Below are 56,425 nucleotides of genomic sequence, written 5' to 3' on the forward strand. Positions count from 1 at the left end.
GCGACCTGCTCGTGTCGGCGGTGACCGCGGGAGTGGCCGACGACCTGGCCGACGAGCTCGTGGCGTCGAGCGGTGCGGTGTTCGACATCATCTATGACCCGTGGCCGACACCTCTGGCGAGGGCGGCCGAGCACGCGGGCCTGCCGACGTTCTCCGGGCTCGATCTCCTCGTCGCCCAGGCTGCCCACCAGGTGCGGCTGATGACGGGACAGGCCGTGGAGCCCGGCGTACTTATGTCTGCGGGTCAAGAAGAACTCCGCCGACGCGGCGCGCTCTGACAGACTGGCGCCCATGCTGCGTTGGTTGACCGCCGGAGAGTCCCATGGCCCCGCCCTCGTGGCGACGATCGAGGGGCTGCCCGCCCACGTGAGGGTGACCTCTGACGACGTCGCCGACGCGCTCGCTCGGCGCCGGCTCGGGTTCGGCCGCGGGGCGCGCATGAAGTTCGAGCGCGACGAGGTCACGTTCCTCGGCGGCCTGCGCCACGGCGAGACGCTGGGCTCGCCCGTCGCGATCATGATCGGCAACACCGAGTGGCCCAAGTGGGAGACGGTGATGAGCGCCGATCCCGTTGACGCGGAGGTGCTCGAGGCCCAGGCCCGCGCGAAGAAGCTGACACGGCCGCGGCCGGGTCACGCCGACCTGGTCGGCATGCAGAAATATGACTGGGACGAGGCGCGCCCGATCCTCGAGCGCGCGTCGGCCCGCGAGACCGCCGCACGGGTGGCGCTCGGCCGCGTGGCCAGCGCGTTCCTCGAGCAGGCGTGCAACATCACGGTGCTGTCCCACGTGGTCGAGCTGGGCCCGGTGCGGGCGTCGGGCGACGTCGTGCCGACGATCGCCGACCTCGAGCGCATCGACGCCGACCCGCTGCGCTGCGCCGATCCCCAGGCGGCGGCGGCGATGGTGGCCGAGGTGGAGGCGTGCCACCGCGACGGCGACACCCTCGGGGGCGTGGTGGAGGTCGTGGCCCACGGCTGCCCACCGGGGCTCGGCTCCCACATCCAGGGCGACCGCCGCCTCGACGCCCGGCTGGCCGGTGCGCTGATGGGCATTCAGGCGATCAAGGGCGTCGAGGTCGGCGACGGCTTCGACCTGGCCCGGTCGCGCGGCTCGCAGGCCCACGACGAGATCGTCCCGGGGGAGTCCGGCATCGCGCGGGCGGGTCGGCGCGCCGGCGGCACCGAGGGCGGCATGTCGACCGGCGAGGTGCTGCGCGTCCGCGCGGCCATGAAACCGATCGCGACCGTCCCGCGGGCCCTGCGTACGCTGGACACCGCGACGGGCGAGGAGACCGTGGCCCACCACCAGCGCTCCGACGTCTGTGCGGTGCCGGCGGCGGGCGTGGTCGCCGAGGCGATGGTCGCGCTGGTGCTGGCGGAGGCCGTGCTGGAGAAGTTCGGCGGCGACTCGGTGGGGGAGACGCGGCGCAATGTCGAGTCCTACCTGGCGGACGTCGAGGCGCGCGGACTGCGGATCGCGGCGAACGGTGTGGGGATCGCGGCGAACGGCGTGGGCCGATGATCGCGATCGTCGGCGCGCCGGGCGTCGGGAAGACGACCGTCGGCACACTGCTGGCCGAACGGCTCGGGGTCGAGTTCGTCGACGTCGACCGGCTGATCGAGGGGCGCGAGGACCGCTCGATCGCCGAGATCTTCGCCACCGAAGGCGAGCCCTATTTCCGTGCCCTGGAGGAAGATGCGACGGTCTCGGTGCTGGGCGAGTCATCGGAGGCCGTGGTGTCGTTGGGGGGCGGCGCCGTGTTGAACCCGAAGGTCCGCGCGGCGCTGGCCGGCCACGACGTCGTGTGGCTGCAGGCGTCGGCCAGCACCGCGGCGAACCGCGTCGGGCTGAACGTCGCGCGCCCGCTGCTGATGGGCAACGTGCGGGGCCAGCTCGCGAAGCTGCTGGCCGAGCGACTCCCGCTGTATCGCGAGGTGTCCACCGTGGTCATCGAGACCGACGACCTGTCACCGGAAGACGTACGCGACCGCGTACTGGCGGAGCTGAAGCGTGGCTGACTCTCCTATGGACCAGCAAAGGGGCGCGTCCGCGCCCATCCGCGTGGCGGCCGAGCGCGCGTACGACGTCGAGGTCCGGCCGGGCGCACTCGACCTGCTGCCGGGGCTGATGGAGGGGCGCGACCGCGTGGCGATCCTGCACGCGCCGGTCATGCGACAGGTGGCGGAGCAGTACGCGGGCTTCGAGGGAGTGGTGCTCGTCGAGCTCCCCGACGCGGAGGCGGCGAAGACGGCCGACGTGCTGGTGACGTGCTGGGATCGACTTGCGCAGCACGGATTCACGCGCTCCGACCTCGTCGTCGGCATGGGCGGGGGAGCGACCACCGACCTCGCCGGCTTCGTCGCCGCGTCGTGGTTGCGCGGGGTCGACCTGGTGACAGTCCCGACCACGGTGCTCGGCATGGTCGACGCCGCGGTCGGCGGGAAGACCGGCATCAACATCGCCGCGGGCAAGAACCTCGTCGGCGCCTTCCACGAACCGATCGCGGTGCTGTGCGACCTCGGGCTGCTGGAGACGCTCCCGGAGGCCGACCTGCGCGCCGGGCTGGGCGAGGTCGTCAAGTGTGGCTTCATCGCCGACCCCGAGATCCTGCGGCTGGTCGAGGAGTCACCTTCGGACTCGTGCAAGCCGGGCTCGGCCCGGTTGGCGGAGTTGATCCGCCGCGGCGTGCAGGTGAAGGCCGACGTTGTGTCGGGCGACCTGCGCGAGACCACGTCGGTGGGCGGCCGCGTGGGGCGCGAGCTGCTGAACTACGGCCACACGCTGGCGCACGCGATCGAGAAGCGGGAGGCATACCGCTGGCGGCACGGCGATGCCGTGGCCGTCGGCTGCGTGTACGCGGCCGAGCTCGCCCGCGGACTGGGCCTGCTCGCCGACGACGTCGCCGACCGCCATCGCGCGGCCTTCGCGTCGGTGGGACTGCCGGTGGCGTACGCGCCCGACGCCTGGCCCGACCTGCGCGCGGCCATGAGCCTGGACAAGAAGGCGCGTGGGGCGCAGCTGCGGTTCGTGCTGCTCAACGACGTGGCGTCGGCCGAGGTCGTGGCGGGGCCGCCGGAGGCCGAGCTCGAGGCGGCGTACGCGCGCCTGACCGCCTAGCCCCGTATTAGCGACCCGTAATCACACTCAGCACACCGTGTACGGCGTGCTGGGTGGGATTACGGGTCGCTAATACGAGGAGGGGTCACCAGTACGGCGTCGCGATGCGGCGGCCCTCGATCTCGTGCACGGCGATGTCCATCGCGTAGAGGTCACGCAGCACGTCCTCGCGGATGACCTCGTCGGGCGTCCCGACGACGTGGACGGCTCCGTCGCGCATGCCGACGATGCGGTCGGACCAGCACGACGCGAAGTTGATGTCGTGCACGACCAGCACAATCGTCTTGCCCAGCTCGTCGGCCGCGCGGCGCAGGCGCCGCATCATCGACCGCGCGTGGGGCATGTCGAGGTTGTTCAGCGGTTCGTCGAGCAGGATGTGGTCGGTGTCCTGCGCGAGCACCATGGCGACGAAAGCGCGCTGGCGCTGGCCGCCCGACATCGCGTCGAGGTGGCGGTCGCGCAGGTCGTCAAGGTCCATGTAGGAGATCGCGGTGTCCACCAGCGCCCGGTCGTGGTCGGTCAGCCGCCCGCCGGAGTGGGGATAGCGACCGAACGCGACGAGCTCCGCGACCGTCAGCCGCACCGCCAGATGGTTGTCCTGCTTGAGAACCGCGAGTACGCGGGCCAGTTCGCGCGTGTCGCACGACGCGACGTCCAGCTCGGCCACGGTGACGCGACCGGCATCGGCCGACAGCAGGCGGGCCACGATCCCCAGCAGGGTGGACTTTCCGGCGCCGTTGGGCCCGATGATCGAGGTGATGCCGCGCGGCGGGATCTCGAGGTCGACGTCGTCGACGACGACCTGCGCGCCGTAGGACTTGCGGACCGAGTCGAGCGTGATCATGGGAATCCGTGTTCTGTAGGGGTTTCGTGACGTCAGGTCTTGCGGGGGCGGACGAGCAGCACGATCAGCACCAACCCGCCGATGAGCTCGATGATCACGCTGAGCACGGTGCCCATGTCGAGCACGTGCTCGAGGATCGCCTGGCCGCCGACGAGGCAGATGATCGCGGCGAGCGCGGCCCCGGGAAGCGTGTACGCGTGGCGATGCGTGCCCAACACCGCGTACGCCAGGTTCGCGACGAGCAGGCCGAAGAACGTGATCGGGCCGACCAGCGACGTGGAGACCGACACCAGCAGCGACGTCGCCAGCAGCGCGAGCAGCACGGCCCGGCGGTGGTTCACCCCCAGCGTCGTGGCGAGGTCGGAGCCCAGCGCGACGACGTCGAGCTCGCGGCGGCGCGTCCACACCCATGCGACGGTGGCGATCACCATGACACCGCCGATCGCGAGCAGGCGCTGGTCGACGGCGTTGAACGACGCGAACAGCTTCGACTGCAGCACGAGGAAGGCGTTGGGGTCCATGATGCGCTGCAGCAGCGCGCTGCCCGACCGCAGCAGCGTGCCGAGCACGAGGCCGACGAGCACGAGCACGTGGATCGAGCGGCCCATCCGCCCGAACAGCCACGAGAACAGGAACGTCGCAAGCGTCATCATCGCGACGGTGTTGACGACGAAGGCCACGGGCGGCGACAGCTTCGCCAGTCCCGATGCGCCCCAGACGAACACCAGCGAGGTCTGGAGGAGGGCGTACAGGGCGTCGAAGCCCATGATCGAGGGCGTCAGGATGTGGTTGGTCGTCACGGTGTGGAACAGCACCGTCGAGACGGCGACGGCCACGGCCACGAGCACCAGCGCGACGACCTTGCGCGTGCGGAACGCGAGCACGAAGTCGAGGTTGCCGTTGGCGCCGATGAGATAGAACGCCGCGATCGACGCCAGCGCGAGGAATCCCAGCACCGCCAGCCGTACGCCGGGGCGCGCCGGTCGCGTCGCCCGCGCCGTGGATTGCCGCGTGGGTTGGAGGACGGCGGTCACCGGGGACCCCCGCGGCGCAGCACGAGGGTCAGGAAGATCGCCGCGCCGATGACGCCGACGATGATGCCGACCGGAAGCTCGTAGGGGTGGTTGAGCGTGCGGGCCAGGATGTCGCAGGCCAGCACGAACGCCGCACCGCCGAGGGCGACGACGGGCAGCGAGCGGCGCAGGCGGTCGCCCAGCAACATGCTGGCGAGGTTCGGCACGACCAGGCCGAGGAAGGGCAGCGAGCCGACGACCACGACGCAGACCGCACTCGAGACCGCGACCAGCGTGAGTCCCACCGCCATCACCTGGCGGTAGGACAGGCCCAGCCCGGTGGCGTGGTCGCGGCCGAGGCCGGCGATGGTGAAGCGGTCGGCCCACAGCCAGGTGACGACGAGCATGACGGCGACGAGCCACAGGAGCTCGAAGCGGCCGCGCAGGACGCCGGAGAAGTCGCCGGTCATCCACATCGTCAACGTCTGCAGGAGGTCCAACTGATAGGCCACGAACGTGGTGCCGGCCGAGATGACACCCGAGAGCATCAGCCCGACGAGCGGCACGACGACCATCGCCGACTCCGGCGGCACGGCGCGCAGCACCCGGAGGAACAGCCAGGTGCCGAGCAGCGCGGCCAGGACGGCGACACCCATCTTGCCGACGACCGGCATGCCGGGGGCGAGCAGCGTCGCGGCCAGCAGGCCCGCGCCGGCCGACTCGGTGGTGCCGACGGTCGAGGGCTCGACGAACCGATTGCGGACCAGCAGCTGCATGAGCAGCCCGCCCACGGCCATGGCCGCACCCGCGAGGACGACGGCCAGCGTACGCGGGATGCGCGAGACGACCAGGAGGTTCGCGCTCAGGTCGCCGGCGCCGACGAGGAGGCTGACCACGACGAGCGCGGCCATCAGCAGCGCGAGCCCCGTGACGAGCCCGACACGGCGGCGGCCCGCCGCCACCTCGGACGACGTGGCGACGGGCTGAGGGGTGGGTCGGTCGCCGCGCGGACGACCGTCTGCCCGGAGCTCGAGCAAGGTCACTTCGACAGGCCCTTCGCGACCTCGTCGATCATGGCGCCGGCGTTGGCGAGGCCGTGGATGGTGATGTACCAGCGCTTGCCGTCGAGCTGGACGACCTTGTTGTTCTTCCAGGCGGTCGTGCCGCGCACGAGCTCGTTGTCGAGGATCGCCATGGCGTTCTGGCCCTGCGTACCGATCGCGGCGTCGCGGTCGACGACGAACAGGGTGTCGGGGTTGGTCTTGGCCACCAGCTCGAAGCTCACCGGCTCACCGTGGGCGTCCTCCTTGATGTCGGACTTCGCCGTCTGGACGCCGAACAGGGTGTGGATGGCGCCGTAGCGCGACTTCGGCCCGTGCATCGTGACCTTGCCACCGCTGGTCATCAGCACCAGGCCCTTGCCGGCGGAGGCGCCGGTCGCCTTGACCTTGTCGGCCTGCGTCTTCAGCGCCGCGACCTGCTTGTCGGCCTCGGCGACGACCTCGGGGCCGAACCCCTGCGCGATGATCTTCGCGGCGTGCTCGGTGCCGGAGATCAGGTCCTTGTCTGACCCGAAGGTGATGTCGAGCGTCGGCCAGTGCTTGCTCATCTCGGGATAGGTCTTCGCCGAGCGGAAGCCGACGATGACGAGGTCGGGGTTGGCCTTGTTCAGCGCCTCGTAGTTCGGCTCGGCGAGCGTGCCGAGGTTGGCGTACTTGTCGTCGGCGAACTCCGAGAGGAACGACGGCATGGCCTGCTTGGGCAGGGCCACGACGCGGTCGGAGAGGCCGAGGGCCTTCACGGTGTCGAGGGCGCCGAAGTCGAGGACGGCGATGCGCTTGGGGGTCTTCTCGATCTTGGTCGTGCCCTGGGCGTGGGTGACTGTCAGGGCGGCGGCCTGGTTCTCGCCGGCCGGCTTGTTCGTCCCGCCGCATGCGGCGAGGACGAGGGTGAGGGCGGCGGCCACGAGGACCGTCAGCATGCGCAACATCGCGTCTCCTGGTTAGGGGATTAGGTGTGCCTAACCTAAAGGGTCAGATTTATTCCACGCAAGTGTGACGTAAAGACTGTGACGTTACTCACGCCTCCAGCGACAGCCCCGCCTCCCGCGCCAGCGCCGTCGCCACGACCAGCGGGTCCGCCCCGCGCACGACCGCGCCCCGCAGTGCGCCGAGCCCCGAGATGCCGTCGAGGTCGCAGTCGACGAGGCGTACGCGCGCCAGCCGCCCGATGGTCGACATCTCGGCCCCCGCGAGGCGGCACCGCACGAACTCGACATCGGTCAGCTCGGCCTCGCCCCACTGGCTGTCGGTGAGGTCGCACCCGACCAGGCGTACGCGGCGCAGCGTCGACCTCCGCAGGTTCAGCAGGCCCAGCGGGCAGTCGGTGAGTGCGACATCGGTCAGGCGGGCCTGCGAGAGCTGCAGCCCGGTGGCGCGTACGCCGGTGCCGTCGACCCGTTCCCAGCTCGACTCGGTGAACACGACGTTGGCGAGGTCCACGCCGGACAGGGCGACGTCGACCCAGCGGCCGCGATACCACTGCGAGCCGGCGAGCGTGCCGCCCACGAACTCCACGCCGGTCACCTCGGCGAAGTCGGCGCCGGCCTGTTCGGCGTACGCGTCGGCGATGCGCGCGTCCGACAGCACGAGGTCGTCGGCGACGTCGTCGGGGGAGAGCCCGCGCTCGGCCAGGGTGCCGAGCCGCGGGGGAGTGGGCGTACGCGGGCCCGCGGCCATCAGCGTGCGCCCGCGCGGTCCAGACCCGCGAGCAGGTCGGCGACGAGGTCGCCGGCCTCCTCGAGGCCGACCGAGACGCGCACGAGGCCCTCGGTGAGGCCCGCCGCCGCCTGGTCCACGGGCGACATTGAGGCGTGGGTCATGGTGCCGGGGTTGCAGACGAGCGACTCGGTGCCGCCCAGCGACTCGGCGAGGGTGAAGCAGGACAGGCCGTCGAGGAACCGGTCGAGGGCCGCGCGGTCGGCGACCTCGAAGCTGACCATGGCGCCGAAGCCGTCCTGCTGGCGGGAGGCCAGGTCGTGGCCGGGGTGGTCGGGCAGGCCGGGGAAGTGGAGGGCAGTGACGGCGTCGTGGCCCTGGAGCGCCTCCACGACCGCGAGCGTGTTGTCCTGGTGGACGCGCATGCGGGCGGGCAGCGTACGCAGCCCCCGCATCGTCAGCCACGAGTCGAACGCGCCGCCGGTGGCGCCCACGGTGTTGGCCATGGCGGCGACGTCGTCGCCGAGCTCCGGGTTCTTCGCGACGATCGCCCCGCCGATGACGTCGGAGTGGCCGTTGATGTATTTCGTCGTCGAGTGCACGACGAGGTCCGCCCCGAGTTCGAGCGGCCGCTGCAGCAGGGGCGTGCAGAAGGTGTTGTCGACCGCGCTCAATCCGCCGGATTCCCTGGTGGCGTTGGTGATCGCGGCGACATCGGTCACCCGCATCAGGGGGTTCGACGGCGTCTCGATCCACACGAGCGCGGGACGGGATTCGGTGATGTGCGCGACCGCGTTCTCGGTCTGGGTCAGGTCGACGACGTCGAGGTCGAACCAGCCGCGCTCGGACAGGCGCCGGAAGAGCCGCAACGTGCCGCCGTAGCAGTCGTGGGGCACGACGACCCGGCCGCCCGGCCGCACGGTGGCGACCACGACGACGTTCACCGCGGCCATCCCGGAGCTTGTCACGACGGCGCGCGCTCCGCCCTCGAGCGTCGCGAGGGCGTCGGCGAGCACGTCGCGGGTCGGGTTCCCCGCCCGGCTGTAGTCGTACGCGGGTTTGCCCCCGAGCCCGTCGAACACGTAGTTCGTGCTCAGGTGAATGGGCGGCGTGACGTCGCCGAACTCCTTCTCGGACGCGATTCCGGAGCGCACGGCACGGGTCAGGGGGGACATCTCCATGGAGTCGACCCTAGTCGGGGCCGTGCGGTGGGGTGGACCTGTCCGACGTCTGAGTCCTTCCTAGAGGTGCTCGGAAATAACCGGCACGTCGAGGGACGCCAACAGGGTGAGCACCCGCTCGCGGATGGCGTCACGGATCGGACGCACTCCCTCGACACCCTGCCCGGCGGGGTCGTCCAGTTTCCAGTCCTCGTACCGTTTGCCGGGGAAGAACGGGCAGGCGTCCCCGCAGCCCATGGTGATGACGACGTCGGAGGCCTGCACGGCCTCGGTGGTGAGGACCTTCGGCTGGGCCGCGCTCATGTCGATGCCGACCTCGTTCATCGCGGCGACGGCAGCGGGGTTGACCGTGGTGCCCGGCGCGGAGCCGGCCGAGCGGACCTCGACGGCGTCACCGGCGAGCTCGCGGAGCCAGGCCTGGGCCATCTGTGAACGGCCAGCGTTGTGGACGCAGACGAAGAGGACGGAGGGGCGCTGATCGGGCGTGGTCATCTACAGATCTCCTTGGGTGGTGTTGTGAGACGAAGAGGAGGGGGTCAGTCGAGGAGTTCGCGCAACAGGGCCGTGACGCGCCCCTGGAGGTCGTCGCGGATGTCCCGGACGGTGCTGAGGTCGGCGCCGGCAGGGTCGGCGACGGTCCAGTCCTCGTAGCGGCGCCCGGGGTAGATCGGGCACGCGTCACCACACCCCATGGTGATGATGACGTCGGCGGCCCGCACGACGGTGTCGGTCAGCGGTTTGGGATAGGCGTCGACGAGCGAGATGCCACGCTCGGCGAGCACCTCGACGGCGAGCGGGTTGATCTGGCCCGTCGGGTCGGAGCCGGCGGACCGGACATGCACCCGGCCGTTGGACAGGTGTTGGGCAAGAGCTGCGGCCATCTGTGACCGGCCGGCGTTGTGGACGCAGATGAAGAGCAGTTCGGGCACCCGCTTGCTGATGCGACCCTCGGCCTGCGCGGCAGCCGTGAGTTGTTCGCGGGCCTGCTTCGCGACCAGGACCGGGAGGAAGGTCGGGATCCGCGACACGCTCTCCAGTTGCCTGCGGGCCGACGCGACAGCCTCGTCGACCGACTCCTTCGAGAAGACTCCGTCGTAGGAATATCTGAGGTCGTCGACGATGGCTGCGTACGGGTCTGGTGTGGGACTCATGGCTCAGGCACTCTTCGGAGCGCAGCACGCGGAGCCGGTGCCCGGAGTGTCGAGCAGGACGGCCGAGGTGGTGGCCGGCTGGCCGTCGGCCGGGTTGTCGTCCTTGACGACGTAGACCTCCCAGGGGGCGCCGGCGGGGTCGTGCGCCCAGACCTTGTCCTGGAGTGCGTAGCAGCACGTCGTGTCGTCCTCGTCGAAGGTCGCGAGGTCGGCGTCGGTGAGTCGTTGCCGCGCCTCGGTGACCTCGGAGCCGTCCTGAACCTCGATGCCGAGGTGGTTCAGCGCCCCGTGGGGCCCTTCGCCGCGACTCGCCTCGTCGGTCTCGATGAGGACGAGCTTCATCGGTGGGTTCGCGACCACGAAGTTCACGTACCCGGGGCGACGTTTGTGCGGCTGCACGCTGAAGAGAGTGGAATAGAAGGTGATGGACGCCTCGAGGTCGATGACGTTGAGAGCGAGTTGCACACGGCTCATGGGGGGCCTCCGTGAAGTCAGTTATATCGACGAAGGTCGATATGGCAATCCTGCACCCCGGATCGACGTGGGTCAATATGTGACCACGGGGTTTGACCCGACCGGCTGCGGGCACGCATCTTCGATCAGATGGAAGCCAACCTGGTGAACGAGGAGGTCGACGCCGTCACCCCCGTGACTCCCACGGGACCCCGGCCCACTCCGCGATGTCGCCGTGCCAGGTCACGTCACCTCGGACCGTGGGGACCGCGCCACCCAGGGGTTCGATGACGTCCCACACCGTGAGGTAGGCCCAGAGCGGCGCTGGCTCGCCGTCGGCCCCGAGCACTGACTGGCGCAACCCGAACACCCGGTCGAGGCCGGGTCGGGTGTAGACGACGTGGAGGTGTCCCGCCTCCGCGTCGACGGAGCGGAGTTCAATGCCGTCGGTCTGGTTCCGCAGCCGGTGCCACTGCGCGTGGAACTCACGCGCGAGCTCGTCATCGGTGGTGCGACTCATGCTCGGTCAGCGCTCCCTTGGCTCATCGCGCGGTGGTGTGGACGATATGTCCCGACCGGCCAGTAGGCACGCCATTTCGGTCCTGAGGACTCCGATTTCTGCAGATCGTCCATGGGGGGCTTCGACTCCTTCGTCGCTCAGCCAGCGTGGGCTCGTCGCTCAGCCAGCGTGCGCTCCTCGTCTCGCTGGCGCTCGCTCGGAGAACGTGACCACGCGTCACCCCAGCGTCGCCAACCGCTTCGCCGCCTCGTCCAGCACCTCGTGCTGCTTCGCGAACGTGAACCGCACCAGGTGGCGCGCCGTCGCCGGGTCCGCATAGAACACCTGCGCCGGGATCGCCGCCACCCCGATCTTCCCTGGCAGCATCCGGCAGAACTCATAGCCGTCGTCGAAGCCGAGTGGCCTGATGTCGGTCATCACGAAATACGACCCCTCGGCCGGGTGCACGTCCAGACCGGCCGCCTCGAGGCCCGGCACCAGCCGGTCGCGACCGTCGACGAACTGCCGGCAGATCGCCGCGAACCGGTCCTTCGGCAGCCGCAGCCCCGCCGCGACGCCGAACTGGAACGGCGTCCCGTTCGTGTAGGTCATGTTCTGCTTCACCGTGTGGATCGCCTGCAGCAGCCGCGCCGGCCCGGTCAGCCACCCGATCTTCCAACCCGTCACCGAGAACGTCTTGCCGGCCGACGAGATCGTCACCGTCCGGTCGAACATGCCGGGCAGTGTCGCGAGCGGGGTGTGGGTGCGCGCGTCGAAGGTCAGGTGTTCATAGACGTCGTCGCACAGCACCACCAGGTCGCGCTCGATCGCGATTTCGGCGATCGACGCCAGCTCCTCGGCGGTCAGCACGTGTCCGGTCGGGTTGTGGGGCGAGTTGATGATGAGAAGTTTCGTCCGGTCCGTCACCGCGGCCCGTAGTTCGTCGGCGTCCAGCGAGTACGCCGGCTCGTGCAGGCGTACGCGCTTCAGCACGCCGCCCGCCAGCGCCGTCGCCTGCTCGTAGCAGTCGTAGGTCGGCTCCAGCACGACCACCTCGTCGCCCGCCTCGCACAGCGCCAGGATCGACGCCGTCATGGCCTCGGTGGCACCCGCCGACGCCATCACCTGCGTCGCCGGGTCGAGGTCGATGCCATAGAACGCGCGCTGGTGGTGGGCCACCGCCTCGCGCAGCTCCGGTACGCCGAGGCCCGGCGCGTACTGGTTCTCGCCGCGGTCCATCGCGGCCTTCGCCGCGTCGAGGACCTCCTGCGGACCGCCGGTGTCGGGGAAGCCCTGGCCGAGGTTGATGGCGTCGTGCTGGACGGCGAGCGTCGTCATCTCGGCGAAGATCGTGGTGGCGAAGCCCTGCATGCGGTGGATCAGCGGGTTGTCCATGACAGACCACCCTAGCCAACCAGAAGGCGCGCGTGCCCGCGCCACAGCCCGGAACGGGTAGAGTGGGTCGGCGTCGACTCGAACAGTGAGAACAGCGAAAGGTACGCGCGTGGTTGCTTCCACCAATGACATCAAGAACGGCATGGTCCTCGACCTCGACGGTCAGCTCTGGCAGGTGCAGTGGTTCCAGCACCACAAGCCGGGCAAGGGCAACGCCGTCGTGCGCACCAAGATCAAGAACGTGATGACGGGCAAGACGGTCGACAAGACCTTCAACTCCGACACCAAGGTCGACACCGCGACGGTCGATCGTCGCGAGATGCAATACCTCTACCACGACGGCGACGGCTTCGTGTTCATGGACCAGACGTCCTACGACCAGATGTCGATCCCGGCCGAGGTCGTCGGCGACGCGAAGGACTACCTGCTCGAGGAGCAGGTCGCCCAGGTCGCGCTCCACGAGGGCACGCCGCTGTTCATCGAGCTCCCGGCGTCGGTCGAGCTCGAGGTCACCTACACCGAGCCGGGCCTGCAGGGCGACCGCTCGACGGGCGGCACCAAGCCGGCCACGCTCGAGACCGGCAAGCAGATCAACGTCCCCCTCTTCCTGACCCAGGGCGAGAAGGTCAAGGTCGACACCCGCACCGGCGACTACCTCGGTCGCGTCGGCGGCAACTGATGCCCGCAGGCGAGCTCCCCGAGCTCGAGCTGATCGGGCCGGCCCCCGGCCAGGGGCCGGCCCGCAACCACAGCACCCGCACCAAGGCCCGCATGCGGGCGCTCGACATGCTCTTCGAGGCCGACCTCAAGGGCGTCTCGGCGCGCCAGATCCTGGCTGAGCGCGAGGCCGGCGAACACCCCGTCCGCGAGTTCACCCACGAGCTCGTCGTAGGCGTCTGCGACCACCTCGGCGCGCTCGACCGCGCCATCGCGGACAGCCTCGCGTCCGGGTGGACTCTGGAGCGCATGCCCCGGGTCGACCGCAACGCGTGCCGCGTGGCCGCGTACGAGTTGCTCCACACCGACATCGACGTCCGCATCGCGGTGTCCGAGGCCGTCGCCATCGTCGAGGAGCTCTCGACCGACGACTCGCCGGCGTTCGTCAACGGCGTCCTCGCCAAGATCGCCACCCAGCGCGGCTGAGCGCGGCCATGTTGCCGATCGCGGTCCCGCTGACCCCGATGCTGGCGCGTCTGGTCGACGCCATCCCGCACGGCATGGCGTACGAGCCCAAGTGGGACGGCTGGCGCGCCCTGCTGGTGCGCGACGGTGACGACGTACGCCTGTGGTCACGTCACGGCACCGACCTCACGGCCTACTTCCCCGAGCTGGTGGCGGCGGCGCACGCGCTGCCCGACCGGTGTGTGATCGACGGCGAGTGCGTGGTGATCGCGGGCGACCGGCTCGACTACACGCGGCTGGCGTCGCGCCACTCGACCGCGGCGCGGGCGCCGCAGCTGGCGCGCGAGATGCCGGCGTCGTTCGTGGCGTTCGACGTGCTCTGCTTCGACGACACCTCGCTGCTCGACCAGCCCTGGTCCGTACGCCGGGGCGTGCTCGAGGCGCTCGCCGAGCCGTGGGACGGGCCGCTCCTGCTGTCGCCGGTGACCTACGACCACGACGTCGCCGAGGACTGGTTCGCCCACTTCGAGGCGGCGGGCCTGGACGGGGTCGTGGCCAAACCGCTGGACGGGCGCTACCTGCCCGGCGCCCGGGCCATCCTCAAGATCAAGCACCGGCGGACCGCCGATGTCGTCGTCGGCGGCTTCCGTCTGGACCGCAACTCGTCGACGGCCCACCCGAGCCTTGGCTCGCTCGTGCTGGGGCTGGTCGACGACCGCGGCGCGCTCCACGCGGTCGGCGTGTGTGCGGGCTTCCCCGGCGCGAAGCGGCGCGAGCTGGCCGAGATGCTGGGCGCGCTGCGGCTCGAGCGGGGGAGCGCGGAGTTCGACGCCCACCCGTGGTCGCCGGCCTCCGGCGTACGCACCGGTGCGCGACTCCCCGACGGGGTGTCGCGGTGGTCGCAACCCCGCGAGGAGGTCCACCTCATCGCGCCGATGCTGGTCTGCGAGGTGTCGTTCGACGCGCTGCACGACGGCGTCCGGTTCCGGTCGAACGCCGACTTCCTGCGCTGGCGGCCCGACCGGACGCCGGAGAGCTGCGGGTTCGACCAGGTGGAGGTGCCGCCGGGGCTGCGCCTCAGCGAGGTGTTGGAGGCCTGACACCCGACACCTGGCAGGGGTAGCCTCGGGCCCATGACTCATCAGGGACCGCCGGATCAGTGGCCGCCGCACCAGGGCCAGCAGGGTTGGAATCAGGGCCAGCAGGGGTGGAATCAGGGCCAGCAGGGGTGGAATCAGCCCCAGCAGGGCTGGGACCAGCAGCAGCCCCAGCAGGGCTGGGACCAGCAGCAGCCCCAGCAGGGTTGGGGCCAGCAGGGGGCCAATCCGTACGCCCAGCAGCAGCCCCCGGCCCAGCCACAGCTCGACCGCCTCGCGATCAAGCAGAAGATCACCCTCACGGTGAACCGCTATGAGATCCGCACGCTCGACAGCAACGGCCAGGAGGGACAGCTCCTCGCAGTGGCCGAACAGAAGCGCTTCGCCTTCAAGGAGCACGTGACGTTCTTCGCCGACGAGGGCCGCAGCCAGCCGGTCTTCTCGTTCAAGGCCCGCCAGGTGATGGACCTCGCCGCGACCTACGACGTGCTGGACGGTGCCGGCCAGCCCATCGGCTGGTTCAAGAAGGAGTTCGGCAAGTCGATCATGCGCTCGAGCTGGCAGCTCGGGGACGCGTACGGCAACCAGTTCGAGGGCCAGGAGCGGTCGCAGCTCGTGGCGATCCTCCGCCGCCTCATGGGCGACTCGTGGTGGCTCAACAACTGGTATGCCTTCGACTTCGAGACCACCGACGGCCAGCCCGTGCTGCACCACACGCGCGGCTCGAGCCTCCGCGACCGCTATGGGGTCGACCTCCCGGCCTTCAACGGCGGCCAGCGCCTCGACTGGCGTCTCGCCGCGGCCATCGGCGTCGCGCTTGACGCCCTGCAGCAGCGCTGAGGTGGCGGCGGCCACCGGCGCACACCCCTCGCTGCACGCGTCCGACCCGCCGCGCCACGCGGCCCAGCCCCGCATCCTGCGCGTCCTCGCGGCCGCGCAGGTGCTGGGCAGCCTCGGCATCGGCGCGGCGACCGCGATGGGCGCGGTGATCGCCTACCAGATCACCGACGACGAGGCCCTGGCCGGCATCTCGCGCACCATCGCCCTGCTCGCGACGGCCGCCTTCGGCGTCCCCCTCGCGCTCCTGGCCGTACGCCGGGGCCGGCGTACGTCGTTGGGGCTGGGGTGGTCGCTGGCCACCGTGGGAGCCCTGGTGCAGATCGCGGCGATCACCCAGCGGTCGCTGATCCTGCTCGTCGTCGGGCTGGTGCTGTTCGGCGCCGCCCAGGCGGGAAACCTCCAGTCGCGCTTCGCCGCGATCGACCTCGAGGAGCCGCGCCGGCGCACGAGCTCCCTGTCGCTGGTGGTCTGGGCCACCACCGTCGGCATCGTGCTCGGGCCGAACCTGGCGGCGCCGGGGGAGTCGGTCGCCCGCCCGCTGGGGCTGCCGCCCATCGCCGGCATCTATGTCATCGCCGCGGTCGCGCTGGCCGCGACCGCCGCGGTAATCATCACCGCGCTCCGGCCCGACCCGCTGCTGACGGCGCAACGACTCGAACGTGAGACCACCGATCGCCCCGCAGCCGCCCCCGGGCGTACGCCGGCGGTCATCCGCGCCATCTGGTCGCGCCCGCGGTCCCGGTTCGCCTTCGTCGCCGTCGTGCTGAACCACATGGTCATGGTCACGGTCATGACGATGTCCGCGGTCCACCTGCACACCCACGGCCACGGCCTGAAGCTGATCGGGCTGATGATCTCCCTGCACACGCTCGGCATGTTCGCGTTCTCGCCCGTGGTCGGCCGCCTGGCCGACGCCATCGGCACGGTCCGCTGCGTGGTCATCGGCCAGGCGATCAACGCCGCCGCGCTCGCGTGCTGCTTCTTCGCCGGGCCGTCGATGGAGGTCACGACGCTGGGCCTGTTCCTCCTCGGCCTCGGCTGGTCGTTCGGCATGGTCGCCGGATCGTCGCTGCTCAGCTCGGCGGTCGACCCGGCCGTGCGTACGCAGGCGCAGGGCACGACCGACACCGTCATGAGCTTCTTCGCCGCGTTGGGCGCCGGGGTCGCCGGGCCGGTGCAGGCGACGTGGGGGTTCGCGTGGCTGGCCGTGGTGTCGCTGTGCTGCCTGCTGCCGATCGTGGCGCTGGCGGTCAGGACGCCTGGCGAGCCCGCGCCTCGATGAGGGCGTCGACCCGCTCGGGGGCGAAGACGGTCTCGGTGACGAGTCGCACGAGCCCGACCGTGCCGGCCATGCGGCCGAGCGGTGAGACCACGATCTCGGCGTGGTCCCTCACGCGCGCCATCGTGTGGGCCCCGACGGAACTCACGAGGCGGTCGAAGACGAGCGGATGACGGCCGAGCGAGCCGCCGAGGGTGACACGGGTCGGATTCAGCGCCTGCACGAGGGCCGCCACGTGCGTGCCGAGAAGGTCCGCGGCCTCCGAGACGCGCGCCACGACCTCAGGATCGCCCGCGTCGAGCAGCGCCACGAGGTCGGCCAGCGACGCGACGCCGCGGTGGGTCAGGGTGAGCAGCAGCGCGCGGCCCGAGGTGAAGGCGGCCAGGCATCCGCGCACCCCGCACGTGCACACCGGGCCGGTCTCGGCGATGCGGATGTGCCCGATGTCGCCGGCGGCTCCCGTCGACCCGCGCAGGATGTGGCCGTCGCTGACGACGCCGGCGCCGATGCCGCTGGCGTACTTGAGGCTCAGGAAGACGCCGGGACCCTCCGAGAGCACGTGGTCGCCCAGCGCCATCGCCCGCGCGTCGTTCTCGACCACGGCGGGCACGCCGAACCGGGCCTCGAGGTCGCCGGCGAGGTCGTGTTCGGCGTCGGGCATGGCCTCCGTCGGCCAGCGGTCGCCCCGGGGCGTACGCACCGGCGCCGGGATCGCGAGCCCGACCCCGACCAGGCGCGCGGACGGGTGGCTCGCGAGGAGCGGCTCGGCCACCTCGCTGAGGCGAGCGATCAACTGTGCGCCGTCCTGGCCGCGGTCGAGCGGCGTCCTGACGGTCTCCAACTGCTCCTCGGCCAGGCTGCACAGGCTGACGGTCGCGCCGGTCTGGCCGACGTCGAGGGTGAGCACGACCTTGTCACGGTCGTCGAAGCAGAGGCCCTTGGCGGGTCGGCCCCCGGTGGGTGAGCGCTGGCCCGAGTCGCGGACGAGGCCGGCGGCCTCGAGCTCGCCCAGACGCGCGACCAGAGTGGACCGGGACATGCCACTGGCCTCGAGGAGTTCCTGGCGCGTGATCCCACCGCCTGCGCGGATGATGGCGAACAGGGAGCCGTGGGACGCCGCGCCGCGCGTGGCGAGGGGCGGGAGGGCCAGGGGCACGGGGGAGGCGTCTGTTGGGGTCATCATCGATCCTCGGTCTTGGGAACGCGTTCAGGAACACTTTCGCATGACTTTTCGCCAGAAGCGTTGACTCAGTATTGCCGACGCCTTATGTTTTAGGAACACGCAAAAGTCCAACGGTGGACCCGCGCAGGAGGAGACAATGATGTCGAAGCCAGATCAGATGACCACCCTGTCCCGGCGTCGGGTCCTGGGCCTGGGCGCGGGCCTCGCCGCCGCGGTGCCGCTCGGCTCGGCCCTGACCGGCTGCGCGGGCGCCTCGACCACCGGCGGCAACGCGGGTCCGAACGGGGCGCAGTTCTACGCCACCCAGTTCGGCCAGGTGGAGGAGAAGCAGCGCTACGAGGGCATCGTGAAGAAGTTCCTCACCGATCCGCCCACCAGCTTCAACGTCGCCCCCACCACCAGCGAGTTCCTCACCCAGGTGAAGACCCAGGTCGCGGCCAAGAAGGTCCAGTTCGACGTCGTCGGCGGCCTCTACGGCGACCTCGCCCCGATCGCCGACCAGCTCGAGGACGTGGACGACCTCGTGGCCGACGCCAAGTCGGCCGGCATCGAGCAGGACCTGCTCGACCTCGGCAAGCTCGGCGGGCAGACGACCAAGTTCATCCCCTGGATGCAGGCGACCTACGTCGTGGCGGTCAACAAGAAGGCCCTCCAGTGGCTGCCGGCCGGCGCGGACGTCAACAACCTGACCTACGACCAATACCTCGCGTGGGCGAAGGCGGCCAAGGCCGGGAACGGCGGCAAGGGCGTGTTCGGCATGCCGTGCGGGCCCAAGGGCCTCTACCACCGCTTCTTCCAGGGCTACCTGCTCCCGAGCTTCACCGGCGGACAGATCTCCACGTTCACGTCGCCGGACGCCGTCAAGGCGTGGGAATACATGGCCCAGCTGTGGGACAACATGAACCCGGCCTCGACCAACTACGACAACATGAGCGATCCGCTGGCCAACGGTGAGGTCCTCGTGGCCTGGGACCACGTGGCCCGTCTGGTGAACGCGCCGAAGGGGAAGCCCGACGAGTGGATCATGGTCCAGGCGCCCTCGGGGCCCAAGGGACTCGGCTACATGCTGGTCATCGCCGGGGTGGCCGTGCCCAAGGGTGCCGACAAGGCCAAGGCCTCGAAGGTGATCCGGGCGCTGCTCAAGCCCGAGATGCAGAACGAGACGCTGAAGCAGAACGCCTTCTTCCCGGTGATCAAGGGCGAGCTGCCCTCCGACCTCACGCCCGCGGTGTCGCTGGAGGCCAAGGCCGTCAAGTCCCAGCAGTCCGCGTCCAACGCCGTCGTCGCCCTCCCGCCGGTGGGCATCGGCGCCAAGGACGGCGAGCTCGGCCAGGCGTTCAAGGACACCTTCGCCCAGGTCTGCCTGAACAAGAAGGCGCCGGCCGAGGTCGTGCAGGCCCAGGCCAAGAACATCCAGAAGATCCTCGACGAGGTCAAGGTGCCGTGCTGGGCGCCCGATCCCTCGACACCGGGCACGCCCTGCAAGGTGGGCTGATGTCGAGCTCCGTCACCACCCCCGGGCGGGGCCAGGAGCCGGAGGCGAAGCAGGGAACCGGACGCCGGGACGGGGGCGCGACCAGGCCGCGGTCGCGCACCACCTCGGTGTGGCTCCTCATCGCGCCGTCGCTGCTCTTCATGACGCTGCTGTTCGCCTATCCGATGGTCCAGGGCATCATCGTGGCGTTCACCAACCCGTCGGGCTTCACCACCGACCACTGGGCGCGCATGGTGTCCGACCCCAAGTTCTGGCCGGCCGTACGCAACACCGTGCTGCTGATCATCGTCGTGCTGCCGCTGCAGTTCGTGTTCGCCCTCGCGATGGCGCTGCTGCTGCAGGCCAAGCCGAAGGGCAGCTCGGCGTACTTCTACATGTGGGCCGTCCCGCTGGCCGTGTCCGACCTCGCCGCCGGCCTGGTCTGGTTGTCGATCTTCGCCGATCGCGGCTACATCAACTCGGTGCTGGCGACGTTCGGCCTGCCGACGGTGTCCTGGCTGAACTATCAGAACACCGGCACGATGTTCGCCGCCGTGGTCATCGCCGAGGTCTGGCGCGCGACGTCGCTGGTGCTCGTCATCATCGTGTCCGGCATGCAGGGCATCCCGAAGGACTACGACGAGGCCGCAGCGGTTTTCGGGGCCTCCTACTTCACGCGGCTGCGCGAGGTCACGCTCCCGCTGCTCAAGCCGTCGCTCCAGGTCGCCCTCATCCTGCGGACGATCGCGGCCTTCCAGACGTTCGCGGTCGCCCAGGCCCTCACGGGTGAAGGATTCCCGGTGCTCGTCGGTGAGACCTATCGGTGGTACGCGGGGCTCCAGAACCCCAACGTGGCGTCGACGTACGCCCTGGTCGTCATGGCGATCTCCATGGTGACCGCGTTCATCTACCTCCGCGCGCTGCGCGACCAGTCGAAGGCGGTCCAGTGATGAGCTCCAGCGTCTCCATGGCACACGCACCCTCCTCGCCGGCGGACGAGCGCATCGTCGTCGACCGCAAACCCCTGCAGGCGTTGAAGCGCCGACGGGCGCTGCTCCAGGTCGCCTGCATCGCGGTGTCGCTGTTCATGATGGTGCCGATCTACCTGATCGCGGTCGCCGCGTTCAGCTCCCGCGAGGGGTTGACCCAGTTCCCGCAGCCGCTGTATCCGAAGTTCTTCTCGACCGAGACGATGTCGACGTTCCTCCAGTCGTCCGGCATCGTCGCGGGCCTGATCAACTCGCTCTACGTCGGCCTCGGCACGCTGGTCGTCGCGTCGCTCATCGGTGCGCCGGCCGGCTACGCGATCGCCCGGTTCGCCTTCAGGGGCAAGGATCCCTACCAGCTGTTCCTGCTCTTCACCCGCGCGCTGCCGATCGTGGTGCTCTCGGTGCCGCTGGCCCAGGTGTTCCTCACCGCCGGCATCTACGACACCCCGCTCGCGGTCATCCTGCTCCACACGGCGCTGTCGCTGCCGACCACCATCCTGATCACGTCGAGCGTGTTCCTGTCGGTGCCGGTCGACGCCGAGGAGGCGGCCCGCATCTTCGGTTGCAACCCCATCGAGGCCTTCCTGAAAGTCGTGCTCCCGTTGGCGTTGCCCGGCATGGCGGCGTCCTCGATCTTCACGTTCGTGGGGTCCTGGAACGAGGTGCTGGGCGCGACCATCCTGACGTTCACCCAGCGCACCCTGCCCGCCCAGGTCCTGAGCTCGCTGTCGGACTCGCCCATGGCCTTCCGGTTCGCCGGCGGCCTGTTCCTCGTGATCCCGTCGATGATCTTCATCGCGATCATGCGCAAATACCTGCTCAACATGTGGGGAACGACGATCCGCTGACGCGCGATCGCTCCCAGAGAAGAGAATCCCATGGCTGACATCCGTATCGAGAACCTCGTCAAGGTCTATCCCGGCGGCAACGAGCGTGCCACCGACGACGTGTCCCTCCACATCCCCGACGGGGAGTTCATGGTGCTGCTCGGCCCCTCGGGCTGCGGCAAGACCACGCTCCTGCGCATGATCGCGGGCCTCGAGCTGCCCACCGAGGGCGCCATCGCCATCGGCGGCCGCGACGTGACCTACATGCCGGTCCACCAGCGCAACCTGTCGATGGTGTTCCAGTCGTACGCGGTGTTCCCGCACCGGCGCGTACGCCACAACATCGCGTTCGGCCTGGTGCAGCAGAAGGTGCCGAAGGACCAGATCGAGAAGAAGGTGCAGTGGGCGGCCGAGCTGCTCCAGCTGACCCCCTACCTCGATCGCTTCCCGGCCCAACTGTCCGGCGGCCAGCGCCAGCGCGTGGCGGTGGCCCGCGCCATCGTCGTCGACGCCGACGTCCTGCTGATGGACGAGCCGCTGTCGAACCTGGACGCCCTGCTGCGCCTGTCGTTCCGCGCCGAGCTGAAGAAGATCGTCGACCAGCTGCAGACCACGACGGTCTATGTGACCCACGACCAGTCCGAAGCGCTGTCGCTGGGCGACCAGGTCGCGGTCATGCGCAAGGGCAAGATCGCCCAGCTCGACACGCCGCTGAACATCTATGACCACCCGGCCGACACGTTCGTGGGCGGGTTCATCGGCTCGCCGCCGATGAACTTCCTCGACGGTGAGGTCGTCTCCCACGGGCAGGGCGATGCGGTCCGCATCGGCACCCAGCACCTGCCGCTGCCCGGGCAGACGGGGTTGCAGGGCAAGGTGCGCATGGGCGTGCGCGCCGAGGCCGTGAGCCTGGCCGAGGCGGGCCGTGAGGACACCCTGCCCGCCCAGGTGACGGTGGTGGAGCCGTTGGGCTCGAGCACGCTGCTCACCGTCGAGGTCGAGGGCCAGCAGATGAAGGTGCAGGCCGAGCCCGACGTCCACGTCCGCAATGGGGACACGGTGAACCTCGCGGTGGCCCAGAAGGCCATCCGCCTCTACGACCCCGAGTCCGGCATGGGCTGGGACCTCGCGGGGGCGGCGCGATGACGACCCCGCCTGCGGCCGGCACCGGCAACAACATCACCGACAACCCCATCGCCGACGACGCGCTCCTCGAGGCCGCCCACCGTGTCCTCGTCGACAACGATCTCGGCGACATGGTCAAGGCGGGACCGAGCCTCTATCCCCACCAGTGGTCGTGGGACGCGGCGTTCATCTCGATCGGCCTGGCGCACGCGTCGGTGCCGCGCGCGGTGCGCGAGCTGGAGACGGTGCTGGCGGGGCAGTGGACCACCGGGATGCTGCCGCACATCATCTTCTCCGACAGGCCCGGCTATTTCCCCGACTTCGAGGCGTGGGGCACGGCGTCCGCCGACGCCCTGCCCGACGGCGTGATGTCGTCGGGCATCTGCCAGCCCCCGGTGCACGCACTGGCGGCCGAGCAGATCCTGCGCATCGCCCAGGCCCGGGGCGGGGAGGACCAGCGCGTCGCGGAGGACTTCATCCGCGGAGCCATCGAGCGGTTCTCGCGGTGGCACACGTGGCTGACGACCGCGCGGGGGCACGACGACGTCGTCGTGATCCACCACGGCTGGGAGTCCGGCATGGACAACTCGCCGCGCTGGGACGCCGCGTATGCCCAGGTCGACACCAGCCGTCGGCTGGACTTCGTCCGCAAGGACCTCGACCACGCCGACGCGTCGGAGCGGCCGAGCGACGAGGAATACCAGCGCTACATGACGCTCATCGAGCAGATGAAGGGCGTCGTGTTCGACGACGACGCGCTGCGTGACGCCGTGCAATTCCGTGTCACCGACGGGTTCCTCTCGGCGATCCTGGTGCTGGCGTCCGAGGCGCTCGCGCGGCTGGCCGACGAGTTCGACCAGCCCGGGGTCGCTGCGGCCGAGCGGGAGCGGGCGGCCCGCGTACGCGCCGGCGTACTCGCCCTGGTCGATCCCGAGACCGGGCTGTGCCGCGACTACGACGCCCGGCACGGCGCGTGGCTGTCGACCGAGACGATGGGCGGGTTCGCGGCGGTGCTCATGGGCGGCGACGACCCGGCGACGCAGCGGCAGTGGGACCTCCTGCTGGGACCGCAGTGGTGCGGTCATCCCGAGATGGCGTACGCGCTCCCGCCCTCGGTGGCGCTGGACTCGCCGGAGCTGAAGCCGCGGGAATACTGGCGCGGGCCGGTGTGGCCGGTGATGAACTGGCTGTTCTCGCACGCCGCCGACCTGGCGGGGCGTCGCGACGTGGCGCTGCGGTGGCGCGAGCTGGGCCTCGACCAGCTGCGCGACCTGGCGTTCGGCGAATACTACGAGCCGCGCACCGGCGACCCACTGGGCTCGCCGCAGCAGTCGTGGACGGCCATGGCGGCCATCGACTGGCTGTCCCACCCGCGCTGGCGCTGAGCCGCTGTCACGCCCGGTGTCGGGCCGGTGTTCGGCCGGCGTCGCGTGGCGGGAGGGGCCGCGCGAGGCTGCTAGTGTCGGTGCGACAAACCACCAACCTTTAAGTCCTGTCCCGTGAGGCAGGAAAGGACGGTCGCACAATGCACACAGTTCCAGGCTCCTCCCACCCGGGGGCGCTCCTGGTGCTGGAGGACGGACGCACCTTCACAGGGGTCCCCTTCGGCGCCACGGGCGAGACCTTCGGGGAAGCGGTCTTCGTGACCGCGATGTCGGGCTATCAGGAGACGCTCACCGACCCCAGCTACCACCGCCAGGTCGTGGTGGCCACCTCGCCCCACATCGGCAACACCGGATGGAACGACGAGGACGACGAGTCCAGTCGCATCTGGGTGGCGGGCTACGTCGTCCGCGACGCGGCCCGCGTGCCGTCGAACTGGCGGTCGGTGCGTACGCTCGCCACCGAGCTCGAGCGTCAGGACGTGGTCGGCATCAGCGGGGTCGACACCCGCGCGCTGACCCGGCATCTCCGTGACAGGGGCGCGATGCGCGTCGGCATCTCGACGATCGAGACCGACCCCGAGGCGCTGCTCGAGCGCGTGCGCCAGCAGCCGCCGATGGCGGGCGCCGACCTCGTCGGCGACGTGACCGTGCGCGAGACCCGCGTGGTCCCGGCGATGGGGGAGAAGCGGTTCACCGTCGCGGCGATCGACCTCGGCATCAAGGCGATGACGCCCGAACGGCTCGCCCAGCGCGGCTGTGAGGTGCACGTGATGCCCGCATCGTCAACGCTGGAAGACATTCGCGCCATCTCGCCCGACGGCGTGTTCTTCTCCAACGGGCCGGGCGACCCGGCGGCGGCGACGGTCGCGGTCGAGTTGTTGAAGGACGTCCTCGAGGCGGAGCTGCCCTATTTCGGCATCTGCTTCGGCAACCAGATCTTCGGACGCGCACTCGGGTTCGGCACCTACAAGCTGAAATTCGGCCACCGCGGCATCAACGTGCCGGTGATGGACCTGACGACGCGCCGGGTCGAGGTGACGTCGCAGAACCACGGATTCGCCGTGGACGCGCCGATCGGCGAGACGATCGACACGGCGTACGGGCAGGCGCGGGTGAGCCACGTGTGCCTCAACGACGACGTCGTGGAGGGCCTCGAGCTGCGCCGCGACGGCGAGCTGGTGGCGTTCTCGGTGCAGCACCACCCGGAGGCGGCGGCGGGGCCGCACGACGCGGCATACCTGTTCGACCGGTTCTGCGAGGTCATGGAACAGGGGCGCTCGCGTGCCCACGCCCCGACGTCCGACGAGGAGATCTGATGCCGAAGCGCACCGACATCAAGACCGTCATGGTCATCGGGTCCGGCCCGATCGTGATCGGCCAGGCCTGCGAGTTCGACTATTCCGGCACCCAGGCGTGCCGCGTGCTGCGTGAGGAGGGGTTCCGGGTCGTGCTCGTGAACTCGAACCCCGCCACGATCATGACCGACCCCGAGTTCGCCGACGCGACCTACGTCGAGCCGATCACCCCGGAGTTCGTCGAGAAGGTCATCGCCAAGGAGCGCCCGGACGCGCTGCTCGCCACGCTCGGCGGCCAGACGGCCCTGAACACCGCGGTGGCGCTCGCCGAGAACGGCGTGCTCGAGCACTACGGCGTGGAGCTCATCGGCGCCTCGATCGAGGCGATCCAGCGCGGCGAGAACCGTGAGGAGTTCAAGGACATCGTCCTGGGCCTCGACGTGCCGGGCGGCGCCGCCGAGGTCGCGCGCTCCCACATCTGCCACACGATGGACGAGGTGCTCGCCGCGGCCGACGAACTGGGCTATCCGGTGGTCGTGCGCCCGTCGTTCACGATGGGCGGCGTGGGCTCCGGGTTCGCCCACACCGAAGAAGACCTGCGCCGCATCGCCGGCACCGGGCTGGCCGCGTCGCCGGTGACCGAGGTCCTCATCGAGGAGTCGATCCTCGGGTGGAAGGAATACGAGCTGGAGGTGATGCGCGACCGGGCCGACAACGTCGTGATCATCTGCTCCATCGAGAACTTCGACCCGATGGGCGTCCACACGGGCGACTCGATCACGGTCGCGCCGGCGATGACGTTGACCGACCGCGAATACCAGCGCATGCGTGACGTCGGTATCGGCGTCATCCGCGCGGTCGGCGTCGACACGGGCGGCTGCAACATCCAGTTCGCCATCAACCCCGACGACGGCCGCATGATCGTCATCGAGATGAATCCCCGCGTGTCGCGCTCGTCGGCGCTGGCGTCGAAGGCGACGGGCTTCCCGATCGCCAAGATCGCCGCCAAGGTGGCGATCGGCTACACGCTCGACGAGATCCGCAACGACATCACCGAGCTGACGCCGGCGAGCTTCGAGCCGGCGCTCGACTATGTCGTGGTGAAGGTGCCGCGGTTCGCCTTCGAGAAGTTCCCGTCGGCCGACTCGACGCTGACGACCCACATGAAGTCGGTGGGCGAGGCCATGGCGATCGGGCGCAACTTCACTGAGGCGCTCGGCAAGGCGCTGCGCTCGCTGGAGGACCCCCGGGCGCGGTTCGACTGGTCGGCAGAGCCGTCCGAGTCGGTGGAATCCCTGTTGGAGAAGGCGAAACGGCCCCACGACGGGCGCCTGCAGCTGGTGTTCCAGGCGCTGGTCGCCGGCGCGACGCCGGAGCAGGTGTTCGAGGCCACAAAGATCGACCCGTGGTTCGTCGACCAGCTCGCGCTGTTGCACGAGGTCGCCCGCGATCTCAAGCAGGCCTCGGATCTGACGCCCGACCTGCTGCGGACGGCGAAGCGCCACGGCTTCTCCGACCCCCAGATCGCTCAGCTGCGCGGCATGCCGGAGCACGTCGTGCGGGGCCTGCGCTGGGCGCTCGGCGTACGCCCGGTGTTCAAGACCGTGGACACGTGCGCGGCGGAGTTCGCGGCGAGCACGCCGTATCACTACTCGTCCTATGACGAGGAGACCGAGGTGGCGCCGCGCGAGCGGCCGGCGGTGCTGATCCTGGGCTCGGGGCCGAACCGCATCGGCCAGGGCATCGAGTTCGACTATTCCTGTGTGCACGCGTCGATGGCGCTGGCCGAGGCGCCCGACAACGACGGCGCGGGCTATGAGACCGTCATGGTCAACTGCAACCCCGAGACGGTGTCGACCGACTATGACACCTCCGACCGCCTCTATTTCGAGCCGCTGACGCTCGAGGACGTGCTCGAGGTCGTCCACGCCGAGCAGTTGGCCGGGCCGATCGCGGGCGTCATCGTGCAGCTCGGCGGCCAGACGCCGCTGAAGCTCGCGCAGGCGCTGAAGGACGCCGGCGTACCCATCGTCGGCACGTCGCCCGAGGCGATCGAGCTGGCCGAGGAGCGCGGGGCGTTCGGCCGCGTGCTCGCCGAGGCGGGCCTGCCGGCGCCCAAGCACGGCATGGCGCGGTCGTTCGGCGAGGCGAAGCGGATCGCCGAGGAGATCGGCTATCCGGTGCTGGTGCGGCCGTCCTATGTCCTGGGCGGGCGCGGCATGGAGATCGTCTATGACGAGGGGTCGCTCGAGGGCTACATCGAGCGGGCGACCGAGGTGTCACCGGAACACCCGGTGCTCGTCGACCGCTTCCTCGACGACGCGGTCGAGATCGACGTGGACGCGCTGTTCGACGGCACCGAGCTCTATCTGGGCGGCGTCATGGAGCACATCGAGGAGGCCGGCATCCACTCCGGCGACTCGGCGTGCGCACTGCCGCCGATCACGCTCGGCGCCGAGACCATCGCGAAGATCCGCACGTCGACCGAGGCGATCGCGCGCGGGGTCGGCGTACGCGGGCTGCTGAACATCCAGTACGCCGTGGCCGCCGACACGCTCTATGTGCTCGAGGCGAACCCGCGGGCGTCGCGCACGGTGCCGTTCGTGTCGAAGGCCACGAACACCCAGTTGGCCAAGGCTGCGGCGCGCATCATGCTCGGCGCGACCGTGGCCGACCTGCGGGGTGAGGGCATGCTGCGGGCCGACTGCGACGGCGCGACGACGTTCGACGGGGCGCCGCTGGCGGTGAAGGAGGCCGTGATGCCGTTCAACCGCTTCCGCACGCCGGAGGGGTTCAACGTCGACACGTTGCTCGGACCGGAGATGAAGTCGACCGGCGAGGTGATGGGTCTGGCCGACACCTTCGGGGTCGCGTACGCGAAGTCGCAGGCGGCGGCGTTCGGGTCGTTGCCGCGCGAGGGGCGGGTGTTCGTGTCGGTCGCCAACCGCGACAAGCGCCACGCGATCTTCCCGATCAAGCGGCTGGCCGACCTGGGCTTCGAGATCGTGGCGACGTCGGGCACGGCGTCGGTGCTGCGGCGCAACGGCGTGACGGTCACCGAGGTGCGCAAGCACACGGCGGGCCGCGGGCTGAACGGGGAGCCGACGATCGTGAACCTGATCGACGACGGCAGGATCGACCTGATCTTCAACACGCCGCAGGGCGCGTCGTCGGCCGACGGTGCCCCGCGCAACGACGGCTATGAGATCCGCAACGCGGCGATCATGAACGACATCCCGTGCGTGACGACGGTGCAGGGCCTGGCTGCGGCGGTCCAGGGTGTGGAGGCGATCCGCGACGGTGGCATCGGCGTACGCAGCCTGCAGGACTGGGCGAAGGCGACGAGCGTTGGCTGACGGAAACGCTCTCCGAGCGAGTCGAAGCCAGGAGGAGCCGCCCGATGGTGAGCCTCACGTTCTCCGAGCGAGCGCCAGCGAGACGAGGAGCCACCCGATGACCGATCCCCGCGATCTGTTGCTCGACTGGGGTTACGACCACCTCCTTCGCCCCGGTCTGTTCCGCATCGGCGGCGGCGACGCCGAGGCCGCCCACGAGCAGACCCTGCGCGCGGTCAAGCTACTCAACGATGTCCCGCCCCTGCGCGCTGCCGCGGCCGCGCTGCACGCGGGCCCGCGTACGACGGTTTCCCTCGCAGGGTTGACGTTCCCGGGCCGCGTCGGTCTCGCCGCCGGGCTCGACAAGTTCGCTGTCGGGCCGAAGGCGTGGGGAAGCCTCGGCTTCTCCCACGTCGAGCTCGGCACCGTCACGGCCAGGGCGCAGCCCGGCAACCCGAAGCCGCGGCTTTTCCGCGCGCGGTCGTCACGCGGCATCGTCAACCGCATGGGGTTCAACAACCCCGGCGCGGACGCCATGGCGGAATCGCTGTCCCGCAACGGCATCCGGCGCGGCAACGGCGTCGCCGGCATCCCCGTCGGGGTGTCGCTCGGCAAGTCGAAGGTCACCCCGCTGGAGGAAGCTGTCGACGACTACCTGTATTCGTTCGAGCGCCTCGCGTCCCACGCCGACTATGTCGCCGTCAACGTGTCCAGCCCGAACACCCCCGGCCTCCGGAAGCTCCAGGACGGGAAGGCACTCGACGAGATCGTCCGAGCCCTGGTCGAGGCGGCCCGCGTTCGCGGCGAGGCCGCGCGTACGTCGGCGGTGCCGATCTTCGTGAAGATCGCCCCCGACCTGACGTTCGACGCGATCGACGAGGTGCTGGCGGTGTGCGACGAGGCCGGCGTACGCGGGCTCATCGCGACCAACACGACCCTGTCGCGCGATGGCCTCGTGGGGGCCGACGCGGTGCTGGCCGACGAGGCCGGGGGCCTGTCCGGCGCGCCGCTGACGGCACGCGCGCTGGAGGTCGTGCGGCACGTGTGCGCGCAGACCCAACTGCCGGTGATCGGCGTGGGTGGCATCATGACCGGCGACGACGCGGCGCGCATGTTCGACGCGGGCGCGCAGCTCGTGCAGGTCTATTCGGGTTACATCTATCGCGGTCCCGCGCTGGTGCGCGAGATCAACGGGCTCGGAAGGGAGCTGGCGCGGTGACAGCACAGGACTACGCCGGACGCCTGTCGTCCGCCGTCGCGAACCGCGGCAATCTGTGTGTGGGCATCGATCCCCACGTGTCCATGCTCGAGGCGTGGGGACTGCCGGCGGACGCGTCGGGGCTCGAGCGCTGCGCCCGCGGCATGGTCGAGGCGCTCGGCGACCGGGTGGCGATCTTCAAGCCCCAGTCGGCGATGTTCGAGGTGTTCGGATCGGCAGGGATCGCCGTCCTCGAACGGGTTCTGGACGACTGCCGCGCGGCCGGCGCGATGGTCCTCCTCGACGCGAAGCGTGGCGACATCGGGTCGACGATGGCGGCGTACGCGGCCGCGTACCTGACGCCGGGATCACCGCTGGAGGTGGACGCCCTGACAGTGAACCCGTTCCTGGGCTTCGGCTCGCTCCAGCCGGCGATCGATGCGGCGGCGGAGCGCGGCAAGGGGCTCTATGTCCTGTGCCGCACGTCGAACCCCGAGGGCGGCGAGGTGCAGTCGGCCGTGGGCGATCTCGGACACACGGTGGGACAGGCGGTCGCCGACGCGTGTCGGGAGGGCAACATGCGCTTCCTCGCCGAGCGCGGGCGACCCGCAGGGGACTTGGGCCCGTTCGGTCTGGTCGTCGGCGGTACGCACCACTCGCTCGACGTCGACCTCGCCCGCTTCAACGGGTCGATCCTCGTGCCGGGCATCGGCGCCCAGGGCGGCACGCTGGAGTCATTGCGGGAGCTGTTCGGGGAGGCGTACGCGCGCATCCTCCCCACGACGAGCCGCGACATCATGAAGGCGGGACCGGACGCAAAGGCGTTGCGTACGCGGTTCGCCGAGGTGCTGGGCGGCTGACAGCTGGCTCGGGGGTGATGACTCCCCGCGGGGCTAGGGTGCAGTGTGACTGTTGACCCTGGTGGCTGCGACGACACATGCTGACCGACTTCGCGAGAGACCACGCGTTCACCGTCGGATGGTTCGGCCTGATGACCTCCGTCTGGTTGGGCTGGGGACAGGAGGACCCCCGGGCCTCATGGCGACCCTGGCTGGGCGTGGGATCGGTGCTGGGGCTCGTCGCCGCCGGCCTCTTTGGTTACGGCGTCTTCCTGCGGTGGACCGACGGCAGCGCGTTGGAGGGTCAGTACGCGTGGTTCGGCGTGCTGACAGCCGCGGAGGTGATCGCTGCCGGGCTGGGAGCCTGGTTCCTGCGGCGTCGCGATCAGGCGCGATGGATCGCCTGGTGGGTCGCCGTGGTCGTGGCCGTCCATTTCCTTCCACTCGCTGTGTTCCTGGGCGATTGGTCCCTCGTGGTGCTGGCGGTGATCCAGGCGGTCGGACTGCTCGTGATCCGCACGCGCGACCGAGGAAGCCATCCCAGCAGCAGGGTGACGGGCCCCTTCATGGGGGCGACCCTGCTGGTGTTCGCGGTCGCATCAGGGTTGGTGTTCATCGCGAGGTATGGGCCACCCTGGGCGAGGTGAGCGCGGATGACTCAGGCGTCTCGGTGGAGGTCGCGGACGTCCGGAAGCCTCTCGAATCCTGCTGACACGTAGGTTGCGACAGCTCGCCTGTTCGACGCAGGAGTGCTGACGACAGCGCTGGACGCCCCGAGTTCGCGGAGGGTGGCCGCGGACGCGAGGGAGATCGCCCGTCCGTGCCCCTTGCCGCGGTGGTCGCGGTGAACGCCCATGGGTTCGAGGAGGCCGGGGCTTCCCTGACCGGCGGACCAGACGGTGGCGATGGACACGGGGTTGCCTTCAGCGTCGTGGGCGACAAGGCATCGGGCGTCGGCGTACGCAGGGCCACTCGCCATGGCGTGCCACCGTTCCTCGGTGAAGTTGGAGGGATCAAAGGCTCCGCGCTGGACCTCGACGCGGGTTGCGGCACGATCGGCGGTGACGACCGCGATCCGTACGCCGGGATCCTCCACGGGATCGGCGAGGTCGCGTGTGAGCGGGGTCCACGCTTCGCCCGGCTCCCAGCCTTCCTCGCGCAGCACGGAGCAGAAGGGTCCGCCGAACCGTGCCTCGACGTCAACGGCGCCGCGGGGGAGTACGCCGGCCCGCGGATCGCTGACGTCGGTCACGAGCTGACGGGCGAGTTCGGTGTCGTGGACGAGGTCGGGGTCCACTGCCATGCGCAGAAGCGTCGGTTCGTCGAGCAGGCCAGCCGCGACGATGTCACCTTGTCGCTTCCACACCCGAACCCTGGCCGCGAGGATCTCGGCTCCGGACTGCCAGAACCAGCCGATGTCGCCGGGATGGAGCTGGACCGGACCACCGTGGCGCTGCCAACCACGTAGGGCGTGGACGACGTCGGCGAGTTCGGCAGCGCCGGGGGTGGAGAGACTGAAGGACATGCGTGGAGCCAACCAGCCCAGACGGTCCTGGGCAACGGAGTTTCCGACCCAGAATCGACTGCGAGCGAGCACTTCGTCTCGGGCGCGGGCCTCGCTCAGCACAGGCTTCCGCGAGTCGAGGAGCCTGGGACCCACGTTTTCTGAGCGAGCGCCAGCGAGTCGAGGAGCCTGGGACCCACGTTTCCTGAGCGAGCGCCAGCGAGTCGAAGGGATCATGGCTCGCGTCTATCCGTCGGGGTCTCCGTCCTGGTCCCCCGCGGTGTTGTCGAATGTGGCGTCGTGTGGGGCTCGCTCGGAGAGCGTTCCGGCTCGGCCACGGGACCGTCCGTTCCTCGTCTCGCTGGCGCTCGCTCGGAGAACGTGGATCTGCGGGTCCGGGCTCCTCGTCTCGCTGGCGCTCGCTCGGAGAGCGTGTGGCCCCGCGCGCTTCGACTCCTTCGTCGCTCAGCGAGCGTGAGGCTTCGACTCGGCCGCTGGCGTCCTCGGGTGCTCAGCCGACAGCGTCAGGTCGCACCCACTCGTACGGCGTCGTCGTCGTCACCTTGACGAAGCCCGACCGCTCCAGGATCGGTCGCGAGTCCTCTGTCGAGTCGCTCTGGAGCAGGCGTACGCCCCGGCGTACCGCCGACTTCGCCCGCTCCGCCGTCAGCGCGCGATAGATCCCGCGGCCCCGCCAGCGTTCCAGCGTCGATCCGCCCCACAGCCCCGCGAAGTCCGTCCCCGGAACCAGGGTCAGCCGACCCGTGGACACCACCTCATCGTCCACCTCCGCCACCCACATCTCGAAGTCGTCCTTCCCGAGGGCCTGGCGCCGCAACAGCGAGTCGGACATCCCCGGCGCCGAGCGCCCGAACGCCTCCTCGGCGCACGCGCACATCCGGCGTACATCGTCCTCGGCCGTCACCCGTCGCACCGCCACCCCCTCCGGCACGGGCACGTCCGCGGCGAGAGCGGTGGCCTCACCGATCATCACCGACTCCACGTCGCCCTGGACGAATCCGTGGCAGACCAACGCCTCGTGCAGCCCTGGCGCTGCGTCGTGACCCCGCGCCTTCCACTCGACCTGGCTGATCCGTAGGTCGTCACGGAACCGCGCGGCGGTCTCCGACACCAGCCGCCCGATCCCCGTCGGGTCCAACCCTCCCAGGTCCCGATAGGTCACGAACCCCCGCGACCCGTCAATCACCGCCCACAGCACCGGCCCGTGGCGTTCCCAGCCGTCGGCGTTGTCCAGCTCGCCCTCGTCGCGCAGTTGCGCGTCATAGAGGGCCAGCAGGTCGGCGGGGGAGAGGCGCGTCATGCCTCCAGCCTCCACGAAATCCCCGCGCTGCGCACCCGATTTCCCCACGCCCGCGGTGGCCTCCGCTCCACCCGTATGGGTAGGTTGGCCGGCATACCCCACAAGCTCGACCAGGAGTGACCGCGTGACCATCCCGCCGCTGAGCGACGAGCAGCTCCAGGCTGCCCGTCAGGCAGCCACCCGTGCCCGCCGCCGCCGCGCCGAGGTGAAGGCCAGGCTGCGCTCCGGCGACCTCACGTTCGCCCAGGTCATCGAGCTCGCCTCCACCGACGACGTCGTCGCCCACACCAAGGTCGTCGACGTCCTCAAGACCCTCCCGCGCGTCGGCGAGAAGCGCGCGGCTGACCTCATGGAGCGCCTCGACATCGCCGACAACCGCCGCCTCCGCGGTCTTGGACCCCACCAGATCCGCGGCCTCTGCGACGAGTTCGCCCGCAAGGGGCTCTGACGTGGCCGGAGTGTTCGTGGTCTCCGGCCCGGCCGGGGTCGGCAAGGGCACGGTCGTCGCCGGGGTCATGAAGGAACACCCCGACGTCTTCCTCTCGGTCTCGGTGACGACCCGCAAGCGTCGCGTCACCGAGGTCGACGGCGTCCACTACCACTTCATCTCCGAGGACGAGTTCGACGACCTCCTCGCGGGCGACGGCCTGCTCGAATGGGCGCTCGTCCACGGGGCGGCCCGCTACGGCACGCCCCGCGGCCCCGTCGAGGCGGCCCTCGCCGCCGAGAAGACCGTGATCCTCGAGATCGAGCTCCAGGGCGCGCGCCAGGTCCGGCGTACGCTGCCGGAGGCCCAGTTCGTCTTCATCGCGCCGCCCAGTTGGGAGGAACTCGTACGCCGCCTCGAGCTCCGTGGCACCGAGACCCCCGAGCAGGTCCAGCGCCGACTCCAGACCGCCCACGAGGAACTCGCTGCGCAGGACGAGTTCGACCACGTGGTCGTGAACGAGGAAATAGGTGGTGCGGTGGAGGACTTGGTAGGCTTGATGGGCTTGTAGGGTTTCCCCTGCATCCTCACCCGTTCCCTGAGCGAAGGCTTCTCTTGAGCACCAACATTCCCGAAGGCATCACCAACCCGCCGATCGACGACCTGCTGACGCACGTCGACTCGAAGTATCGTCTGGTCCTGTTCGCCGCCAAGCGCGCGCGCCAGATCAACGCGTACTACTCCCAGCTGGGCGAGGGCCTGCTCGAGAACGTGGGCCCGCTGGTCGACACCGGCATCCAGGAGAAGCCGCTGTCGATCGCGCTCCGCGAGGTCAACGCCGGCGTGCTCGAGTGCCACGACATCGATCCCGACGCCGAGCCCACGACGGCCGGCGAGGTCGCCGACCCGCAGTTCGCGAGCGACGACCTCACCGATCCCGACTTCTCGGCCTGATTCTGCGAACGCCGAGACGCTGACGTCATGAGCCGGATCGTCCTCGGTGTCGCGGGCGGCATCGCGGCCTACAAGGCCTGCGAGTTGCTGCGCCGTTTCACCGAGGCCGGCCACGACGTCACCGTCGTGCCGACCGAGGCCGCGCTGAACTTCGTCGGCGCGACGACCTGGGAGGCGCTGTCCGGCAAGCCCGTCGCCACGACGGTGTTCGCCGCCACCCACGAGGTGCGCCACGTGAAGCTCGGCCAGCAGGCCGACCTCGTCGTCGTCGCCCCGGCCACCGCCGACCTCCTGGCGCGCGCCGCGACCGGCCGCGCCGACGACCTCCTCACCAACGTGCTCCTGACGGCGCGTTGCCCGGTCGTGATGGCTCCGGCCATGCACACCGAGATGTGGGACCACGCCGCGACGCGCGCCAACGTCGCCACCCTCCGCGAGCGCGGCGTCGTCGTCATGGATCCGGCCTCGGGTCGCCTGACGGGCAAGGACACCGGGCCCGGCCGCCTGCCCGACGCCGCCGACATCCACGCGGTCGCCGTCGGCATCCTCGGCGACGACCAGGCGGCCCGCACCGCCAGCGCCCTGGACCTCCGTGGCCGCCACGTGGTCGTGTCGGCGGGCGGTACGCGGGAACACCTCGACCCCGTCCGCTTCCTCGGCAACTCGTCCTCGGGGCTCATGGGCCTCGCGATCGCCCGAGCCGCCCGCCTGCGAGGCGCCCGCGTCACCGTGGTCGCCGCCCACGTCGAACACCCGGTCCCGAGCGGCTGCGAGACCGTACGCGTGACTTCGACCGCCGACCTCGACGAGGCCATGACCCGCCTCGCCCCCGACGCCGACGTCGTCGTGATGGCGGTCGCCGCGGCCGACTTCACCCCGCGTACGGCCTCGGACTCCAAGATCAAGAAGGACCATCCCGACGACGGGCTCGAGCTCGACCTGGTCCAGACCACCGACGTGCTGAAGAAGATCAGCCACGCCCGCGCGCGCGCCCAGGTGATCGTCGGCTTCGCCGCCGAGACCGCGAGCGACGCCGACCAGCTCCTCGAGCTCGGCCGCGCCAAGCTGGCTCGCAAGGGCTGCGACCTGCTGGTCCTCAACGACGTCAGCGGCGGACGGGTCTTCGGCGAGTCGGAGACAGCCGTCACGATCATCGACCACGACGCCGTGGTCGGCCAGCACACCGGCAGCAAGGCCACCGCCGCCCATCGCATTCTGGACGCCGCGATCTCTGTCGGACCCCCTCGCTAGGGTCGTGAGTCCACCCCGAACCACCCCGTTCCACCAGCCCCCGAACCCACCAGTGCAGTGCTGCTGCGCGAAGGAGGACCCGTGTCGAAGCGCCTGTTCACGTCCGAGTCGGTCACCGAGGGACACCCCGACAAGATCGCCGACGCGATCAGCGACTCGGTGCTGGACGAGATGCTGCGCCAGGATCCCGCCTCCCGCGTCGCCGTCGAGACCCTCGTCACCACCGGCCTGGTCGTCGTCGCCGGCGAGGTGACCACGGAGGCGTACGCGGAGATCCCCCACCTCGTGCGCGAGAAGGTCGTCGAGATCGGCTATGACTCGTCGAAGAAGGGCTTCGACGGCAACTCGTGCGGCGTCTCGATCTCGATCGGCCAACAGTCGCCCGACATCGCCCAGGGCGTCGACACGGCCTGGGAGAAGCGGCTCGACAGCTCGATCGACGTCCTCGACCTGCAGGGCGCGGGCGACCAGGGCCTCATGTTCGGCTATGCGTGCGACGAGACCCCTTCGCTGATGCCGCTGCCCATCGACCTCGCCCACCGCCTGGCCGAGCGCCTGACCGCGGTGCGCAAGGACGGCACGATGGACTACCTGCGGCCCGACGGCAAGACCCAGGTGACGCTCGAATACGACGGCGACCGCCCGGTGCGCCTCGACACCGTCGTCGTGTCGTGCCAGCACCGCGACGACGTCGACCTGCAGGCCACGCTCGACCCCGACGTGCGCCGCCACGTGATCGCGCCGGTGCTGGAGGCCTATGACCTCGCCGGCCACGACCACACCACGTTCGTGAATCCCACCGGCAAGTTCGTCATCGGCGGGCCCATGGGCGACGCCGGCCTGACGGGCCGCAAGATCATCGTCGACACCTATGGCGGCATGGCGCGCCACGGCGGCGGCGCCTTCTCCGGCAAGGACCCGTCGAAGGTCGACCGCTCGGCGTCGTACGCGATGCGCTGGGTCGCCAAGAACGTCGTCGCCGCGAACCTCGCTCGCCGCTGCGAGGTGCAGGTCGCGTACGCGATCGGCCGCGCCCACCCCGTCGGGTTCTATGTCGACTGCTTCGGCACCGAGAAGGTGCCGGTCGACCAGATCCAGGACGCCATCGGCCAGGTGTTCGACCTGCGCCCGGCTGCGCTGATCGAGGCGCTCGACCTGAAGCGGCCGATCTATGGGCTCACGTCGGCGTACGGCCACTTCGGTCGCGAGCTGCCCGAGTTCACGTGGGAGCGCACCGACCGAGCCGACGCGCTGGCGGCCGCGGTCCGCGGCTGAGGCTCAGCGCCGACGCGCCCGCCGCCACGCCCGGCCCACGGCCCGCGCCAGCGCGGACCCGATGAGCAGGCCCAGGGCGATCGCGCAGATCACGGCGGCGACGCCGATCGACGTCGTCACCGCCAGCCCCGGGTCGACGCCGAGCTGGCTGACCGACACGAGCCCGAGGGTGCCCGGCACGAGCAGCCAGAACGACGGCAGGAAGACCACGAGCCTCGGCAGGGCGGGCTTCACCAGTTCGACCACTGCCGCCCCGAACGATGCCGCGATGGCGCCGAGGAACGCGCCCAGCGCGGGGGACTCGACCAACTGCTGGCCCGCCGCCTGCACCGCGAACGTCAGCGCCAGCACGCCCCCGATCCACGCCCACAGCCGCGGCGGCACCGACTCCATGACGACGATCCCGGCCGTGATCAACACCAGTCCCGCCGGCGCGATCCACCAGCCGGGCGCGGTGACGCGGAAGTTCGCATAGCTCTCGGCCGGCACGCCCAGCACCAGTCCCGCGCTCACCACCCCGAGGGTGAACAGCAGCAGCTGCACCGCCCCGAACACGAGCCGCGAGGCGCCGGCGACCATGGCCCCGGCGGCCAGCTCGGCCATGCCGGTCACAAGCAGCGCGCCCGGCAGCAGGACCGCCAGAGGAGGCAGGAGCGTACGCAGCGGCCCGAGCAGCAGCCCCTGCTGGGATGCGGCGAACACCAGCAGCGCGACGCAGAACGCGGCGAGCGAGGGGAGCAGCGTACGCACGAGCGGGCGGCGCTGCGCGATGCGCATCAGCAGCAGCACGACCAGCGACGACACCGCCGCCGCGAGCATGTTGCGCCAGCCGGGCTGGAGGATGGCCGCGATGCCGACGGCCACGGTGAACCCGCCCGCGGCGCGGCCCCACGTGCCATAGCGCGGCGGCAGCGTCCGCAGGGTCGACAGCCGCACCACGGCCTCGTCCTCGTCGAGCCGGCCCGCGACGAGCTCGCGCCGGATGGCGTGCACCTCGGCCAGTTGGTCGAGGGAGACCCCCGAGCGGACGTTCTCGTGGGAGGCGGGCTCGCCGCTCGCGAGGCTGAGGGTGATGCCGGTCGGCAGGGGAGAGACCTGGAGGTCGGGATAGCCCAGGAACCGCGCCACCTGGCGCAGGTCCTCGGCGACCTCGTGGGCGGGCTGGCCGCCCGCGAGGAGCGACGCGCCGAGGTAGGCCAGCAGCCGCCGGCGGCGGACGTGGACGTCCTCGGTGCGATCGATGGTCACGAGGGACCAATCTAGTGGGAGCGGGGCTTCGACTCGCTGCGCTCGCTCAGCCAGCGTTCCCTTGACGTTGCCTGGTCGAGGCCGCTTGCGGCCGAGTCGAAGGTGGGCTTCGACTCGCTGCGCTCGCTCAGCCAACGCGGGGGCGGCGCTCGCTCAGCCAGCGTTCCCTTGACGTTGCCTGGTCGAGGCCGCTTGCGGCCGAGTCGAAGGTGGGCTTCGACTCGCTGCGCTCGCTCAGCCAGCGTTCCCTTGACGTTGCCTGAGCGAGGCCGCTTGCGGCCGAGTCGAAGGTGGGCTGCGCTCGCTCAGCCAACGTTCCCCTTGGCGTTGCCTGAGCGAGGCCGCTTGCGGCCGAGTCGAAGGTGGGCTGCGCTTGCTCAGCCAGCGTGGGGCTCGGTCAGCCAGCGATGGCACTCTTGTCGGACCCGGTCCCTAGGATCGATCCCATGCCCGACGCCCTCATCGCCCTCGACCCCGTGCGGGTCGCCCGGGTCGCCGTGGACGTCTCGTTGCCCCACCTCGACCGGTTCTTCGACTACGAGGTGCCCGACGCGCTCGACGAGGCGGCCGTCCCCGGCGCCCGCGTGCGCGTCCGCTTCGCCGGACGCCCCAGCGACGGCTTCATCGTCGAACGCGCCGAGGTGACCGAGCCCGAACACACGCTGGCGAAGCTCGAGAAGGTCGTCTCGAGCGAGCCGGTCCTCACCCCCGAGGTCGCCTCCCTCATCCGGGCCGTCGCCGACCACTACGCCGGCTGCTTCGCCGACGTGCTGCGGTTGGCCGTCCCGCCGCGCCACGCGGCGACCGAGAAGGCCGACCGCCCGAGCCACCCGCCGGTCGCCGAGACCCTTCCGGAACACACCCCGTGGGACGCTTACCCGACCGGCCCCGAGCTCGTCGCCGCCCTCGCCTCTGGTGCAAGTCCCCGTGCCGCCTGGCAGGTCGTCCCCACCGCCGGGGCGGCCGGCGACTGGGCCACCGGGCTGGCGACGGCCGCCCTCGCCACCATCCACTCCGGCCGCGGCGCGCTGCTCCTCGTCCCCGACGCCCGCGACCTCGCCCACCTCCAGGCCGCCTGTGACCGCGTCCTCGGCCCCGGGTCGTACGCCGTGCTCACCGCCGACCTCGGCCCGGCCGCGCGCTATCGAGCGTTCCTCGCCTCGCTCCGCGGCGACGTGCGCCTCGTCATCGGCACGCGCGCGGCCGCGTACGCGCCGGTTCGCGACCTGGGTCTCCTCGCGCTGTGGGACGACGGCGACGACCTGTACGCCGACCCCCACGCGCCCTACCCGCACGCCCGCGAGGTGCTCGGCCTGCGCGCGACCCAATCGGGCGCGGCCATGATCACCGCGGCGTACGCCCGGTCCTGCGAGGTGCAGAACCTGATCGACCACGGCTGGCTGCGCCCGGTCGCGCTGCGGCCCCCGGACGCGCGCGTCCTCGGCCCTGCGGTTCGCGTCGCCGCCGACACCGACTGGTCGCTCGAGCGCGATCCGCTGGCCCGCTCCGTCCGCATCCCGCGCGAGCTGTTCCCGGTCATGCGCAACGGCCTCGCCCAGGGGCCGGTACTCGTCCAGGTGCCGCGCGCGGGCTATCTCGTCGTGCTCGTGTGCCAGACCTGCCGCGAGCCCGTCCGCTGCCCCCACTGCCAGGGGCCGGTGCGTTCGGCGGCCGACCGGGCGGCGTGCGGCTGGTGCGCGCGACCGGTCGTCGGATGGCGCTGCGAGGAGTGCGGCGACACGCGGTGGCGGGCCCCCGTCGTGGGTGCCGAACGCACCGCCGAGGAACTCGGCCGCGCGTTCCCCGGGACGAAGGTGATCGCCTCCCAGGGCCGCCGCATCGTCGACGAGGTCGACGCCGAGCCCGCCCTCGTCATCGCCACGGTCGGGGGAGAGCCGCGCGCCGCGGGCGGCTATGCGGCCGCCGTCCTCCTCGACACCGAACAGCTCCTGACCCGGCTCGACCTCCGCGCGTCCGAGGAGGCCTATCGCCGCTGGTCCAACGCTACCGCGCTCGTGAAGCCCGGAGCCGAGGGCGGCACCGTCGTCGCCGTCGGCCCCACCCAGGCCGTGCCGCTCCAGGCGCTGGTCCGCTTCGACCCCGCCGGGTTCGCCTCCCGCGAGCTCGCCGAGCGCGCCGAGACCCACCTCCCGCCTGCGGCCCGCATGGTCACCGTCGAGGGGCCGCGCCGCGCCCTCGACGAGTTCGTCGACCTCGCCGACCTGCCCGCCGTCACCGAGGTGCTCGGCCCGGTCGAGCTGCCCGCGCGCGGCCCCGACGAGCCGCTGTCCCGGCTGACGCTGCGCGCCCCACGGCAGGACACCCCCGCCCTGCTCGCCGGGGTCCGCGGTGCCGTCGGCGTACGCACGGCCCGCAAGAGCGAGGGCGCGCTCCGCGTGCGCGTCGACCCGGCGGCGCTGGGCTGACGTCTGGCGCCGCGGAGGTCGGCGTACGCTCGCCCCCAACACGTCGGCCGTCCCACCGCCGGAGGAACCCATGACCAGGCCCGATCCCTTGTCCGAAGACCAGGCCCCGACCCTGCGGTCGCGCGGGTGGTTCGCCGACCCGGCGGACGCGACCTCGTCGGCGCTGCACGTCGAGCGCTTCCTGAACTACGGCCTGACGCCCGAGGAGCTGACCTCGGGCAGACCCATCATCGGGATCGCCCAGTCCGGCTCCGACCTCTCCCCGTGCAACCGGCACCACCTCGTCCTGGCCCAACGCGTCCGCGACGGCATCATCGCGGCCGGGGGAGTCCCCATCGAGTTCCCGACCCACCCCATCCAGGAGACCTCGCGGCGCCCGGGGGCGGCGCTCGACCGGAACCTCGCCTACCTGGGGCTGGTCGAGGCCCTCCACGGCAACCCGATCGACGGTGTCGTGCTGACAACGGGCTGCGACAAGACCACGCCGGCGATGCTCATGGCCGCCGCGACCATGGACCTCCCGGCGATCGCGCTGTCGGTCGGTCCGATGCTGAACGGGTGGTTCCGGGGTCGGCGCGCCGGGTCGGGGACGATCGCCTGGGAGGGCCGGGAGATGCTGGCGGCCGGAGAGATCGACCGCGAGGAATACCTCGCCATGGTCGCCTCGGCGACGCCGTCGGTGGGCTATTGCAACACCATGGGGACGGCGTCGACGATGAACGCGCTGGCCGAAGCCCTCGGCATGATGCTGCCTGGCAGTGCCGCGATTCCCGCGCCCCGTCGCGAGCGGGCCCAGGCCGCGTACGCGACCGGCCGCCGCATCGTCGAGCTCGTCCAGGCCGACGTGCGCCCCTCCGACATCCTCACCCGGGAGGCCTTCGTCAACGCGATCGCGGTGTGTGCCGCGATCGGCGGTTCCACCAACGCCCCCATCCACCTCGCCGCCATCGCCCGCCACATGGGCGTCGAGCTCGAGCTGGACGACTGGGAGCGCGTCGGCCACCACGTCCCGCTGCTGGTGAACCTGCAGCCGGCGGGGGAGTTCCTCGCCGAGGACTTCTACCTCGCGGGCGGCGTGCCCGCGGTGGTGCGTCAGCTGATGGACGCCGGCCTGATCCACCGCGACGCGCTCACGGTCGACGGCCGCACGATCGGCGAGGCCTGCGCCGGCGCCGAGATCGCCCTGCCCGAGGTGATCCGGCCCTTCGACACGCCCCTGCTTGCCGACGCCGGTCTGGTCGTCATGCGCGGCAACCTGTTCGACGCCGCCGTCATGAAGACCTCGGTCATCGACGACGAGTTCCGCACTCGCTACCTGTCCGATCCCGACGACCCGGAGGCGTTCGAGGCGACCGCGTACGTCTTCGACGGGCCCGAGGACCACCACGCCCGCATCGACGACCTGACGATGGACGAGCGTTCCGTCCTGGTCATGCGAGGCACCGGACCGATCGGCTATCCCGGGGCGGCCGAGGTCGTCAACATGCGGCCACCGGCCGCGCTGCTGCGGGCCGGCATCTCGTCCCTTCCGTGCCTGGGCGACGGGCGCCAGTCGGGGACCTCCGGCTCGCCGTCGATCCTCAACGCCTCCCCCGAGGCCGCGGCGGGCGGCAACCTCGCCCTGCTGCGCACCGGAGACCGGCTGCGCATCGACCTGCGCAGGCGCCGGGTGGACGTCCTGCTGGACGACGCCGAACTGGCGCCCCGGCGTACGCGGTTGGAGGAGGCGGGCGGCTATGCGATGCCCGAGTCGCAGACGCCGTGGCAGGAGATCCACCGCCGAACGGTCGGTCAGATGAATACCGGCATGGTGATCGAGGACGCCGTGCGCTTCCAGCGGGTGGCGCGGACGCATCCCGTGCCGCGCCCGAGCCACTGAGCGGGTCCGACCCGCACGTCGCGTTAGGGTCTGCCATGGATTCGTCGTCACAGGGCCGTCCCTCCCGAACGGGCCCGGTCCAGCAGCCGGAGCGGCTCTGGTGGCTGCTCCTGACCGTGCCGCTGGCGGCACTCGCCTCCGCGGTGCCCCTGTTCATGTCGTGGATCAACCTCTGCGGCATCAGCGGCTGCAGCGGCGGCGGCTACGGCGTCTCCTACGGGCCCGAGCCCATCAGCTGGCTCCTCAACGCGCTCATCGGGGTGTTCTTCGGCCTGGCGGTGGGCCTCCTGCCCTGGGGACGACCACGCCCGCGATTGATCGCGGGCGCCGTGATCGCCGTCGTCGTCCTGGTCGCGCTCACCGGGCTCATGCTGGTCGAGAAATACTCCTAGGCAACCCCGTTAGGCTGGGTCGGTGCGCCTCGTCTTCGCCGGAACCCCGGATGTCGCCCTGCCCAGCCTCGACGCCCTCGTGGAGTCCGACCACGACGTCGTCTCCGTCGTCACTCGCCCCGACGCGCCGGCGGGCCGCGGCAAGCGCCTCGTCGCCTCGCCCGTCGCCGTCCGGGCCGAGCAGCTCGGGCTCGAGGTCCTGAAGCCCGACCACCCGCGCGACCCCGACTTCGTCGAGCGGCTGACGGCGCTCGCCCCCGACTGCTGCCCCGTGGTCGCGTACGGCGCCCTGGTCCCGCAGCACGTGCTCGACATCCCGCGCCTCGGCTGGGCCAACCTGCACTTCTCGCTGCTCCCGCGCTGGCGGGGCGCCGCGCCGGTGCAGCGCGCGGTGATGGCCGGTGACGCCGAGACCGGGGCCTGCGTGTTCCGGCTCGTCCGAGAGCTCGATGCCGGCGACGTGTACGCGAACTTCCGCACTCCGATCGCGGCCGGGGAGACCTCCGGCGAGCTGCTCGACCGCCTGGCCGTCGACGGCGCGCGACTGCTCGTCGACACGATGGACGCGCTGGCGGACGGAACCGCCGACGCCACGCCCCAGCCGGCCGACGGGGTCAGCCTCGCCCCCAAGATCACCGTCGCCGACGCCGAGATCGACTGGTCGGCCACCGACGAGGAGGTGGACCGCCTCGTCCGCGGCTGCGCCCCGGCGCCCGGCGCCTGGACGACATTCCGCGGTGAGCGGTTCAAGGTGCTCCGCGCCCGCCCCGTGGGCGGCGACCGCCTCCCGGCGGGCGAGTTGAGGGCCACCAAGAAGTCCCTCGAGGTCGGCACCGGCACACGCCCGGTCGCCCTCGAACTCGTGCAGGCCCAGGGCAAGAAGGCCATGGCGGGAGCCGACTGGGCCCGCGGCGTCCAGCTCGTCCCCGGCGAGGGGCTGGGACGATGAGCGCGCCGAAGGCCGGACCGACCAAGAAGAACCAGGGCCGCCCCCGCCGCCGCATCGACCCCGCCCGGCGGGCCGCATACGACGCCCTGCGCGCCGTCACCGGCCAGGACGCGTACGCCAACCTCGTCGGCCCCGACCTCCTGCAGCAGCGCCACGTGTCCGGGCGCGACGCCGCGTTCGCGACCGAGCTGCTGAACGGCACGTGTCGGCTGCAGGGAACCTACGACCGCATCATCGAGGCCGCCTCCGGACGCGACATGAAGACCCTCCAGCCGAGCGTCGTCGACGTCCTGCGGCTCGGGGCCCACCAGATCCTGTCGATGCGCGTGCCGGCCCACGCCGCGGTCGCGGCCTCGGTCGATCTCGCCGGCGCGGCCATCGGCGAGCGTGTCACGGGCGTCGTGAACGCCATCACCCGCAAGATCGCCGCGCGCGACCTCGACGCGTGGCTCGACCAGCTCGCCGAGGGCCTCGACGAGCGCGGCACGCTGGCGCTGCGTACGCACCACCCGCGATGGATCGTGGACGCGTACGCCGAGGTGCTGCCCGCCGACGAGCTCGAGGCCGCCCTCGCCGCGAACAACGTGGCGCCGACGACGAGCCTCGTCATCCGCCCCGGCCTGGCGACTGTCGACGAACTGGTCGCCGCCGGCGCCACCGTGAACCCCGAGGTGCCCACCGCTGCGTACCTGTCGGGGGCCCCCGGCGACATCGCCGCGGTCCGCGAGGGCCGCGCCGGCGTGCAGGACCCCGGCTCGCAGCGGGTCGCGCTGGCCCTCGCCGCGCCTGACCTCGAGGCGCCCGACGGCCCGTGGCTCGACCTGTGCGCGGGCCCCGGCGGCAAGGCCGCGCTCCTCGCGGGGCTCGCCATCGAGCGCGGCACCACGCTCGTCGCCAACGAGCTCCAGCCCCACCGCGCCGAGCTCGTGATCCGGGCCCTCCGCGCGTACGCGGGGGAGCACGCCCCGACCGTCGTCTGCGGTGACGGCACCGATCCTGCCTGGGAGCCGCGGTCGTTCGCCCGCGTCATGACCGACGTGCCGTGCTCTGGCCTCGGCGCGCTGCGACGCCGCCCGGAGTCGCGCTGGCGGCGTACGCCCGCCGACGTCGCGGACCTCGTCCCGCTGCAGCGGCGCCTCCTGGCCAGCGCCCTCGACTCGGCCCTGCCGGGCGGCGTGGTCGCGTACGTCACCTGCTCGCCCCACCACGCCGAGACCGCCGAGGTGGTCGATGCCGTGCTGGCCGAACGCGGCGGGGCCGCCCGCATCACCGCGGACACGCAGCTGTGGCCCCACCGCGACCGGACGGACGCGATGTTCTGCGCGTTGCTGCGCGTGGACTGAGGCAGAACGCTAGGCTCACCCCTCGTGGGAATGAAGATCACGCCGAGCATCCTGAACTCCGACTTCGCCGCCCTGGGCGGTGAGATCGGGCGCATCCCGTCATGCGACGCCCTGCACATCGACGTGATGGACAACCACTTCGTGCCGAACCTGACGATCGGCCTGCCCGTGGTCGAGTCGATCCGGAAGTCGACCGACAAGATGCTCGACATCCACCTGATGATCGAGGACCCCGACCGCTGGGCCCCGGCGTACGCGGAGGCCGGCGCCGAGTCGGTGACCTTCCACGTCGAGGCCGCCAAGGCGCCGATCCGGCTGGCGCGCGAGCTGCGCGCCCGGGGGGCCCGAGCGTCCATGGGGCTGAAGCCCGCGACGCCGATCGAGCCCTATGCCGACCTGCTGGCCGAGCTCGACATGGTGTTGATCATGACCGTCGAGCCAGGCTTCGGCGGCCAGAAATTCCTCGACCTCTGCCTGCCGAAGATCCGGCGTACGCGGGAGTTGCTCGGCACGCTCGACAAGGACATCTGGCTGCAGGTCGACGGCGGTGTCTCCGAGGCGACGATCGAGCGCTGCGTGGAGGCGGGTGCCGACGTGTTCGTCGCCGGCTCGGCGGTGTTCGGCGCCGACGATCCGGACGCGATGGTGCGTACGCTGCGCGAGAAGGCGGAGCTGTTCGCGGGGCACCAGCACTGAATGCTGGGGGTTCGTTGCTGAACCCCGGGGTTCGTCCTCGGGGTTCGAGGTGAGCGCGAACCCCAGGGTGCGCCGCGAAGCCCGCATGCAGGGTGCGTGCTGAACCTCAGGGTTCGTGCCGAACTCCACACCTCGTCCCCCTGGCGCTCGCTCGGCGAACCTCACGAGTCGCGCCGCCGCAGGTAGCGCTCGAACTCCTTCGCGATCGCGTCGCCCGATGCCTCCGGCAGTTCCGTCTCGTCCTGGTCCTCCTCGAGGCTGTGGACATAGTCGGCGAGGTCCTCGTCGGACTCCACCACCTCCGCGACGCCGCGCTCCCAGGCGCGCGCGAGTTCCGGCAACTCGGTGACGTCCACGTCGAGGTCGGCCGTGTCCTCCAGCCGCTGGATCAGCGCCAGCGTGGCCTTCGGGTTCGGCGGCGACGCGACGTAGTGGGGGACCGCCGCCCACAGGCTCACCACGTCCAACCCGGCGCGGGCGCAATCGTCGGCCAGCAGGCCCACGATGCCGGTCGGCCCCTCATAGCTCGAGACCTCCACGTCGAAGCGTTCGGCGAGGTCGCGGTTCGGCGCCGTGCGGGAGACGGGGATCGGCCGCGAATGGGGCGAGTCGGCCAGCAGCGCGCCGAGCATGACCACCAGGGAGGGCCTGGTCGACCGCACCGCCGACACCAGAGCCGCACTGAAGGACTTCCACCGCAGGTTCGGCTCCGGCCCCGACACGAGCACCACGTCGCGGCCCTGCAGGTCGCCGACCCACAACGTCGTGGCCGGCCATTCGATCGACCGCCCTCGCCGCGTGGACGTGACGACGGGTCGGTTCACCTGGAAATCGTAGTAGTCCTCGGAGTCCAACGTGAACGCCACTTCGGCCTGCGACGCCTCCACCAGGTGGGTGAGCGCGTCGGTGGCGGCCGATCCCGCGTCATTCCAGCCGTCGAAGGCCATCACCACGACGGGCGCGGTGAGGTCGCGCAGGTCGGGACGGGGATCGAGGCTCGACGGATCGGACATGGTGTCGACTCTAGTCCCGCACGGCTCGCCCTCCCCGAGTGTGTCCAGTTGGGACTTGTCACGTTCTTTGGCAGACTTGCGGCGATATGACCGCCACCAGCCAGCCCGCGCTCCGACCCGACGAGCACGCAGGCGCACGCCTCCCTGCCGCGCTGTGGGACTTCGACGGCACCCTCGCCGACACCGAGCCGATCTGGATCCGGGCCGAGTACGCGCTGGTGGCCGAGTTGGGCGGCCGATGGAGCGACGAGCACGCCCACAACCTGGTCGGCAACAGCCTGATCGACTCGGGGCGCTACATCGTCGACGTCCTCGGCCGCAACGACCTGACCCCGGAGTGGGTCGTCGCCCGCCTCGTCGAGCAGGTCGACGCGGAGTTGCGCACCGGTGACATCCCGTGGCGGCCGGGCGCCCTCGAGCTGCTCGACTCCTTCGCCGAGTCCGACGTGCCGTGTGCGCTGGTGTCGGCGTCCTACCGCAGCACACTCGACGCGGCGGTCTCCCGGCTGCGCCCCGACGCGTTCGCGACGGTCGTCGCCGGCGACGAGGTGCGCGTCGGCAAGCCCGATCCCGAGCCCTACCTGGAGGCCTGCCGCCGCCTCGAGGTCGACCCGCGCGACTGCGTGGTGCTCGAGGACTCGATCCCCGGAACGACCTCCGGCAACGCATCAGGCGCGTTCGTGCTGGCGATCCGCAACCACGTCGACCTCCCGCAGGCCGATCGCCGCCACGTCGTCGACACGCTGGTCGGCCTGACGGCCCACGAGGTCGCCGCGCTGCACCCCGGGTCGGACCGATGAGGGCCCGCGGCCTGTTCGCCACCCTCGTCGCCGCAGTCCTGGCCGTCGCCGGGTGCTCGGCAGGGGCCGAGAAGAAGCCGATCCATCGCCCGCTGGCGGTGCTGCTGCCGTTCCAGTTCCTGACCAGCGACCCCGCCTTCGCCGCCGACGAGGGGTCTGACACGGTCGCCTACCACGCCTTCCAGCGCCTGATGTCGATCCAGCCCGGCGGCACCGGTCCCGAGCGCGACGCGGCCGAGTGCAAGTTCATCGACGACATCACCTACACCTGCGTGCTCATCCCGCGCCTGCAGTTCAACAACGGGCAGAAGCTCACGACCGAAGACGTGAAGTTCTCGATCGAGCGCGCCCAGCGGGTCGCCCGGCCGGGGACCCCCGGTCGTCTCCTCGACTCGATCGCCTCGATGGAGATCCGCTCCGAGCGACGCATCGACTTCACCCTGAAACACCCCGACAACAACTTCGCGTACGCGCTGGCCTCGCCCGCCGCGTCGATCGTCAGCCGGAAGGAATATCCGGCCGACGGCCCCCGGGGCGGCTTCGAGCGACCCGTGGGCTCCGGGCCCTACGTCCTCAGCTATCACGACCTCGGTCAGGTGCGGTTGGACCGCAACCCCGGCTACCAGGGCGGCATGTATCCCTTCCCCAACCAGTTGGTCCTCTATTCCGCGTCCGATCCCGCGGCCGGCCGACTCCTGAGCACTGATCGCATGGACGCCCTGTGGGCCGTGGCTCCTCCGGGCGGGAAAGTCCCGGCGGGGTTCGCGACGATCACGTTCGAGCACGGTGAGTCGAGTCGGCTGGAGTGGAACCCGACCTCGCCGCAGCGCGGCGACGCAGCACTCCGGGCCTACGTGCGCGATGCCACGGCTGTGCTGCGCACCCAGACGTCGAACCGTCCCGCGCCGCTCGAGCCGCAGATCGGCGAGTTCCCCCGCGAAGCGCGGCCGACACCACCCGCCGGGACGCACGAGCTCACCCTCAGCCACCCCAGCGCCGATCGCCGCGCCGCCGACCTGGCCGCTGCCGTCGAGCGGGAGTTGGAGAAGGCGGCGTCGGTGAAAGTGACGGTGCGCCCCGACGCCCGCGACAGCGACCTGTGGGTCACGTTCGACCACACGCCCACCGCGGGCCTCCTGATGACGTTGCAGCACTGGACCGACTTCCCGCTGCCCGGCCGACAGGAGCGGATCAGGGAGTTGGTGCGCGCCCATCAGCGCACGAGCAGGGCCGAGGACCGCGACGCGACCGCCGCCGCCCTGCTGCGCGAGGCTGCCCAGGACGCGACCCTCCTGCCGCTGACGCAGGCCGACCTGGTCGTCCCGGTCCGCGACGGCCTGACCGTCGACGACGAGTTCAAGAACCATGCCGGCCCCAACAACCAGCTCGGTGGATGGGCACTTCGATGGTGACCCCCGACCACTCCGGCGTACGCACGGGCCCGCTGGCCGAGGGGGAGTGGGTGACGCTCACCGACCCGAAGGGCAAGAAGCACTCGATCAGGCTGACGCCCGGCAAGTCATTCCACACGACCAAGGGCGGCGTGCCGCACGACGACATCATCGGCGGCCCGGACGGCAACGTCGTCACCTCGGTCGGCGGCATGGCGTTCCTCGTGCTGCGGCCGTTGCTCTCCGACTACACGGTGACGATGCCGCGGGGCGCGGCGATCATCTATCCGAAGGAGGCGGCCCAGATCGTCGGGCTCCTCGACGTCTTTCCCGGGGCGCGGGTGCTCGAGGCGGGAGTGGGTTCGGGCGGCCTGTCCCTCTCCCTGTTGCGCGCCCTCGGGCCGACGGGACGCCTCGTGTCGGTGGAGCGGCGTGCGGACTTCGCGGAGATCGCCGGTCGCAACGTCGAGAACTGGGTCGGCGGCCCCCACCCGGCCCACACCATCGTCGTGGGCGACCTCGTCGAGGTCCTGCAGGCCGACGGCGACGACCCGTCGTCCGAGGACCACCAGGACCGCGTACGCGTCGGCGAGGTCGACCGCGTGATCCTCGACATGCTGGCCCCGTGGGACTGCATCGACGACGTGGCCCGCCACCTCGTGCCGGGCGGCGTGCTGCTCTGCTACGTGGCCACCACCACCCAGCTCGGGCGCACCATGGACCAGATCCGCGTCCACGAGGGGTTCACCGAGCCCGAGGGGCTCGAGACGACGATCCGCGGCTGGCACGCGGAGGGCCTGGCGATCCGCCCGGCCCACGGGTCGACGTCCCACACGGGCTTCCTGATCGTCGCGCGCCGGCTCGCGCCGGGCGTGACCACGCCGAAGCGCAAGCGTCGCCCGGCCCCGGGCGCGTACGGCGCCGACTACACCGGCCCGCGCCCGTCGTGGGCGATCGACCCCGAGGCGGGTCGACTGCCGACGGAGTGAGGCGCGACCTCCACGTTGGCTGAGCGAGCGCGACCTCCAGGTTGGCTGAGTGAGGCGCGACCTCCACGTTGGCTGAGTGAGGCGCGACCTCCACGTTGGCTGAGTGAGGCGCGACCTCCACGTTGGCTGAGCGAGCGCCAGCGAGTCGAAGCCTTCTGTCACACCCTCCCGGTAGCCTCGGGGAATGACGCCTGAGCCCCACCCGCACGACTTCGCGCTCCTCGAGAAGCGCCTCAGCGAAGCGCGCCAGGACGCCCGTTCGGTCGCCGCCCAGAACGAGCGCCTCTCGCGCACGCTCAAGGAGGCCCGCGACCGGCTCATCGCGCTCAAGTCCCAGCTCGACGCGCTCGCCGAGCCCCCGGTCACGTTCGGCGTCGTCGAGCGGGTGGTGGACCCCGAACTCGGTGCGGCCGTTCCGGTGGTCGACCTCAACGTCTCCAACCGCCGCGTACGCACGACCGTGTCGGCCGAGGTGCCCACCCGCGACCTCCGGGCTGGTGCCCAGGTCGTCGTCAACGACTCCATGGTCGTCGTCGGCGTCGTCGACACTCCCGAGCGCGGCGAGGTGATGTCGGTCAAGGACCTGCTCGAGGACCGCCGCCGCGCCCTCGTGGTCGCCCACTCCGACGAGGAGCTCGTGGTGCGGCTGGCCGACACGCTGCTCGACACCGAGATCCGCGCCGGCGACCAGCTCCTGATCGACCGCAAGGTGCTGTTCGCCTTCGAGGTCGTGCCGAAGCTCGACGTCGAGGAGCTGGTGCTCGAAGAGGTGCCCGACATCGACTATTCGGCGATCGGCGGCCTCACGAGCCAGATCGGCCTGATCCAGGACGCGGTCGAGCTGCCGTTCCTCCACCGCGACCTGTACGCGGCCTACGAGCTGACGCCGCCGAAGGGCGTCCTGCTCTATGGCCCGCCCGGCTGCGGAAAGACCATGATCGCGAAGGCCGTGGCCAATTCGCTGGCGAAGAAGGTGACGGCCACGACCGGCCAGGAGGGCCGCTCGTTCTTCTTCAACGTCAAGGGCCCCGAGCTGCTGAACAAATATGTCGGCGAGACCGAGCGCCACATCCGGCAGATCTTCCAGCGGGCCCGCGCCAAGGCGTCGGAAGGCATGCCGGTGATCGTCTTCTTCGACGAGATGGACTCGCTGTTCCGCACCCGCGGCTCGGGCGTCTCGAGCGATGTCGAGAACACGATCGTGCCCCAGCTGCTGTCCGAGCTCGACGGCGTGGAGGGGCTCGACAACGTCATCGTGATCGGCGCCTCCAACCGCGAGGACATGATCGACCCCGCCATCCTGCGGCCAGGCCGGCTCGACGTGAAGATCCGCATCGAGCGGCCCGACGCCGAGGCCGCCCGGGAGATCTTCGCGAAATACCTGACCGCGGGCCTGCCGCTGCTCGAGGCCGACGTGGCGGAGTTCGGCGGCTCCGCCGAACGCTGCCGGGCGGCGATGGTCGACGCGGTGGTCGACCACATGTATGCGACCACCAAGGACAACGAGTTCCTCGAGGTGACATACGCCGGGGGCGACACCGAGGTGCTCCACTTCAAGGACTTCAGCTCGGGCGCGATGATCCGCAACATCATCGACCGCGCGAAGAAGGCCGCGATCAAGGAGAAGATCGCCGGCGGCTCGGGCGGCATCGGCGTGGCCATGCTCCTGCAGGCCTGCGACGACGAGTTCGCCGAGAACGAGGACCTGCCCAACACGAGCAATCCCGACGACTGGGCGAAGGTGTCGGGCCGCAAGGGGGAGCGCATCGTCCACATCCGCACGCTGTTCACGAGCAAGCAGCCGACCGAGCGGACGATCGAGACGGCGCGGACGACGGGGCAATACCTCTAGGTCGCCATCTCCTAGTCCACCGGCAGGCCCTGCGCCCGGCGACGGCGCAGCGACTGGACGAGGAACGCCATCAGCCGCCAGCCGCACAGCAGGAAGCCGAGCACGAGCACGGCGACGACGACGTCGGCGGTCTTGGGCTGGGGCCTCATGAGATAGCGGTGGAGGAATCCACCCGCGACGGTGCAGGCCCATACGCCCAGCGCCGACACCTCGGTGAGGGGGTTGCGCCAGGATCGGGTCATCACCCAGCCCACCGCCAGGCCGGCGAGGAAGGGCCACGTGGTCTGCCACACGGTCGCCGGGGCGAGGGACCGCTCGTGGCTGACGCGGCTGATCAGCAGGAAGGTCATGACGAGGGTGACGTCGAGGACCCCGGCCATGACCTTCTGCCCGGGGACTTGTCGCACGGGCCGACACTACGCCAATCGGTAGGCTCGCCACCATGCGCAGCCTGTTCGGCCTGGAGACGGAGTTCGGCATCACGGTGACCGGCGACGGGCCCGCGACCGACCTCCACCCGATGCACTGGTCGAACGCGGTGATCCGCGCATACGCCGGCCTCGCCACGGTGAACGAGGGCTGGGACTACGCGACCGAGAGCCCGCTGGTCGACGCGCGCGGGTTCACGGTCGACCGCGGCACCGCTGATCCCAGCCAGCTCACCGACGACGACACGATGGCCAACCTCGTGCTGACCAACGGGGCGCGGCTCTATGTCGACCACGCCCACCCCGAATATTCCGGGCCCGAGGTCACCAGCGCCCGCGAGGCCGCGCGCTTCGACGCGGCCGGGGACCGCCTCGCCCATCTCGCCGCAACCGAGGCCGCGCGCCGCCTGGGCCAGCCGCTGCGCCTGTGGAAGAACAACACCGACGGCAAGGGCCAGTCCTACGGCACCCACGAGAACTACCTCGTCTCGCGCGCGACCCCGTTCTTCCGCTTCGTCACGCAGTTCTCGGGCTTCCTCGTGAGCCGACAGGTCTTCACCGGAGCCGGCCGCGTGGGCCTCGGCCAGAAGTCCGGTACGCCGGGCTTCCAGCTCGCCCAGCGCGCCGACTTCTTCGAGGCCGAGGTCGGCCTCGAGACCACGCTGAACCGGCCCGTGATCAACACCCGCGACGAGCCCCACGCCGACCACAGGGTGCATCGTCGGCTCCATGTCATCACCGGCGACGCCAACCAGTCGCAGTGGCAGACGTGGCTCAAGGTCGGCACGGCCGCGCTGGTCCTGCGGGCCATCGAGGCCGGTGAGCTGTCCAACGACCTGCGCCCCGTCGACGCGGTCCGCGCCATGCAGCAGGTCAGCCACGACCTCGCGTTCGACACCCGGTTCCTGCTCGAGGACGGCACCACGACGACGGCCGTCGAGCTCCAGGAGGCGTACGCCGAGGCCGTCGCCCGGACGCTCGATCGCGAGGGGTCGACCGGCGACGAGGACGCGGTCCTGGCCGCGTGGGTCGACGTTCTCGGCGACCTGCGCCGCGACCCCACGCGGCTCGCCGATCGGCTCGACTGGGCGGCCAAACTGGCGCTGCTGGAGCGCTATCGGGACCGCGACGGCCTGGCGTGGGACCACCCGAAGCTCGCGCTGGTCGACCTGCAGTACGCCGAGGTCGACCCCGCCCGCAGCCTCCACCACGCGCTGGTCCGTGCCGGCCGCATGCAGTCGATGTTCACCGAGGCCGAGGTGGAGGACGCGCGGCTCAACCCGCCGGCCGACACCCGGGCGTACTTCCGGGGGCGCCTGATGCAGCGCTTCGGCGCGCGCGTGGCGGCGGCGTCGTGGGACTCGGTGATCGTGGACGTGCCGGGGCGGAAGGCGCTGCTGCGCATCCCGACGCTCGACCCGTGGCGAGGCACCCGCGAGCACGTGGGCGAGGCGATGGAGGCCTCGGCCGACCTGGCCGAGCTCGTGGCGCGGCTCGACATCGCGTGAGCGCTGGCTGAGCGACGTAGGAGCCGAAGCGCTGGCTGAGCGACGTAGGAGTCGAAGCGCTGGCTGAGCGACGTAGGAGTCGAAGCGCTGGCTGAGCGAATCATTCCTGTCAGTCCCCACCACTAGAGTGGTCCCACCACCGCATCGATCAGGAGGCAGCCATGAGCGAGTCCAGGGCCGAGCGCCACTCCCGCCGCGACCACGAGACCGACGAGGTCACCGAGTCCGCTCCCCAGAGCCAGGAGCAGGTCGCCGAGATCGACGACATCCTCGACGAGATCGACGGCGTGCTCGAGGTGAACGCCGAGGAGTTCGTGCGCTCCTTCGTCCAGAAGGGCGGCCAGTGAGCTCCCGCGACTTCGGCATTCCCGCGCCCTACCTCCGCGCCGGCACGTCCTCGTTCACCGAGTTCGTGGGCCAGGTCGCGCCCGAGCTGCTGCCCGCCGGCCGCCAGGTGACCGGCGACGCGTCCGCCCTCGCGCCCCACGGCACCACGATCGTCGCGGCGACGTACGCGGGCGGCGTCGTCATGGCGGGCGACCGCCGCGCCACGATGGGCAACATCATCGCCCAGCGCGACATCGAGAAGGTGTTCGCCGCCGACGAGTTCTCGCTGGTCGGCATCGCCGGCACCGCGGGGCTCGCGGTCGAGATGGTGCGCCTGTTCAAGGTCGAGCTGGAGCACTACGAGAAGATCGAGGGCGCCCCGCTGTCCCTCGACGGCAAGGCCAACCGGCTGTCGGCGATGATCCGCGGCAACCTCGCGATGGCGATGCAGGGCCTCGCTGTGCTTCCGCTGTTTGCCGGCTGGGACACCGCGCGCAACGAGGGGCGCATCTTCTCCTACGACGCCACCGGCGGTCGCTATGAGGAGACGGCGTTCCACTCGGTCGGCTCGGGCTCGATGTTCGCCCGCGGCTCGCTGAAGAAGCTGTATCGGCCCGACCTCGACGCCATGGAGTGTGCGACGGCCGTCGTCCAGGCGCTCTACGACGCCGCCGACGACGACTCCGCGACCGGAGGCCCCGACCTCCAGCGCCGCATCTTCCCCGTGTGCATGGTCGCGTCGGCCGACGGCATCCGCCGCCTCGACGAGACCGAGCTCGGCGGCGTCGTCGACCGCATTGTTGAGGGCCGCCGCGAGCGTCCCGACGGCCCAGCCGCGCCGCTGACCTGACCGACCCCAGATCTGACCGCCCCGCCCGCAAACCCCTTCCAGCCAAGGAGATCCCGCGATGAGCATGATGTACGTCGCCCCCGAGCAGCAGATGAAGGACCGCGCCGACTTCGCTCGCAAGGGCATCGCCCGCGGACGTTCGGTGGTCGTGCTCCGCTATGCCGACGGCATCTGCTTCGTCGCCGAGAACCGCTCGCAGGCCCTCCACAAGGTCAGCGAGATCTATGACCGCATCGGCTTCGCCGCCGTCGGCCGCTACAACGAGTTCGAGAACCTCCGCATCGCAGGAATCCGCCACGCCGACATGCGCGGCTATTCCTACGATCGCGCCGACGTGACCGGCCGCGGGCTGGCCAACGCGTACGCCCAGCTCCTCGGCACCATCTTCAGCTCGGGCGGCGAGAAGCCCTACGAGGTCGAGATCATCGTGGCTGAGCTCGGTGAGACCCCCGAGGGCGACCAGATCTATCGCCTGACCTATGACGGGTCGGTCGGCGACGAGGAACACCTCGCGGTCATGGGCGGGACGGCCGACGCGATCGCCGACGCCGTCGAGGCCGGCTTCACCGACGCGATGTCGCTGGGCGAGGCCGTGCGGCTGGCGGTCCGTGGCCTGTCCGGTGAGGGGGATCGGCTCGAGGTGGCGTCGCTGGAGGTGGCGGTGCTCGACCGCACCCGCACGACCCAGCGCAAGTTCCGGCGGGTGGGCGCCGACGAGCTGACTGCGCTGCTCGGGGCGGGGGAGTGACTCCTCGACTCGCTGGCGCTCGCTCGGAGAACGTGGATTCGCACGCTCGCTCGGAGAACGTGGATTCGCACGCTCGCTCGGAGGACGTGGACTCACCGGTGGTCGTCATCGGCGCCGGGCTCGTCGGCGCGTCCGTCGGTTGCGCCCTGACCGCCGCCGGCCGCGAGGTCCACCTTCGCGATGCCGTCCCGGCCCATGTCCAGGTCGCCGCGAGCCTCGGTGCCGGCAGCGAGGCGGAGGTCGACCCCGACGACGTCGCCCTCGTCGTCGTCGCCGTCCCGCCCCGGGCCCTCGCCGACGTCGTCGCCGGAGCCCTCGCCGAGTTCCCGAACGCCGTCGTCACCGACGTCGGCTCGGTCAAGCGGCGCGTGCTGGCCGGACTGCAGGAGAGCGGCGTACCACTCGATCGCTACGTCGGCTCCCACCCCATGGCCGGCTCCCACGTCGCCGGCCCTGTCGGCGCCCGCGCCGACCTGTTCGTCGACCGCACCTG

At 70.9% G+C, this 56,425-nt stretch carries 55 protein-coding genes and 1 pseudogene (2 of these 56 cut by a window edge); 39 read left to right on the forward strand and 17 right to left on the reverse strand.

Features of this window, described 5'->3' with window-relative positions:
* The 4 genes in view from ACYVAG_RS07840 to aroB are tightly spaced (at most 13 nt apart) and all read left to right on the forward strand, a layout consistent with a single transcriptional unit that may run on beyond the window.
* Positions 1-278, forward strand: partial view of a shikimate dehydrogenase gene (locus ACYVAG_RS07840; RefSeq protein WP_460768542.1) — the end only. Its footprint begins 601 nt before the window's first position; 278 of the gene's 879 nt are visible here — the last part of the coding sequence; its start codon lies off the left edge, out of view; its stop codon occupies positions 276-278.
* A gap of 13 nt (positions 279-291) precedes the next feature.
* Positions 292-1,524, forward strand: coding sequence for a chorismate synthase (aroC, locus tag ACYVAG_RS07845; RefSeq protein ID WP_460768544.1), 1,233 nt, complete (start codon positions 292-294; stop codon positions 1,522-1,524).
* Positions 1,521-2,021, forward strand: coding sequence for a shikimate kinase (locus ACYVAG_RS07850; RefSeq protein WP_460768546.1), 501 nt, complete (start codon positions 1,521-1,523; stop codon positions 2,019-2,021). Before aroC ends, ACYVAG_RS07850 begins: the two co-directional genes overlap by 4 nt.
* Positions 2,014-3,120 carry a 3-dehydroquinate synthase gene (gene aroB, locus ACYVAG_RS07855; RefSeq protein WP_460768547.1) on the forward strand — a complete coding sequence of 369 codons (1,107 nt, stop codon included), beginning with the start codon at positions 2,014-2,016 and terminating at the stop codon, positions 3,118-3,120. The genes ACYVAG_RS07850 and aroB overlap by 8 nt, the downstream gene beginning before the upstream one ends.
* An 85-nt stretch (positions 3,121-3,205) precedes the next feature.
* Here the strand turns inward: aroB and ACYVAG_RS07860 are convergent, their stop codons facing one another.
* From ACYVAG_RS07860 to ACYVAG_RS07910, 11 genes are all read right to left on the reverse strand, one after another.
* A complete protein-coding gene (locus tag ACYVAG_RS07860) occupies positions 3,206-3,964 on the reverse strand; it encodes an iron ABC transporter ATP-binding protein (RefSeq protein WP_460768548.1) in 759 nt (252 codons plus the stop codon).
* Between the two features lie 32 nt (positions 3,965-3,996).
* Positions 3,997-4,998: an iron chelate uptake ABC transporter family permease subunit gene (locus ACYVAG_RS07865; RefSeq protein WP_460768550.1), complete on the reverse strand. Its 1,002-nt coding sequence runs from the start codon at positions 4,996-4,998 to the stop codon at positions 3,997-3,999.
* Entirely contained in the window at positions 4,995-6,020 is a 1,026-nt protein-coding gene (locus tag ACYVAG_RS07870) for an ABC transporter permease (protein WP_460768551.1), read from the reverse strand. Before ACYVAG_RS07870 ends, ACYVAG_RS07865 begins: the two co-directional genes overlap by 4 nt.
* Entirely contained in the window at positions 6,017-6,967 is a 951-nt protein-coding gene (locus ACYVAG_RS07875; RefSeq protein ID WP_460768552.1) for a siderophore ABC transporter substrate-binding protein, read from the reverse strand. Before ACYVAG_RS07875 ends, ACYVAG_RS07870 begins: the two co-directional genes overlap by 4 nt.
* 88 nt (positions 6,968-7,055) lie before the next feature.
* Positions 7,056-7,715: a pentapeptide repeat-containing protein gene (locus ACYVAG_RS07880; RefSeq protein WP_460768554.1), complete on the reverse strand. Its 660-nt coding sequence runs from the start codon at positions 7,713-7,715 to the stop codon at positions 7,056-7,058.
* Positions 7,715-8,875, reverse strand: coding sequence for a cystathionine gamma-synthase (metB, locus tag ACYVAG_RS07885; RefSeq protein ID WP_460768555.1), 1,161 nt, complete (start codon positions 8,873-8,875; stop codon positions 7,715-7,717). The genes ACYVAG_RS07880 and metB overlap by 1 nt, the downstream gene beginning before the upstream one ends.
* A 60-nt stretch (positions 8,876-8,935) precedes the next feature.
* The gene (locus ACYVAG_RS07890; protein WP_460768556.1) at positions 8,936-9,367 is read right to left on the reverse strand and encodes an arsenate reductase ArsC; all 432 of its coding nucleotides are present in this window, start codon (positions 9,365-9,367) and stop codon (positions 8,936-8,938) included.
* Positions 9,368-9,411: 44 nt separating this feature from the next.
* Complete coding sequence (locus tag ACYVAG_RS07895; RefSeq protein WP_460768558.1) at positions 9,412-10,026, reverse strand: arsenate reductase ArsC; 615 nt, start codon at positions 10,024-10,026, stop codon at positions 9,412-9,414.
* 3 nt (positions 10,027-10,029) lie between these two features.
* Positions 10,030-10,500, reverse strand: a complete 471-nt coding sequence (locus tag ACYVAG_RS07900) for an ArsI/CadI family heavy metal resistance metalloenzyme (RefSeq protein WP_460768559.1) — start codon at positions 10,498-10,500, stop codon at positions 10,030-10,032.
* 166 nt (positions 10,501-10,666) lie between these two features.
* The gene (locus ACYVAG_RS07905) at positions 10,667-10,999 is read right to left on the reverse strand and encodes a hypothetical protein (RefSeq protein WP_460768561.1); all 333 of its coding nucleotides are present in this window, start codon (positions 10,997-10,999) and stop codon (positions 10,667-10,669) included.
* Positions 11,000-11,215: 216 nt separating this feature from the next.
* Entirely contained in the window at positions 11,216-12,373 is a 1,158-nt protein-coding gene (locus tag ACYVAG_RS07910; protein WP_460768562.1) for a pyridoxal phosphate-dependent aminotransferase, read from the reverse strand.
* 109 nt (positions 12,374-12,482) lie between these two features.
* Between ACYVAG_RS07910 and efp the strand changes: the two genes are divergently transcribed.
* Genes efp through ACYVAG_RS07935 form a run of 5 tightly spaced genes read left to right on the forward strand, consistent with a single transcriptional unit; the run spans position 12,483 to position 16,714 of the window.
* On the forward strand, positions 12,483-13,052 hold the full coding sequence (gene efp, locus ACYVAG_RS07915; RefSeq protein ID WP_460768563.1) for an elongation factor P: 570 nt from the start codon (positions 12,483-12,485) through the stop codon (positions 13,050-13,052).
* Positions 13,052-13,516, forward strand: coding sequence for a transcription antitermination factor NusB (gene nusB, locus ACYVAG_RS07920; protein ID WP_460768564.1), 465 nt, complete (start codon positions 13,052-13,054; stop codon positions 13,514-13,516). The genes efp and nusB overlap by 1 nt, the downstream gene beginning before the upstream one ends.
* 8 nt (positions 13,517-13,524) lie before the next feature.
* Complete coding sequence (locus ACYVAG_RS07925; RefSeq protein WP_460768566.1) at positions 13,525-14,595, forward strand: ATP-dependent DNA ligase; 1,071 nt, start codon at positions 13,525-13,527, stop codon at positions 14,593-14,595.
* A 33-nt stretch (positions 14,596-14,628) separates the two neighbouring features.
* Positions 14,629-15,432, forward strand: coding sequence for an LURP-one-related/scramblase family protein (locus ACYVAG_RS07930; RefSeq protein ID WP_460768567.1), 804 nt, complete (start codon positions 14,629-14,631; stop codon positions 15,430-15,432).
* A gap of 1 nt (position 15,433) precedes the next feature.
* Positions 15,434-16,714: an MFS transporter gene (locus ACYVAG_RS07935; protein ID WP_460768568.1), complete on the forward strand. Its 1,281-nt coding sequence runs from the start codon at positions 15,434-15,436 to the stop codon at positions 16,712-16,714.
* On the opposite strand, the gene ACYVAG_RS07940 is transcribed toward ACYVAG_RS07935, so the two are convergent.
* The gene (locus tag ACYVAG_RS07940) at positions 16,683-17,891 is read right to left on the reverse strand and encodes an ROK family transcriptional regulator (protein WP_460768570.1); all 1,209 of its coding nucleotides are present in this window, start codon (positions 17,889-17,891) and stop codon (positions 16,683-16,685) included. The genes ACYVAG_RS07935 and ACYVAG_RS07940 overlap by 32 nt on opposite strands.
* Before the next feature lie 142 nt (positions 17,892-18,033).
* Between ACYVAG_RS07940 and ACYVAG_RS07945 the strand changes: the two genes are divergently transcribed.
* The 10 genes from ACYVAG_RS07945 (at position 18,034) to ACYVAG_RS07990 (ending at position 31,008) form a co-directional block, all read left to right on the forward strand.
* Positions 18,034-19,389, forward strand: a complete 1,356-nt coding sequence (locus ACYVAG_RS07945; protein WP_460768572.1) for an ABC transporter substrate-binding protein — start codon at positions 18,034-18,036, stop codon at positions 19,387-19,389.
* Positions 19,389-20,318, forward strand: a complete 930-nt coding sequence (locus tag ACYVAG_RS07950; RefSeq protein WP_460768574.1) for a carbohydrate ABC transporter permease — start codon at positions 19,389-19,391, stop codon at positions 20,316-20,318. Before ACYVAG_RS07945 ends, ACYVAG_RS07950 begins: the two co-directional genes overlap by 1 nt.
* 17 nt (positions 20,319-20,335) lie before the next feature.
* Entirely contained in the window at positions 20,336-21,205 is an 870-nt protein-coding gene (locus ACYVAG_RS07955) for a carbohydrate ABC transporter permease (RefSeq protein WP_460768576.1), read from the forward strand.
* 30 nt (positions 21,206-21,235) lie between these two features.
* On the forward strand, positions 21,236-22,330 hold the full coding sequence (locus ACYVAG_RS07960; RefSeq protein WP_460768578.1) for an ABC transporter ATP-binding protein: 1,095 nt from the start codon (positions 21,236-21,238) through the stop codon (positions 22,328-22,330).
* The gene (gene ggh, locus ACYVAG_RS07965; protein WP_460768579.1) at positions 22,327-23,694 is read left to right on the forward strand and encodes a glucosylglycerate hydrolase; all 1,368 of its coding nucleotides are present in this window, start codon (positions 22,327-22,329) and stop codon (positions 23,692-23,694) included. Before ACYVAG_RS07960 ends, ggh begins: the two co-directional genes overlap by 4 nt.
* Positions 23,695-23,834: 140 nt before the next feature.
* Entirely contained in the window at positions 23,835-25,010 is a 1,176-nt protein-coding gene (gene carA / locus ACYVAG_RS07970; RefSeq protein WP_460768580.1) for a glutamine-hydrolyzing carbamoyl-phosphate synthase small subunit, read from the forward strand.
* Complete coding sequence (carB, locus tag ACYVAG_RS07975) at positions 25,010-28,345, forward strand: carbamoyl-phosphate synthase large subunit (protein ID WP_460768582.1); 3,336 nt, start codon at positions 25,010-25,012, stop codon at positions 28,343-28,345. Before carA ends, carB begins: the two co-directional genes overlap by 1 nt.
* Positions 28,346-28,442: 97 nt before the next feature.
* Positions 28,443-29,543: a quinone-dependent dihydroorotate dehydrogenase gene (locus ACYVAG_RS07980; RefSeq protein ID WP_460768584.1), complete on the forward strand. Its 1,101-nt coding sequence runs from the start codon at positions 28,443-28,445 to the stop codon at positions 29,541-29,543.
* Entirely contained in the window at positions 29,540-30,382 is an 843-nt protein-coding gene (gene pyrF, locus ACYVAG_RS07985; protein WP_460768586.1) for an orotidine-5'-phosphate decarboxylase, read from the forward strand. The genes ACYVAG_RS07980 and pyrF overlap by 4 nt, the downstream gene beginning before the upstream one ends.
* Before the next feature lie 131 nt (positions 30,383-30,513).
* Entirely contained in the window at positions 30,514-31,008 is a 495-nt protein-coding gene (locus ACYVAG_RS07990) for a hypothetical protein (RefSeq protein ID WP_460768587.1), read from the forward strand.
* Between the two features lie 11 nt (positions 31,009-31,019).
* Here the strand turns inward: ACYVAG_RS07990 and ACYVAG_RS07995 are convergent, their stop codons facing one another.
* Both ACYVAG_RS07995 and ACYVAG_RS08000 read right to left on the reverse strand, forming a co-directional pair.
* Positions 31,020-31,886, reverse strand: a complete 867-nt coding sequence (locus ACYVAG_RS07995; protein ID WP_460768589.1) for a GNAT family N-acetyltransferase — start codon at positions 31,884-31,886, stop codon at positions 31,020-31,022.
* Between the two features lie 490 nt (positions 31,887-32,376).
* Entirely contained in the window at positions 32,377-33,186 is an 810-nt protein-coding gene (locus ACYVAG_RS08000; protein ID WP_460768590.1) for a GNAT family N-acetyltransferase, read from the reverse strand.
* Positions 33,187-33,310: 124 nt separating this feature from the next.
* On the opposite strand from ACYVAG_RS08000, the gene mihF reads away from it, so the two are divergent.
* From mihF to metK, 5 genes are all read left to right on the forward strand, one after another.
* Positions 33,311-33,634: an integration host factor, actinobacterial type gene (gene mihF / locus ACYVAG_RS08005; protein WP_460768591.1), complete on the forward strand. Its 324-nt coding sequence runs from the start codon at positions 33,311-33,313 to the stop codon at positions 33,632-33,634.
* A 1-nt stretch (position 33,635) separates the two neighbouring features.
* On the forward strand, positions 33,636-34,184 hold the full coding sequence (gene gmk / locus ACYVAG_RS08010) for a guanylate kinase (RefSeq protein ID WP_460768593.1): 549 nt from the start codon (positions 33,636-33,638) through the stop codon (positions 34,182-34,184).
* Positions 34,185-34,228: 44 nt separating this feature from the next.
* Positions 34,229-34,567 (forward strand): DNA-directed RNA polymerase subunit omega, encoded by a 339-nt coding sequence (gene rpoZ / locus ACYVAG_RS08015; protein WP_460768594.1) that lies wholly within the window; start codon positions 34,229-34,231, stop codon positions 34,565-34,567.
* 27 nt (positions 34,568-34,594) lie between these two features.
* Entirely contained in the window at positions 34,595-35,818 is a 1,224-nt protein-coding gene (gene coaBC / locus ACYVAG_RS08020) for a bifunctional phosphopantothenoylcysteine decarboxylase/phosphopantothenate--cysteine ligase CoaBC (protein WP_460768595.1), read from the forward strand.
* Between the two features lie 81 nt (positions 35,819-35,899).
* Positions 35,900-37,093, forward strand: coding sequence for a methionine adenosyltransferase (gene metK / locus ACYVAG_RS08025; RefSeq protein ID WP_460768597.1), 1,194 nt, complete (start codon positions 35,900-35,902; stop codon positions 37,091-37,093).
* Between the two features lie 3 nt (positions 37,094-37,096).
* Here the strand turns inward: metK and ACYVAG_RS08030 are convergent, their stop codons facing one another.
* Positions 37,097-38,341 carry a threonine/serine exporter family protein gene (locus tag ACYVAG_RS08030; protein WP_460768599.1) on the reverse strand — a complete coding sequence of 415 codons (1,245 nt, stop codon included), beginning with the start codon at positions 38,339-38,341 and terminating at the stop codon, positions 37,097-37,099.
* A 446-nt stretch (positions 38,342-38,787) separates the two neighbouring features.
* Between ACYVAG_RS08030 and ACYVAG_RS08035 the strand changes: the two genes are divergently transcribed.
* The 6 genes from ACYVAG_RS08035 (at position 38,788) to rpe (ending at position 46,026) form a co-directional block, all read left to right on the forward strand.
* Entirely contained in the window at positions 38,788-40,767 is a 1,980-nt protein-coding gene (locus ACYVAG_RS08035; protein ID WP_460768601.1) for a primosomal protein N', read from the forward strand.
* A gap of 70 nt (positions 40,768-40,837) precedes the next feature.
* Positions 40,838-42,646 (forward strand): IlvD/Edd family dehydratase, encoded by a 1,809-nt coding sequence (locus ACYVAG_RS08040; RefSeq protein WP_460768602.1) that lies wholly within the window; start codon positions 40,838-40,840, stop codon positions 42,644-42,646.
* A gap of 35 nt (positions 42,647-42,681) precedes the next feature.
* Positions 42,682-43,038, forward strand: a complete 357-nt coding sequence (locus ACYVAG_RS08045) for a hypothetical protein (RefSeq protein ID WP_460768603.1) — start codon at positions 42,682-42,684, stop codon at positions 43,036-43,038.
* Between the two features lie 22 nt (positions 43,039-43,060).
* On the forward strand, positions 43,061-43,987 hold the full coding sequence (gene fmt / locus ACYVAG_RS08050; protein ID WP_460768605.1) for a methionyl-tRNA formyltransferase: 927 nt from the start codon (positions 43,061-43,063) through the stop codon (positions 43,985-43,987).
* Positions 43,984-45,330 carry an RsmB/NOP family class I SAM-dependent RNA methyltransferase gene (locus ACYVAG_RS08055; RefSeq protein ID WP_460768606.1) on the forward strand — a complete coding sequence of 449 codons (1,347 nt, stop codon included), beginning with the start codon at positions 43,984-43,986 and terminating at the stop codon, positions 45,328-45,330. The genes fmt and ACYVAG_RS08055 overlap by 4 nt, the downstream gene beginning before the upstream one ends.
* A 30-nt stretch (positions 45,331-45,360) precedes the next feature.
* Positions 45,361-46,026, forward strand: coding sequence for a ribulose-phosphate 3-epimerase (gene rpe, locus ACYVAG_RS08060; protein ID WP_460768665.1), 666 nt, complete (start codon positions 45,361-45,363; stop codon positions 46,024-46,026).
* 161 nt (positions 46,027-46,187) lie between these two features.
* Here rpe and ACYVAG_RS08065 read toward each other — a convergent pair whose 3' ends face one another.
* Entirely contained in the window at positions 46,188-47,039 is an 852-nt protein-coding gene (locus ACYVAG_RS08065) for a PAC2 family protein (protein WP_460768607.1), read from the reverse strand.
* An 86-nt stretch (positions 47,040-47,125) separates the two neighbouring features.
* On the opposite strand from ACYVAG_RS08065, the gene ACYVAG_RS08070 reads away from it, so the two are divergent.
* The 4 genes and pseudogenes from ACYVAG_RS08070 (at position 47,126) to arc (ending at position 52,071) form a co-directional block, all read left to right on the forward strand.
* A complete protein-coding gene (locus tag ACYVAG_RS08070) occupies positions 47,126-47,839 on the forward strand; it encodes an HAD family hydrolase (protein WP_460768609.1) in 714 nt (237 codons plus the stop codon).
* Complete coding sequence (locus ACYVAG_RS08075) at positions 47,836-49,251, forward strand: ABC transporter substrate-binding protein (protein ID WP_460768610.1); 1,416 nt, start codon at positions 47,836-47,838, stop codon at positions 49,249-49,251. Before ACYVAG_RS08070 ends, ACYVAG_RS08075 begins: the two co-directional genes overlap by 4 nt.
* Before the next feature lie 26 nt (positions 49,252-49,277).
* Positions 49,278-50,219 (forward strand): annotated as a pseudogene (locus tag ACYVAG_RS08080) (tRNA (adenine-N1)-methyltransferase); the annotation flags it as partial.
* A 184-nt stretch (positions 50,220-50,403) separates the two neighbouring features.
* Positions 50,404-52,071: a proteasome ATPase gene (arc, locus tag ACYVAG_RS08085; RefSeq protein ID WP_460768612.1), complete on the forward strand. Its 1,668-nt coding sequence runs from the start codon at positions 50,404-50,406 to the stop codon at positions 52,069-52,071.
* A gap of 11 nt (positions 52,072-52,082) precedes the next feature.
* On the opposite strand, the gene ACYVAG_RS08090 is transcribed toward arc, so the two are convergent.
* Complete coding sequence (locus ACYVAG_RS08090) at positions 52,083-52,478, reverse strand: DUF3054 domain-containing protein (protein ID WP_460768613.1); 396 nt, start codon at positions 52,476-52,478, stop codon at positions 52,083-52,085.
* A 35-nt stretch (positions 52,479-52,513) separates the two neighbouring features.
* Between ACYVAG_RS08090 and dop the strand changes: the two genes are divergently transcribed.
* The 5 genes from dop to ACYVAG_RS08115 all read left to right on the forward strand — a co-directional run.
* Positions 52,514-54,007, forward strand: coding sequence for a depupylase/deamidase Dop (dop, locus tag ACYVAG_RS08095; protein ID WP_460768615.1), 1,494 nt, complete (start codon positions 52,514-52,516; stop codon positions 54,005-54,007).
* Between the two features lie 161 nt (positions 54,008-54,168).
* The gene (locus ACYVAG_RS08100; protein ID WP_460768616.1) at positions 54,169-54,354 is read left to right on the forward strand and encodes a ubiquitin-like protein Pup; all 186 of its coding nucleotides are present in this window, start codon (positions 54,169-54,171) and stop codon (positions 54,352-54,354) included.
* Positions 54,351-55,184, forward strand: coding sequence for a proteasome subunit beta (gene prcB, locus ACYVAG_RS08105; protein WP_460768617.1), 834 nt, complete (start codon positions 54,351-54,353; stop codon positions 55,182-55,184). The genes ACYVAG_RS08100 and prcB overlap by 4 nt, the downstream gene beginning before the upstream one ends.
* A gap of 58 nt (positions 55,185-55,242) precedes the next feature.
* On the forward strand, positions 55,243-55,932 hold the full coding sequence (gene prcA, locus ACYVAG_RS08110; RefSeq protein WP_460768619.1) for a proteasome subunit alpha: 690 nt from the start codon (positions 55,243-55,245) through the stop codon (positions 55,930-55,932).
* A gap of 86 nt (positions 55,933-56,018) precedes the next feature.
* On the forward strand, positions 56,019-56,425 hold the start of the coding sequence (locus ACYVAG_RS08115; RefSeq protein ID WP_460768620.1) for a prephenate dehydrogenase. It continues 655 nt past the right edge of the window; 407 of the gene's 1,062 nt are visible here — the first part of the coding sequence; its start codon is at positions 56,019-56,021; its stop codon lies beyond the right edge, outside the window.

It is taken from the genome of Mariniluteicoccus flavus (assembly GCF_054776655.1).

Coding starts and splice junctions, on each gene's coding strand:
- ACYVAG_RS07955 (WP_460768576.1), top strand. CDS start 20,336: ATGGCACACGCACCCTCCTCGCCGGCGGACGAGCGCATCGTCGTCGAC.
- ACYVAG_RS07930 (WP_460768567.1), top strand. CDS start 14,629: ATGACTCATCAGGGACCGCCGGATCAGTGGCCGCCGCACCAGGGCCAG.
- ACYVAG_RS07900 (WP_460768559.1), bottom strand. CDS start 10,500: ATGAGCCGTGTGCAACTCGCTCTCAACGTCATCGACCTCGAGGCGTCC.
- carA (WP_460768580.1), top strand. CDS start 23,835: ATGCACACAGTTCCAGGCTCCTCCCACCCGGGGGCGCTCCTGGTGCTG.
- ACYVAG_RS07945 (WP_460768572.1), top strand. CDS start 18,034: ATGTCGAAGCCAGATCAGATGACCACCCTGTCCCGGCGTCGGGTCCTG.
- ggh (WP_460768579.1), top strand. CDS start 22,327: ATGACGACCCCGCCTGCGGCCGGCACCGGCAACAACATCACCGACAAC.
- ACYVAG_RS07895 (WP_460768558.1), bottom strand. CDS start 10,026: ATGAGTCCCACACCAGACCCGTACGCAGCCATCGTCGACGACCTCAGA.
- dop (WP_460768615.1), top strand. CDS start 52,514: ATGCGCAGCCTGTTCGGCCTGGAGACGGAGTTCGGCATCACGGTGACC.
- aroC (WP_460768544.1), top strand. CDS start 292: ATGCTGCGTTGGTTGACCGCCGGAGAGTCCCATGGCCCCGCCCTCGTG.
- arc (WP_460768612.1), top strand. CDS start 50,404: ATGACGCCTGAGCCCCACCCGCACGACTTCGCGCTCCTCGAGAAGCGC.
- ACYVAG_RS07880 (WP_460768554.1), bottom strand. CDS start 7,715: ATGGCCGCGGGCCCGCGTACGCCCACTCCCCCGCGGCTCGGCACCCTG.
- ACYVAG_RS08000 (WP_460768590.1), bottom strand. CDS start 33,186: ATGACGCGCCTCTCCCCCGCCGACCTGCTGGCCCTCTATGACGCGCAA.
- ACYVAG_RS07995 (WP_460768589.1), bottom strand. CDS start 31,886: ATGTCCTTCAGTCTCTCCACCCCCGGCGCTGCCGAACTCGCCGACGTC.
- carB (WP_460768582.1), top strand. CDS start 25,010: ATGCCGAAGCGCACCGACATCAAGACCGTCATGGTCATCGGGTCCGGC.
- ACYVAG_RS08065 (WP_460768607.1), bottom strand. CDS start 47,039: ATGTCCGATCCGTCGAGCCTCGATCCCCGTCCCGACCTGCGCGACCTC.
- ACYVAG_RS07925 (WP_460768566.1), top strand. CDS start 13,525: ATGTTGCCGATCGCGGTCCCGCTGACCCCGATGCTGGCGCGTCTGGTC.
- metB (WP_460768555.1), bottom strand. CDS start 8,875: ATGGAGATGTCCCCCCTGACCCGTGCCGTGCGCTCCGGAATCGCGTCC.
- rpe (WP_460768665.1), top strand. CDS start 45,361: ATGAAGATCACGCCGAGCATCCTGAACTCCGACTTCGCCGCCCTGGGC.
- coaBC (WP_460768595.1), top strand. CDS start 34,595: ATGAGCCGGATCGTCCTCGGTGTCGCGGGCGGCATCGCGGCCTACAAG.
- ACYVAG_RS08045 (WP_460768603.1), top strand. CDS start 42,682: ATGGATTCGTCGTCACAGGGCCGTCCCTCCCGAACGGGCCCGGTCCAG.
- ACYVAG_RS08040 (WP_460768602.1), top strand. CDS start 40,838: ATGACCAGGCCCGATCCCTTGTCCGAAGACCAGGCCCCGACCCTGCGG.
- ACYVAG_RS07910 (WP_460768562.1), bottom strand. CDS start 12,373: ATGGACAACCCGCTGATCCACCGCATGCAGGGCTTCGCCACCACGATC.
- ACYVAG_RS07890 (WP_460768556.1), bottom strand. CDS start 9,367: ATGACCACGCCCGATCAGCGCCCCTCCGTCCTCTTCGTCTGCGTCCAC.
- prcA (WP_460768619.1), top strand. CDS start 55,243: ATGAGCATGATGTACGTCGCCCCCGAGCAGCAGATGAAGGACCGCGCC.
- ACYVAG_RS08100 (WP_460768616.1), top strand. CDS start 54,169: ATGAGCGAGTCCAGGGCCGAGCGCCACTCCCGCCGCGACCACGAGACC.
- ACYVAG_RS07960 (WP_460768578.1), top strand. CDS start 21,236: ATGGCTGACATCCGTATCGAGAACCTCGTCAAGGTCTATCCCGGCGGC.
- ACYVAG_RS07950 (WP_460768574.1), top strand. CDS start 19,389: ATGTCGAGCTCCGTCACCACCCCCGGGCGGGGCCAGGAGCCGGAGGCG.
- ACYVAG_RS07905 (WP_460768561.1), bottom strand. CDS start 10,999: ATGAGTCGCACCACCGATGACGAGCTCGCGCGTGAGTTCCACGCGCAG.
- ACYVAG_RS08070 (WP_460768609.1), top strand. CDS start 47,126: ATGACCGCCACCAGCCAGCCCGCGCTCCGACCCGACGAGCACGCAGGC.
- ACYVAG_RS08075 (WP_460768610.1), top strand. CDS start 47,836: ATGAGGGCCCGCGGCCTGTTCGCCACCCTCGTCGCCGCAGTCCTGGCC.
- ACYVAG_RS07860 (WP_460768548.1), bottom strand. CDS start 3,964: ATGATCACGCTCGACTCGGTCCGCAAGTCCTACGGCGCGCAGGTCGTC.
- ACYVAG_RS07850 (WP_460768546.1), top strand. CDS start 1,521: ATGATCGCGATCGTCGGCGCGCCGGGCGTCGGGAAGACGACCGTCGGC.
- ACYVAG_RS07980 (WP_460768584.1), top strand. CDS start 28,443: ATGACCGATCCCCGCGATCTGTTGCTCGACTGGGGTTACGACCACCTC.
- ACYVAG_RS08055 (WP_460768606.1), top strand. CDS start 43,984: ATGAGCGCGCCGAAGGCCGGACCGACCAAGAAGAACCAGGGCCGCCCC.
- ACYVAG_RS07990 (WP_460768587.1), top strand. CDS start 30,514: ATGACCTCCGTCTGGTTGGGCTGGGGACAGGAGGACCCCCGGGCCTCA.
- ACYVAG_RS08035 (WP_460768601.1), top strand. CDS start 38,788: ATGCCCGACGCCCTCATCGCCCTCGACCCCGTGCGGGTCGCCCGGGTC.
- ACYVAG_RS07940 (WP_460768570.1), bottom strand. CDS start 17,891: ATGACCCCAACAGACGCCTCCCCCGTGCCCCTGGCCCTCCCGCCCCTC.
- ACYVAG_RS07875 (WP_460768552.1), bottom strand. CDS start 6,967: ATGTTGCGCATGCTGACGGTCCTCGTGGCCGCCGCCCTCACCCTCGTC.
- nusB (WP_460768564.1), top strand. CDS start 13,052: ATGCCCGCAGGCGAGCTCCCCGAGCTCGAGCTGATCGGGCCGGCCCCC.